Here is a 57671-nt window from a genome sequence, read left to right on the forward strand (position 1 = left end):
GCCGCCGAACCACTCACCACCACACCAGCAACAACCAAGGCCGAGACGGTTATCGGAGCAGAAATACGCATTCGGCCACACCATCCTCGACGTCGCGGGGAGCGGTTGTCCGGGACATCCCGGCCCGGGCCGCTCAGGACAACGCTGTCCAGGTTACCCACCGGTCAGATGATTGTTCGGTATTTTCGGTCAATCATCGGCGTCGGGCGGTGAAACCGGAACCGCGGACTGCTTTCGGCCGGAGGATTTCTTGCGAGCGGACTTTTCCGCGTGCGTCTCCTGGTCCCGAGATTCGGCGGCGTCGATCCGGTCCAAAATCTCCTTCATCTCTTCCAATTCACGGCGCAAGTAGTCACGCGTGGCCACTTCGCCGACCGCGAGGCGTAATGCCGCGAGTTCGCGGGCGAGAAACTCGGTGTCCGCCTTGGTCTGTGCGGCCCGCATCCGGTCCTCCTCCAGCGCGACCCGGTCGCGGTTGTCCTGCCGGTTCTGCGCGAGCAGGATCAGCGGCGCGGCGTAGGCGGCCTGGGTGGAGAACGCCAGATTCAACAGGATGAACGGATACGGGTCCCACCGCAGCGCGACCACGAAGACGTTGAGGGCGATCCAGACGATCACGACGATCGTCTGGATCGCCAGATAGCGCCCGGTGCCGAGGAACCGCGCCACCCGCTCGCTGCTGCGGGCCACTGCCTCGGCGTCCCAGTCCCATCGGAACCGGGTTTTCATGGGCGTCTCCAAGCGCTGGCGCGCGCTGCTGTAGCCGAGCCCCCGTGCCGGGTCCTTGTCACTCATGCCCAGGCACTCCATCGTGTATCTCTTCTTCGTCGCGCCAGTTGTCGGGTAGCAGGTGGTCGAGCACGTCGTCGACGCTGACCGCCCCCAGCAGGTGGTTCTCCTCGTCCACCACCGGCCCGCAGACCAGGTTGTAGGTCGCGAAGTAGCGCGTCACGGCGGCCAGCGGGACGTCGGGGTGCAGCGGCGCGAGGTCGGCGTCGAGGATGCCGCCGATCAGATGGGCAGGCGGTTCCCGAAGTAGCTGCTGGATGTGCACCGATCCGAGGTATCGGCCGGTCGGCGTCGCGGTGGGCGGACGGACTACGAAGACCATCGAGGCCAGCGCGGGAGTCAGATCGGGATTGCGCACCCGTGCCAGTGCCTCGGCCACCGTGGTGGCCGGTGTCAGGATGACCGGCTTCGGGGTCATCAGACCGCCCGCGCTGTAGGGCGAGTGCTCTAGCAACCTGCGGACCGGCTCGGATTCCTCCGGATCCATCAGAGCGAGCAGCGATTCGGCCTCGCCCTCGGGCAGCTCGCCGAGTAGGTCGGCGGCGTCGTCGGGGTCCATCGCCTCCAGCACGTCGGCCGCCCTGCGCACCTCCAGATGGCTGAGCAGTTCGACCTGCTCGTCATCGGGCAACTCCTGCACGACATCGGCGAGGCGTTCGTCGTCGAGCGCGACGGACACCTCGACGCGCCGCTTCTCCGGCAGCTCGCGCAGCAGATGTGCGACGTCGGCCGCACGCAACCCCTCGAACTGTTCCAGCAGCTGGGTGACCTCCTGTCCCGGCCTGCCGATTTCGTACGGGGTCAGGCCGGACACCATGGTCCAGTCGACCACGTGCACGGTGCGGCGGCGCCCCAGCCTGCGGTGGCCGCGCACCGCGACCCTGGTGACCAGCCAGTCTCTGGTACGAATCTGCTCGATGCCGAGATCGACCACGTGCACGTCCACGCCGTCCAGGTCCGGCAGATCCGGGTCGTGCACCCGCACCGTGGAATCCACGATCTGCGCCAGCGCGAGCATTTCGCCGGGGCGCTGGGTGAACCGGCGCAGGCTCACCGTTCCGGTGTTCAGCGTGACAACGCCGGGCTCGATCGCGGTGACCCGCAGGATCGGCACGAAAATGCGCCGCCGGGTGGGCAATTCGACGACGAGGCCGTGCACCCGGGGTTGTTGACGGTCATACCGGATGGCCACGACGACGTCGCGGATCCGGCCGATAGACTCGCCGTCCGGTCCCAACACCACCAGGCCGGCAAGCCTGGCGACGTACACCCTGGTAGCTGCCATGCTGCCAGGCTAGAGGTTCGCGGGCGGCCGCGCGCACCGCTGCGCTCGGCTTCGACGGCAAGTGGGTGCTGCATCCCGGCCGGATCGAGGCGGCGAACGAGATCTTCAGCCCGCGCCAGGCGGACTACGATCGCGCCGAGCTGATTCTGGACGCGTACGCCTTCCACACCTCGGTGGTGGGGGGTGCGCGGGGCGCGGTGATGCTCGGCGACGAGATGATCGATGAGGCGAGCGCCAAGATGGCGCAGGCGATCGCGCAGCAGGGCCGCGCCGCCGGAATGACGCGCACCACGTGATTCACACCACCGGAGCAGCGGTCGAAATAGCAGAATAGAGAGATGACGAATCCCATGGGGAACTCCAACCGTGCTCGGCAGGGCCTGCCGACGCCGCCCACCGGCTGGCCGGTCGGCTCCTACCCGACCTACGCCGAGGCGCAGAAAGCGGTGGATTACCTGGCCGACAACCAGTTCCCGGTGCAGGACGTGACCATCGTCGGCGTCGATCTGATGCAGGTGGAGCGGGTCCTCTACCGGCTGACTTGGGGCAAGGTCATCGGCGGCGGCGTGGTGTCGGGTGCCTGGCTCGGCCTGTTCCTCGGTCTTCTGCTGAGTCTGTTCACCACGAGTGGCGCGCTGGGTCCGCTGCTCGTCGGCCTGATCGGCGGCATCATCTTCGGCGTCATCTCGACCTCGATTCCGTACGCGGCGACCAGAGGACAGCGCGATTTCGCGTCCACCATGCAGTTGGTCGCGGGCCGCTACGACGTGTTGTGCGACCCGAAGTCGGCCGAGCAGGCGCGTGACCTGCTCGCTCGGTTGGCTATCTGACATATGGAAGTGACGGAGGCGGTCCGCACCGGGGTGCTGGGCCATTTCGGGGTGGACCAGGCGAGCATCGATTCGGCGTCGGTGACGTTTCTCGGCTTGGAACCGATCGAGATCTTGCGCATCGTCGAGGGCGATGTGGTGCACTACGTCACACTGGGTGGATCCCGGCATCCGATGGGCGATCCCACGGCGCTGCATGCGGATCCGGTGCGTGGGGCGCGAGCCGAACTGGTGTTGACCCTGCGGTCCGGAGTGGGCGCGAGCTCGGGGCTGGCCAAGTCGCTGGGTGTGCTCGCCGCCGCGCCCGCGGTGGAAGGCGTTGTGCTGCAGGCGGATGCGCTGATGGACCTGGGTGAGCCGATGTGGCGGAACGCGCCGTTCACCGCGGTCCTGCTCGGCGGCAGTGACATCCCCGACGTAGTCCTGCCCGAACCGGCCGAGCCGGTGCGGTACTTCGCGGTGACGCCGGTGACCGCTACCGAGGCGGCGTGGGTGCGGGTACGCGGCGCACAGGCACTGCGGGACGCGTGGCGGGAGGCGGGCATCGACGTGCGCGATCCGGAACGGGGCGCCGCGAGCCTGTGAGCCGGCGTCGAGCTACAGCCACTTGTTGCGGCGAAAGGTGACGAGCAGGCCCGTGCATATGGTGACGATGAGCAGCCACACCGCCGGATAACCCCAGACTTGGTGCAACTCCCACATGTGATCGAAGTTCATGCCGTAGATACCCGCGATCATCGTCGGCACGGCCGCGATCGCGACCCACGCCGAGATCTTGCGCATATCGGTGTTCTGTTGCACACCGATCTTGGCCAGCGCGGCGCTGATCAGCGCACTGAGCGCCTCATCGAAGTCGTTGATGCGCTCCGCGACGGTGGTGTGGCGCTCGGCGACGTCACGCAGATAGCGCCGCACCTCCTTGGACACCGGCAGCTCCGGTTTGTGGCTGAGCAGTTGCAACGGCGCGGCGAGCGGATTCACCGCGCGCCGCAGCTCCACGACCTCGCGCTTGAGCTGGTAGATCGATTCGACGGTGACCTGGCTGTGCGGGGTGAAGACTTCCTCTTCCATCGAATCGATGTCGTTCTCCACCGATTGGGCCACCTCGATGTAGGAGTCGACCACCCGATCGGCGATCGCGTGCAATACCGCGCCGGGACCGAGCGACAACTGGGCCGGGTCCTCCTCCAACGCCCTGCGCACCTCGGCGAGCCCCGAGTGCTCCCCGTGTCGTACCGCGACAACGAAGTCGGCGCCGGTGAACACGACGATCTCGCCGGTCTCCACGATCTCGCTGACGCTGTCCATGTCATGCTCGACGTAGCTCACGGTGCGCAACACCAGCAGCAGCAGGTCGTCGTAGCGCTCCAATTTCGGCCGCTGATGGGTCTTCACCGCGTTCTCCACGGCCAGATGGTGCAGTCCGAAGGCGGTGGCGATGTCGGCCATCTGCGTCCGATCCGGATCGTGCAGACCGACCCAGACATATCCGGTTCCCTTGCCGCGGACTTCTGCCAACGCCTCTTCGTGGCTGAACCGGCCGGGCAGCCGTTTGCCTTCCACGTACACCGCGCAGTCCACGATCGCACGCGCCGTCGGTACCGGAGGCACTCCCGGCGATGTCGGCGTACGGCCGTATCCGCGAAATGACAGTGGGGAAAAGGAGGGCACGGTGACGATGCTACGTCGCCTGCGTGTGTGGGCACGGATCCGCGAACTGTAAGACTGGGAACGTGCGCATCGACCTGCATACCCATTCGACGGCGTCCGACGGTACCGACACTCCGGCCGAATTGGTACGGAAGGCGGCCGCCGCCGGCTTGGACGTCGTCGCGATTACCGACCACGACACTACGGCCGGATGGGTGGAGGCAGTCGACGCGCTACCGAAGGGGATGACGCTGGTCCGCGGCATGGAAATGTCCTGCGTCGGGCTCGGCGCGGACGGCTGGCCGGTTCCCGTGCATTTGCTCGCCTACCTGTTCGATCCGGCCGATCGTTGTTTCGCCGACGAACGTGAGCGGTTGCGCGCCGAGCGGGTGGAGCGCCTGCGTGCCATGGCGGAGCGGATGGCGGCCGACGGATTGCCGATCGACCCCGATGCCGTGCTCGCCTCGGCCGGGCCGTCGGCGGGCCGTCCGCATCTGGCGCGCGCACTGGTGGCGGCGGGCGTGGTGCCGAGCGTGGACGCCGCGTTCACCGAGCTGCTCGCCCCACACGGTCGCTATTACGCGGAGAAGGCCGACACGCCCCTGCGTCGCGCGGTCGAGATGATCGCCACCGCCGGTGGAGTGAGCGTGCTCGCGCACACCAGGGCGCGCAAGCGGGGCAGGTTGCTAGCGCTCTCGGATATCCGCGAGCTGGCCACCCTGGGGCTGGGCGGTCTGGAGATCGATCATCCCGACCACTCGGCGGCCGATCGTGCGCTGCTGACCGACTTGGCCGCCGAACTCGGTCTGCTCACCACCGGTTCGTCGGACTACCACGGCGCGAACAAGACCATCCGGCTCGGTGAATTCACCACCGACGCCGCCCAATTCGAGAAGTTGGTCGGCAAGGCGACCGGGGTGCCGGTGATCGCCTCGTGAGAGTGGTGCGTGGGCTCAGCGGAATCGTTGCCGCCGGCACCTTCGTACTCATGCTCGTCGTTGTCGGCGCCTCGGTGATCGCGGACCGGCGCGGGTTCCCAGGACCCGGCGGGGAGTCGGTCGCCTGGCATGCCGTGATCGCCGCGATAGTCGTCGCGGCGCAGATGTATTCGGATAGGCGCCGGGGTTTCGCGGCCCTTTCCGGATCCGCACTTGTTTTCGTCATGGCAGGCGTATTGCTTTGGACACAATGGTGGAGCTGAGGTCGCGGTATTGGTTGCGGCCGGGTGAATCGTGGCCGAGCATTTCTCTGTATGAGTGAACTCGAGACGGACGTACTGGTTCTCGGTGGTGGCCCCGCCGGGGCCTGGGCGGCCGTCTCGGCCGCCGCCGCTGGGGCCGGTGTCGTCCTCGCCGACAAAGCGCGATGCGGCTCGAGTGGGCCGACGGCGTTCGGCACCACTTCGCTGTGGAACTGGATTGGAATTCGATCTCGGCGGTAGTGGTGTGGACCGGCTGCACGTCAGACAGGCCGCCGCACTGCTCGCGGTGGCGCGGTACACCGAATACAGCGCGCTGATGCGGACCGAGAGCCGCGGCGTGCACCGCTGCACCGACCATCCCGGTGCGGCCGAGAACTGGCGGGTGCGCCTGACGTGCGGTGGGATTCGCAGTGTGTGGGTGCGTCCGGATATCGCGGGAAGAGCGTCGGGAGCAGCGCGGGACATCGTCGCGTAAGCCGCCCAGATCTCACACCGGCTCGGCGCCGCATGGTGTGACAGCTCACTGGGCAAGTGGCCGTGCGGTGCGAGTTTCCGCGGACCCAGGGCAATTTTGAGGCCTTTACCGTGGGGTGATGGCGCGCGACACGGCCCAGGGCATACCAGGTTTGGCAACTTCCCTGTCAGGCTGGCAGAATGTGCGGATTCCTTACTTATGCCACCGCCGGGTAGGGGAGCTACGGAGATCTCCGCCTCGCGAGGCACCGTCGCGACTCGAGGATCACGCCGCATGTTCTGTCCGGACCACCCGTCCTTCTTGCTCCGCGCATCAGTGCCGTGACACGTCATCGAGATATCGGCGAGCCGTGTTCGTTTTGCTCGCAGCCGCCTCGAAACGTCCCGGTCAGCGCATTCGATGAGCGCAGTGAATCCACTTATACCTATTACCCGGTGGTAACCGTCCCCCGGTTTAGCCCGACCCGAGCAGGAGTGAAATCGTGTCACCTGTGACTGACGCACCGAATGCCACCGCAAACCTTTCCGAAATCACACACGACGAAATTTTCGCGGGTCATCTCGGCGGCAAACTTTCGGTCGAACTCAGCGCGCCCTTGGAGACCCAGCGCGACCTCTCGATCGCCTACACGCCGGGTGTCGCCCAGGTCAGCCGCGCGATCGCGCAGGAGGAGGCGCTGGCCAAGCGCTACACCTGGACGGATCGACTGGTGGTCGTGGTCAGCGACGGAACCGCCGTGCTCGGCCTCGGGGACATCGGCCCGCGCGCCTCGCTGCCGGTGATGGAGGGCAAGGCCGCGCTGTTCAAGAAGTTCGCCGGCCTGAACTCGATCCCGATCGTCCTGGACACCAAGGACGTCGACGAGATCGTCGAGACGCTGATCCGCCTGCGTCCGAGTTTCGGCGCAGTGAACCTGGAGGACATTTCCGCGCCGCGCTGCTTCGAGATCGAGAAGCGAGTCATCGAAGCGCTGGACTGCCCGGTCATGCACGACGACCAGCACGGCACCGCGATCGTGGTGCTCGCCGCCCTCAATGGTGCCGCCAAGGTGCAGGGCCGCGACATCCAGGGCCTGAAGGTCGTGGTGTCCGGTGCGGGCGCGGCGGGGGTCGCGTGCACGAACATCCTGCTTGCCGCAGGCGTCCTGGACGTCACCGTGCTGGACTCGAAGGGCATCGTCGGCAAGGACCGCGGTGACCTCAACGAGGTGAAGGCCGAGCTGGCCACCCGCACCAACCCGCGCGGGCTCACCGGAAGCGCCGCCGAAGCGTTGGCGGGCGCCGACGTGTTCCTCGGCCTGTCCGCCGGCCTGATCGCCGAGGAGCTCATCGCTTCGATGGCGCCGGAGTCGATCGTGTTCGCCATGTCCAACCCGGACCCGGAGATCCACCCCGAGGTGGCGCGCAAGTACGCCTCGATCGTGGCCACCGGCCGCAGCGACTTCCCGAATCAGATCAACAACGTGCTGGCGTTCCCCGGCGTTTTCAAGGGCGCGTTGGACGCGGGTGCTCGCCGGATCACCGAGGGCATGAAGATCGCCGCCGCCAACGCCATCCTCGGCGTCGTCGCCGACGAACTGGGCCCCGAGAAGATCGTCCCCAGCCCACTGGACCCCCGGGTCGCCCCGGCCGTCGCCGAGGCCGTCGCCGCAGCTGCCCATGCCGAGGGCGTCGCGGCTGCCCATGTCGAGGGCATTGCCTGACCGGCTTCTCCGCGTATCGACCGAGGCGCCCCGCTCGAATCGAGCGGGGCGCCTCGGTCGTTCGTATCGAATCCGATGTGTTGCGGCCTACGGGAGTCAGTCCGCAGCCTGCAACTCGACCGCGGGAGCGACGGCCAGACGAGGTGGCCGGCGCAAGCGGCCGGTCCCCGGTGCGCCGGCCCACACCGTGAAGGCGAGCAAGCCGTCGAGCAGCATCGCGAGCACCGCCACCAAGAGGGCGCCGACCAGAACGCGGTCGTAGCGGTAGAGACTGATGCCGTCGAAGATGTAGCGCCCGAGCCCGCCGAGGTTGACGTAGGCAGCGATGGTCGCGGTGGCGACCACCTGGAGGGTGGCGCCACGCAGACCGGTGAGCAGGATGGGCAGGGCGTTGGGCACTTCCACGCGGAACAGGATCTGGCGTTCGGTCATGCCCATGGCGCGCGAGGCGTCCACGACATCGTCCGGGACATTGGCGATCCCGGCGTAGGCGCCGGCCAGCAGCGGCGGTACGCCGACCGTGATAAGTGCCAGCAGGGGCGGGATAAGGCCGAGGCCGAGCAGCAGCACCAGGAAGGTCAGCAGACCGAGTGTCGGCAGGGCGCGCATGGCGTTGGCGAAGCCGACCAGCACCGCCGCTCCCCGCCTGGTGTGGCCGATGACCAAGCCGAGCGGGAGCGCGATCACCGCGGAGATGGCGATGGTCAGGAAGCTGTACCAGAGGTGCTGAGCGATCCTGCTGCCGATGCCCGCTGGGCCGTTCCAGTTCGCACCGTCGGTGAGGTAGTGCCAGGCGTCGAGGAAAAGATTCATGCGGCAGCGGCTTTCGCGTTCGAGGTCCTGGCATCGGCGCGCACCCACGGTGTCGACCAACGTCCGAGCGCATACACCACCCGATCGGCGATCAATGCGAGCGCCAGCGTCACGATGATGCCCGCGATGATCTCGTCCGGATAGTCGCGCTGATACCCCTGGGTGAACAGCTTGCCGAGCCCACCGACGCCGATCAGCGCGCCGACCGACACCATGGCGATGTTGGTGACCACCACCACCCGCAGGCTGGACACGAACACCGGGACGGCCAGTGGCATGTCGACGGTGAGTGTGCGCCGCAGCGAGCCGAAGCCGACCGCGTCGGCCGCGTCGAGCACGGTGGCGGGCACCGAATCCAGGGCGGCGGGGACGGCGATCACCAGCAGCGCCGTCGAGTAGATGGTGAGCGCGATGATCACGTTCAGCGGATCGATGGCCGAAATTCCCACCAGCGGGGGGATGATCACGAACAGCGCCAACGAGGGGATGGTGTAGGCCAGGCTCGCCACGGTCACCGTGACCCGCCGCAGCAACGACACGCGGCGCACCAGTGCGCCGACCGGAATCGCGATCACCAACCCCAGCAGCAGCGGCACCAGCGCGAGATACAGATGGGTTCCGGTGAAACCCATGATCTCCGAGAAGTTGTCGACGAGATACTTCATGCCGTCCTCCGGATCTCGGGCATCCGGCCGCCGCTCACCGCGCTTCCTGTTCGAAGAAGTGTCGGTTGCGTTCGGTGTCCTCGTCCGCGCGCTGGTTCGCCAACTGCCGCACCACCTCGGTGGCCAGTACGCCGCCGCGGACTGCCCCCGCATCGTCCACCGCGACCCCGATTCCGGATGGAGAGGAGATCGCGGCGTCCAGCGCTTGGCGCAGGTCGCCGGCTGGGGTGAACAGCGAGCCGCCCGCGGACATGCTGTCGGCGAGCGAACGTCCGGAGCGCAGCGCCTCGACGCCGGTCACGTCCACCCAGCCGATCGGCTTGCTGGTCGCGTCGACCACCAGCACCCAATCCCCGCGGTCCAGCCGTAGCGTACTCACCTCGTCGGCCACCGCCGTCCGGATCTCCTGCAGCGGCACGTCGTTGGCGATGCGGAAGGACAAGCCGCGATACCCGCGGTCGCGACCGACGAAATCGGCGACGAAATCGGTGGCGGGCTGGGCGAGCAGATGCCGCGGAGGGTCGTGTTGCTGTAACACTCCGCCGCGGCCGAACACCGCTACCCGGTCGCCGAGGGTGATCGCCTCGTCGATGTCGTGTGTGACGAACACGATGGTCTTGTGCAGTTCGGCTTGCAGTCTTTGCATTTCGACTTGCAATTCGGCACGCACCACCGGGTCGACCGCGCTGAACGGCTCGTCCATCAGCAGAACCGGCGGGTCGGCGGCCAGCGCGCGCGCCACGCCGACGCGTTGCTGCTGACCGCCGGACAGCTGCGCCGGATACCGCCCGGCCAGTGACCGGTCCAGACCGACCCGGTCCAGCACCTCGAGGGCCGTGGACCGGGCAGCGCGGCGCGAGTCGCCGCGCAGCACCGGAACGGTGGCCACGTTGTCGAGGACCGTGCGGTGCGGCAGCAGCCCGCCGCTTTGGATCACGTACCCGATGCCGAGGCGCAGCCGGACCGGATCGACCGTCGAAATATCTTGTCCGGCCACGGTGATCGTGCCTGAGCTGGGGGTGATCATCCGGTTGATCATCCGCATGGAGGTGGTCTTGCCGCAGCCGGACGGACCGACGAACACGGTGAACGAACCCGATTCGATGCGCAGATCGAGGTCGGTGACGGCATGCGTGCCATCCGGATAGGTCTTGCTGATACCGGAGAACTCGATATCGGACAACGCTGTTTCTCCTATCCGTTCGGCCTGTTCAGCCCCTGGGCAGCCACCCAGGCCACGGCCGCGGCCTTGGGCTCGGTCTTGCTGGGGCCCGAGACCGCGTCGTTCAGCTTGATCAGCTCGGCGGTGGTCAGCGCGGCCGACGCCGCATTCAGTGCGGCGAGCGCCTTGTCCGACTTCTTGGCCGCGTTGACCAGCGGGACGATGTTCTGCGCCGGGAAGTTGTGCTTCGGATCCGCCAAGACCACCAGGTCGTTCTGCACGATGGCGGGCGAGGTGGTGAAGATATTGGCGGCGGTCACCTGCCCGTCCACCAGTGCGCGCACCGTGGCGGGCCCGCCGCCGTCGGCGATCGGCACGAAGTTGTTCGCGGCGATGTCGAGGCCGTAGTTCTTCTTCAGGCCGGGCAGACCGACCGGGCGCTCCTGGAATTCGGCGGGCGCGCCGAACTTCACCTCGGCCGAATGCGCGGCCAGATCCGCGATAGTGCGCAGGTTCCAGCGCTGGGCGGTGGCGCGGGTGACGACGACCGCGTCGGAGTCCTCGCCAGGGGCAGGGGTGCCGATGGCCAGGTCGGAGCCGATCGCCTTGCCGAGCGCGCTGTCCACGTCGGCGGCGGTGGTCGCCGTCGCGTTCTCGTCCAGGTACTGGAGCAGGTTGCCGGTGTACTCGGGGATCACCGAGATGGCGCACTGCCGCAGCGCGGGGATATATGCCTCCCGGCTGCCGATGTTGAGCTTGGTGTCCACGGTGAATCCGTTCACCCGCAACACCTCCGCGTACACGTTGGCGATGGTCTCGGACTCCGGGAAGTTCGCTGAGCCGACGATCAGGCCTTCGCCTTCGCAGCTGCCCTTGGCCCCGAGCGGATCGGAATTGCCACAGGAGGACAGGATCATCGCGACGGCGAGGGCGGCGGCGGCAGCAAGGACGCGCGAGGCGCGCAACACGATGCGCAGCGCGGAGCGCCCGTGCCTGGCGGCATCGGTGGTGCGGGTGGATTTCACGGGAGTCCTTCCGGCATGGCGGGCGGTGCGCGGTCTGGAGGCCGTGCGTCCACCGGTACATTCAGGGTGTCCATACTGCCCGCTTCCGGGTGTTCCTGTTGGCTGAGTCGGTCCGTCGGAGAGTTGGTGTCGCCGTATGATGTTGGCCACGTCGGTACGGATGGTCGCGCAATTTCTGGTGGTCGCGGCCGTCGCGCTGGTCGTATCCTGCGGGAACGACGATTCGGGGCGGCTGATCACGGTCGGCGCAGGCGACTCGGTGGAGTCCGCCTTGCTCGCCGAAATCTATGCGGGCGCGCTGGCGCGCACAGGCGCGCGGACCGCGGTCGAATCGCGTCTGGGTGGTCGCTCGGATCACCTCGCCGCGCTCGACGCGGGGCGGGTCGATGTGGTGGGGGAGCACACCGGCGCGTTGCTCGCCCATCTCGACGAGCATGCGGCCGATCGCCTGCCCGCGAAGGTGGCGAGCGCGCTGAGTGCCGCGCTGCCCGAGGGACTACTGGTTTCCGATGTCGCAGACGGTGCCGATCTGCGGCCACGGGTGCTATTGACCGAGCAGGCCGCGGCGCGTGACAACGTGCGATCCGTCGACGATCTGGCACCGCGCTGCGGTGAGCTGACCGTCGGCGTGGCGTCCGCCCCCGGACTGCTGCCGCTGCCGGCCGGACTCGATCGGGTCACCGGATGCGACTTCGCGGCGACCGCGGCGTTTCCGGATTCGGCCGCGCTGCGAAGGGCATTGCTGGACGGGCAGATTCAAGTCGGTTTGCTGACCGGTCCACCCGAACTCGCTCCCGGCGCCACCGACGGGCTCGCCGCTCTGTCCGACGACGACTACGCACTGCGCGCCGAGAACGTGCTGCCGCTGTTCCGCAAGGGACTGCTCGACCAGCGGCAGATCAAGAAGCTGAATTATGTCGCGGGCGAGCTGCGGACGGAGGACCTGGCCGTCATGATCCGTCGGGTCCGGGACGATGGTGCCGCGCCGGGCGAGGTCGCACGCGCCTGGTTGGACGAGCACGCGTTGTAGGTCCCGGGTGTCCCCAGGCACATGATCCGCTTCTCTGGGGACCTTCGGATGGGCCGTCGAGCGGGCCGCTGGCGCACGACGGTCGCCAACCGTTGTGGCGACGAGCTCGAACTCACTACTCGGTCAATCGACCCATGGCAAACCCTGATAACAACGCGGCAACCTCCGGCAGTATTGCGTCATCGAATCGGGCCGATGGAGAATGGTTTCCCGGTGCACGATCGGGATCCGCGTCCGGCGGACAAGCGCCGAACAGTAGCATTGCACCGGGCACGGCATCCAGTACCAAGGAGAAGTCCTCCGATGCGTTGATCGGGTGCGGCGCTGTGGCATAACGCCGCTCTCCCAGTAGTTCTCGGACCACATCAGCGGTGAACTCGACCTCACCGGAGTCGTTGACTGTTGCCGAGAACTCTGGTTCGAACCGAATGTCGATATCGACATCATGCGCCATAGCCAGACCTTTGAGACAGCGGGTGAATATCTCTCGTAATCTGGGCTCTGAATCAGAGGAGAACGTGCGGACGGTCGCTTCGAATGATGCGACCTCTGGGATGATGTTGTGACGAGTACCCGCATGTAACGTGCCGACCGTAAGTATGACTGGATCGAATACGTTGAAATTCCGGGTAACCGCAGTCTGCAGCGCGCCGATCATCTCGGCAATCGCGGTGATCGGGTCCCTTGTCTTGTCCGGCATCGCACCGTGTCCACCCGGGCCGGAGACCGTAACCTCGAGCGTATAAGCAGCGGCCAGCACTACTCCGGGACGGCTGACCACCAGACCGTTGGGAGACTGGCTAGCCGAGACGTGAATAGCGTAGGCATGGTCGGCCCGTCGTCCCGCGGCATCGAGCACTCCTTCTCGGATCATTGTCTCGGCGCCGTTCCACCCTTCTTCGCCGGGTTGAAACATGAATACCACGTCGCCCGAGAGCCGGTTTCTCTGTGCGGCCAGTAGGTGCGCGGCGCCTACCAACGCGGTGGTATGCAGATCGTGGCCACAGGCGTGCATCGCGCCGTTCGTCGCAGCGAAGTCTTCACCGGACTGCTCGCGAATTGGTAGCGCATCCATGTCACCGCGCAAGAGGACTGTGCTTCGCTCACCATCAGACGGAGACTCGGCTGTTCCGCGAAGTACTGCCGTGATCGAGGTACTCTCGATCCCGGTCGATATTTCCACAGGAACGCCATCCAAAGCTTTGAGAACTTTCTCTCTGGTATTCGGTAAAGAGAGGCCGACCTCCGGGTCGCGGTGTATTTCTCGGCGTAGATGCCGAAGTTCGGGACCCATTTCACGAGCGTCGTCCAATAGGTTCACATGTATCTCCTGGTGTCCCTCTGCGCTATCTTGTGAGCGTTTCGTTACCAGGGATCTTTACACCCGAAGGTGGTCGAGTCCAGGGGCGATCCCAGGGTCGGCAGGTGAGCGGTAATTCGACGGGCCGGTCGAACTCGTGGGTGTGGTGTCGCGGCGCGGCGGTGATATCAGTGTGCCCGACCAGCCGGAGTAGGTCGATGGCGATGTCGCGGAGAGAGCCATCCCGTGCGGGAGTGGACCGGTGCGGATTCGCCAGCGGCCCTCATCGAAGGAAACCATGCGGACCCAGTGCGGCTGATCCTCGATCTTCCAATTCCCTGCAACTATTTGGCGACCTGGGCGGGGGTGTGTCGGCGACAATGCGGCTGGTGGCGGTGTAGACGGTTTCACGGATCCGTTTGCCGGGCTTGCGCCGCGGACGGGTGCGGGTCAGTCGCAGCACCTGTGCCGCACCAGGGACCCGATGCCCTCGGAGATGTCCGTCGCCGTCAGAGTGTGGGGTGTCCGCCGACCGTGACCGTGTTCGGCCGAGATCACCAGCAGCGAAATGCCCTTCCAGGACGAAGCTTTGACGCGCTGATGGACGTTGTGTCGATCAGACTTGATGCTGCGATGTAGTGGTCACCGCCGTCGGTGATCATCCGAGTGGTGTCGCGCTGGTAGTGCACGGAATCGGGGTGATCACCGCGCCGGTGATGTACAAACATGTCAAAAGCACCTTCAAACGACCTATTTCGCTGGTTTGCGCCGACGGAAATCTGTAGGAACGCGACCGGCATGCTGGCACAGCTCGGCTGTCGGATGCATCAGGTTCCGTGGTGTCACGTGTGCCGAGCATGGTCTTGCCGTCGAACCCGATCGTCCCTCTGTCGCCGGATAATGCTGGTGCGCAGCCACATCCACACATCACCCACCTTGTCGAGGGGGTCGCGGAACCTGGTGTAGCAGCCTGCGGATCGTCGCATCCGACGGCGTTCGGCCAGTCGGACGCAGCTGCACCATGACGCTCACAGGCGCGTCAGGAGCCCACTGGGTGATCGCGGCGAACGACCGCGCGCCGGTCGCGTCGCCGAGCACCAGGGCCGGCGCGGTGCCCGGCCCGATTGCGGATTCCACGCTGCTCGGGCGGATCGCCGAGCGTCTTCAATACTTCCAGCAACCACGCAGGAATCAGCGGTTCAGTGCGGGATCGTTGTCCGCCTCTCCTCGGGCATGGCCCGGCTCGGTATCGGCGAGGAGGTCGGGAGACGATGACAACGCAGGCACCGCAAGGACTTTCGGAACGGACCGGCACGGTAACCAAGATCGCTACCGCACGCGGCCGGCCCGGCCCGATAGGGTAGACCGAAATCGCAGGTAAAGCCCTTATTTCGCCACTCTGCCGCCATCCGGGCGCCTCCCAGGCCCGGGGCTGATCAAGTGCAGTCGAGCGACTGCTGGGTGTTCTCGTGGACGGCCGAAGCCGAGTCCCAGGTCCTGGCAAGTGGTTCAAAAAAGTAAAAGTTGTAGGGGGGCGACAGTCGCGATACCCTGTAGGCCCCCATCACGATAACGTGTGATATGTGAACGAAGCTGCCACGTAGCAACATTCACCTGGGGTGGTTTGCTAGGACGGAGGACAAGATCATGGATGCTGTGTCGGCTGAGGCTGTTGAGCGCACGGAGCTTCCCACGTGGGAGTACGGGTGGGGAGTGACCGACGGCCCCGGGGTACCGGAAGGATTGTTCGTCGAGGACTCGGTCAGCCACGACTGATCGGTCAGATCATAGCTACTTTGTCGAATAGGTGTTGCTAGTGGACACCTCGAGCGCGGAGGCGGGTCGTCGGGAGCGCGGGTGGATTTCTCTGCTGCGCGCTCCGGAGACCCGCCCGTTGCCACGCTGTTGGTGGTACGACGCCTCCACGTTGGTGATCGTCGATGCCGCCCTCGCCGAGGAGGTACTGCGCGCTCCTCGGGGCACCTACATTCTTCCGAGCAGGTTTTACGTCGACACGGCTGATGGCTCCGGCGGCGCGCGGACATCGACCGAGCTGCCGCCAGGCCGAGCGACCGTGCAATCGTGGATGACGCCGGCGTGGACGGGTGCCTCTGTGCGCAAGCTCGCCCCGGCGATGCTGGCCGCGGCCGATGAGGCCCTCGACGCTCATCCACCGGCGGCAACTGGTTGGCCTGCCCTGGAGGGCGCGCTGGAACTCAGCTCCCGGCTGGCAGCATTGCTCTGCCTGGGACCTGACGCCGATCTGGTGACTGGTCTGCACACCACCATGCGCGCGGCCGCTCCCGGTGTCGTGCGTGGCGTCGGCCAACCCGGTGACTCCGATGCGAAGGCCCGTTTTGCACAGGCCGCGGCCGAAATCGGGTCCCGCGTTCAGCGGGCCGTCGACCGGCGACGCGGCGGTGTCGACGTCGACAGTCCCGATCTGTTGTCGACTCTGCTGGCCGCCGCCCACAAACGTGGCCAAACCGATCTGCGCAGCGTGGTCTTCGCGGTGGCACATGCCCTGTGGCGAGTGGAGACCGGGCCCGGCCTCGTCACCGCGTGGATGCTGCACGAACTAGCAAAGCACCCTGACCATCAGAGTCGGCTCCGCCAGGAAGCCTTCGCTGTTCTCGGTAGGACCGGGACGCCCGAAGTGCTCAACCCGGCCGAGCTGATTTCCACCGGCCACGCCATGGACGAGACTCTGCGTCTCTACCCGACCGCATGGATCCAAGGGTGGGTCGCGTGCCAGGCGGTCGACATCGGCGACCAACACCTGGAGCCGGGGATGCAGGTTCGCATCGCCGTGTACCCCATCCAACGGGATCCTGCCAACTACCTCGACCCCGATGCTTTCCGGCCGGAGCGCTGGGCCGACCCGGACCTGGCTGGACCCGCTAATGCATTCCTGCCGTTCTCATTGGGCACCAGTTACTGCAAGGGAACTCATTGGGTACACGCGGTCGCCACCTTGTCCACCGCGGCTATCCTGCGCCGCTACCAACTGGCTCCCACTCCAGGCGCTGAGGTCATCGAGCAGTTCACCTCTCATCTGCAACCCGTCGGGCTGTTCCTGGATACCAACCAGTTACCGACCAACAATTAAGGGCTGCCATCCACATGCCCGTTACCGGCGGGCGTTGATTCCTCCGCTCGCTCTTCGTCGCCATCGCGGCATCATCATCGGTCCGCCTCGGACGGAAGGACGACATGGAAGATCTACGGGACTACATCGAGCAGCTCGAACGGCGACAGCAGCTGCTCCGGATCACCGCTGAGGTCGACTGGAACCAAGAGCTCGGTGCCATCACGCGGCTGGCTTGTGAACGACGGGCGCCTGCACCGCTTTTCGAGAATATCAAGGGATATCCGGGGCACCGCGTCCTCGGGGTGGCAATGGGGCCGGACTCGTCTTCATTGTTCGGTCGGGTGGCGACTGCACTCGAACATCCCATAGATACTCACCCGCTGGAGCTGATCGAGTCGATTCGGACGAAGCTGAGCAGGCCAGTCGAGCCGGTGGTCGTCGACCGCGGTTCCGCCCCCTGCAAGGAGACAATCCACCTGGGGGATGACGCCAACCTACTGAATCTGCCAGTGCCGTGGATCAAGTCGATCGACGGCGGACGCTATCTTGGGACGTCTTGCATCGTTGTGACCAAGGATCCGGACACCGGTTGGACGAACTGGGGCACATATCGGTGCATGCTGCACGACGAGCGCAGCTTCGGCATCCTGCTGCTGCCGAGCGAGCAACACGGCGGCGGGATTCTGGAAAGGTACAAGTCTGCCGGCAAGCCCATGCCCATCGCCGTTGTGATCGGCGCCGATCCGCACTCCAGCCTGGCAGCGATGACGCCATTCGAGAAAGGGGTGAGTGAGTCCGCTATGGCGGGCGCGCTGAAAGGATCCCCGGTTTCCCTCGTCGAGTGTGAAACAAGTGATCTTCTGGTCCCGGCGACCGCGGAGTTCGTCATCGAGGCGGAAGTGCATCCCGGCGATCTCGCCATGGAAGGACCGTTCGGCGAGTACACCGGTCACGCCGCGCACAGCGGTCTGAGTCCGGTCGCCAGAGTCTCGTGCATCACCCACCGAGCAAATCCGATCTTCACGATGGCTAATCCGAGCAAGCCGTACGACGACAACGGAACGCCGATGTCACTGATGGTCAGCGCCTTGATCAAGAGCCGGCTGGAAGCCGCCGGTGTGCCGGGTGCCTCCGTCTTCCTGCCGTCTCCACCGATTGTCACCGTAGTTTCAGCCAAGGCACGTCCTGGTCTCGCAAAGCGTGTCTTCGCCTCGGTGTTCTCGGGTTACCGGATGTTCTCCTCGGGTTTGGTCCTGGTGGACGAGGACGTCGACATCACTGACATGGACCAAGTTTGGTGGGCGATCGCGACCCGGTTGCACCCGGACCGTTTCGAAGTGGTCCGGAGGCTTCCCGTGACGAACCCGCTCTTGCCACACCTGACGCCAGAAGAGCGAAGCATGTGGGAGAACAGTGCGTGGATCATGGATGCCACCTTCCCCACCAACTGGACTTCGGAGTACCGGCACAAACACACCCGGGTAGTCGACTTCGCGGACGGCTGGACCGAAGACATTCAGCGACTCGTTCTCGATCGCTGGGCTGAATACGGTTACGGACAGCGGTGATGCGCGAGCAGCGACTGATCGTCGCGATGACCGGGGCAACGGGAGCCATCATCGGGATCCGCCTGCTCGAGGCGCTGCGGGCCCTCGAGGTCGAGGTGCATCTGGTACTCAGCGAGTGGGCGAAGCGCACGATCCGGATCGAGACCGACTACTCCGTACCAGATGTGTTGGCTCTCGCCCACCGGCACTACCAGCATTCGAACCAAGCAGCACCGATATCGAGCGGTTCGTTCCGAACCGACGGGATGATCATCGCTCCCTGCAGTATGAATACCCTGGCCGCGATCGCTCATGGTCTGTCGGAGAACTTGATCGCGCGGGCAGCCGACGTGACGATCAAGGAACGGCGGAGGCTCGTGATCGTGCCCCGGGAAACACCGCTCAGCTCCATCCATCTGCGAAACATGCTTTCCCTCAGTGATGCGGGAGCGTCGGTGGTGCCACCCGTTCCGGCCTTCTACAACCTCCCACAGTCGGTAGATGACCTTGTCATGCACATCGTCGCGCGGGTTCTCGACCAGTTCGGCATCGACAACGAGCTCACTTCTCGCTGGGGCGCACCGAACGGGGTGGCCAATGGGGGCCCTCGCCCCGTGGTGTCCGGGGTTGAGGAACCGGCGGACACCGGCCGATGATCAGCTCAGCCGACCTGGATCGTGACCGCGGGATAGCCGGTGGCGCCGTCGGGGACCACGTCGCGGCGCTCGGCGGTCTGGATTTCGCCGGTGCCGTCGGTGGCGCGGGCGCGGATGGTGTGCGGGCCCGCGGTGGCATCCCAGTCGAAGACCCACTGTCGCCAGGTGTCGACGGATTGTTCGCCGGCTAGGCGGGCCTGCTGCCACGCGCCGTTGTCGATCTGCACCTCCACGCCGCGGATGCCGCGATGCTGTGCCCAAGCGACACCGGCGATGGGGCTGCGGCCCGGCTCGATGCGACCGCGGACGCGCGGGGTGTCGATGCGGGTGCCGGTCTTGATCGGGCCGAGGGCCGACCAGCCGCGGCGGGTCCAGTAGGCGGTGGCGCGGTCGAAGCGGGTGACTTCCAGTTCGGTCACCCATTTGGTGGCCGAGACGTAGCCGTAGAGACCCGGGACGACCAGGCGGGCGGGGTAGCCGTGTCGCACCGGAAGTGGTTCTCCGTTCATGCCGACGGCAAGCAGAGCGTCGCGTCCGTCGGTGAGCACCGACAACGGAGTACCCGCAGTCCAGCCGTCGGTGCTGTGCGAGAGCACCATATCGGCGTCTGCGTGCGGTCCCGCCTCGGCGAGCAACCGGTCCAGACGGTAGCCGAGCCAGCGGGCGTTGCCGATCAGGTCGCCGCCGACCGGGTTCGACACACAGGCCAGGGTGACCAGACGTTCCTCCACCGGCCGATTGGCCAGATCCGCCCAGGTGAGCTCGAGTTCGCGGTCCACCATGCCGTGGATGCGCAGTGACCAGGAATCCTTGGACACCTGGGGCACGATCAGCGCGGTGTCGATCCGGTAGAAGTCATCGTTCGCGGTCAGGTATGGCGTCAGCCCGGGAACACGCAGATCCACGCCAGGCGCTAGAGGCTGCGCGGGAGCGCTCGGCTCCGGCAGCCGCACCGCGGCCCGTTCACCGGACACATCTCGCCGCCGGGCACCTAGGAGCCGCCCGCCGAACCCGGTCACCACGGCCGAACCGCCCGCCACCAGCAGACCCTGCAAAACCTGCCGACGCTCCGGGGCGGCGCCCCGGAGCGTCGGGCCGACCGCCGTCGCGGATGACGCGGACGGGACCGGCGCAGCGCCGACGGGCGTGGCTTCGTCGTTCAGCTTGCCGGATTCGCTTTCCCCGTCCTGTATTCCGCGTTCTCGCCGCTCGAACGTAGAAGACCTTTCGGCCTCGGACATCCTCTCGATCCGATGAGTCAGCACCCGCAGGGTATAGATACCGACGGCGACACCGACGACCGTCGGTAGCGCACCGGCGATGCTGGTGCGGGCCACCGCCGCGCTGGCGGCGATTACTCCGACGGCGGTGAGCAACAAAGAGCCCACGGCACGGGTCGGGCGTTCGACCGCTCCCGCCAGCCCGGCGACGACCAGGGCAACAACGCCCATGATCAGGTACAGCACTGACTTGTCGTTGGTCCCGAAGGTATCGATAGCCCACTCGCGTAGGCCGTCGGGCGAGTGATCGATCACGACGGAGCCGAGGGCGTCGAGCGGGGCGCTCCCGGCCCCCGAAAACGCCGCGAGCAGTTCGGCAACGCCGAGCGTCAGCCCCGCCGAGACGGTTCCGGCCACCACCCGCAGTCGCAGATCGGCCATGAGCTCGAGCCTACTGCCGGGCCTCGGCGATGTGTCCGGCTCCACCCAGCGCGGTCCCGAGGTCCGGAAAGGAGGAAGGCGCTGCCCGCGCAACATGCGGACAGCGCCTTGCTGGGTCAGCCGTAGAGGTTCGCCACGTCCTCAGCGTGTTGCTTCATGACGATCGCACGCTTGAGCGACATCTTCGGGGTGAGCTCGCCGGTCTCCTGGGTCCAGTCGATCGGCAGGATGCGGATCTTCTTGATCTGCTCGGCGTGCGAGACTTTCTTGTTCGTCTCGGCCACCGCGGCGTTGATCTCGGCGACCAAGTCTTGGTTCTCGATGAGTTTCTCGATGGGGGTGTCGGCGGGCAGGTTGTTGCGCTCCTTCCAGCCGGACAGCGACTCCGGGTCGAGGGTGATCAGCGCACCGATGAACGGCTGGCCGTCCCCGACCACCATCACCTGGCTGATCAGCGGGTGAGACCGCAGCGAGTCCTCGAGCAGTGCCGGGGAGACATTCTTGCCACCGGCGGTGACGATGATCTCCTTTTTGCGGCCGGTGATCGTAATGAAGCCGTCCGCATCGATCGCACCCAGGTCACCGGTCTTGAACCAGCCGTCCTCGAACGCTTCCTCGGTTGCCCCGGCATTGCCCCAGTAGCCATTGAACACCACCGGGCCGCGAAGCAGCAGCTCGCCGTCTTCGGCGATCTTGGCGGCGTGGCCCTCCAACGGGCGTCCGACCGTGCCGATCCGGTTGTAATCCGGAGTGTTCGCGGCGACGGCCGCGGTGGTCTCGGTGAGGCCGTAGCCCTCGAAGATGTTCAAGCCGGCGCCGCGGAAGAAATGGCCGAGGCGCGCGCCGAGCGGGCCCCCGCCGGACATAGTCGCCTCGCACTGGCCGCCGAGCACGGCCCGCAGCTTGCTGTAGACCAGCTTGTCGAACAGCGCGTGCTTCAGCCTGAGCACGAGACCGGGGCCGCCGTTGTCGATCGACTCGCTCCACGCGATGGCGGTGTCCGCGGCGGCGTCGAAGATCTTGCCCTTGCCGCCGTCGTGCGCCTTCTGCCTGGCGCTGTTGAACACCTTCTCGAAGACGCGCGGCACCGAGACGATGAAGTGCGGCCGGTAACTGCCGAACTGCTCGACCAGTGTGGACCAGTCGGCGGTGTGCGCGACGATCACCTTGGCGTCGAACGCGGCCAACGCCAGGCCGCGCGCGAAGACGTGCGCCAGCGGGAGGAACGCGAGGGTCTTCTTACCCTCGGCGATGTACTTGCCCAGCGCGATCCGGCCGGCTACGGACTCGGCGTAGAGGTTGGCGTGCGAGAGCATGACGCCCTTGGGCCTGCCGGTGGTGCCGGAGGTATAGATCAGGGTGGCCGGCGACGCGGCGTTGACCTGAGCGCGGCGATCGTGCACCGCTTGGTCGTCCAGCTCGGCGCCTCGCTTGGTCAGGTCGTCGAGCGCGCCCTTGTCGATCTGCATGATCTCCTGCAGGTCGGGAAGCGACCCGGGTTCGATCTCGTCGATGACCTTGCGGTGCTTGTCGTTGTCCAGGACGAGCAACTTGGTCGCGGAGTCCTGCAGGATCCACTTGGCCTGCTCGGCAGCGGAGCTGTCGTAGATAGCGACAGTGCATCCGCCCGCGGCCCAGATGGCGAAGTCGAGCACGGCCCACTCGTACCGGGTCGGGGCCATGATGGCGACGCGCTCGCCGAGTTCGACGCCGGAGGCGATCAGGCCCTTCGCCACGCCGGTAACGGTTTTCGCGAATTCCGCGGCCGTCACGTCCCGCCAGCCGCCACTGCCGTTCGGTACGTTGAACAGCACCGCGTTCGGTGTCTGTTCGCCGAAGCGGAAGACATTATCGGAATTGTTCGCGTCGTCCGGAATGGTGAATGAAGCCGGGACTTCGAACTCTCGCATCAGTGCCCTTCCACGTGTGTTTACTCGTCAGTAATCTACGACACCCGTGCCGGGGCCGTGGTGACAACCACCGAAAATGGATCCGTACCCGATAGTGGAGAATGGATACGCTCCATATTCATCCTAGGTCGCGCAGGTCCGCTGGCTGGATCGCTTCGCGAAGGAACTCGGCGAGTTCGCGCAACGCGGCGGCAGCGGGCGCCACCAGCGCTGCCTGTAACTGCGCGACGTGCCAGAGGCCCGCGCTCTCGGTGAAGCGGACCTGTACGCCCGCGGCCCGCAGTGCGGCGACCAGGTCGACGCACTGCCCGTGCAGCAGCTCGCTGACGTCGACCTGCACATAGGTCGGCGGCAGGCCGCGCAGCTCACCGGTCAGCGGGGCGTAGCCGGGATCGGTCGCGTCCCCGGCACCCAGATACGCGGCCGCGCACGCGCGCGACCACGGTTTGTTGATCACCAGATCACGCTCGCGGTCGGGGATCAGGTTGGGGTCTCCCCACGGCGCGATCAGGCCGAGCGCGGCGGGAGTGTGCCCGTGCCGCGCGATCAGACGCTGCGCCAACGCCAGCGAGAGTCCGCCGCCCGCGGAGTCACCGGAAACGGTGATCTGATCTGGGCGGTAGCCCGCGCTCGACACCAGCTCGAGGAATGCCGCCTCGGCGTCGTCCAGCGCGGCGGGGAACGGGTACTCCGGCGCCAGCCGGTAGTCGAGGACGTAGACCGGGCAGCCGGTGTCGCGCGCGAGCCGGGCTGCCAGCGAACGGTGCGTCGCGAGGGAACCGACCACGTACCCGCCGCCGTGCAGGTAGAGCACGGCGCCCCGCGAGGAAAAGTCTCCGCCGGTGATCCGCTCCGCCGGCCTGCCGCCGAGACGCAGCGTTCGCACGACGCTGCCCTCGGGCACCGGCTGCGCCCGCGAGCTCACGTCGAGCAGAAGGCGTTGCATCGGAAACGACAACCCCTTGTTGAGCGTGACCCGAAAGATCGGATTCAGCACTGCCCGCGCCACGGGCAGCGGAAGGTTGATGTCCCGCATTGTTGTTCCTCGAATCCGGATCAGGGCAGGAAGCGGCGCTCGACGCCGGCCGCGATGCGCTGGTAGCCCGACGCAGTGACCCGCACGAACACGTCGAGCAGCTTGGCCTCCCAGCCGATCAGCACGCGGCCCTGTCCCTTGCGCACGCCTTCGGTGATGGCCTGCGCGGCCATCTCCGCGGTGTGGATGGCCAACTTCTTGTCGAACATCGAGGCGGCCGACGTGCTGTCGATGCCTTCGGCGTAGGTGGCGTTGCGCGCCACTGCCGTCTTGATGCCGCCGGGGTGCACACAGGTCACCTTGACCGGGTGCCGGGCGACCAGCATTTCCTGGCGCAGCGACTCGGTGAAGCCGCGCACCGCGAACTTGGCCGCGTTGTATGCGCTCTGGCCGGGAACCGCGATCAGGCCGAACAGGCTGGACACGTTGACGATGTGGCCGTCGCCGGATTCGATGACCATCGGCAGGAACGCCTTGGTGCCGTTGACGACACCCCAGAAGTCGACGTCCATGACGCGCTCGAAGTCTTTGAATTTCGAACGGATCACTTCGCCGTGGTGGGCGATGCCCGCGTTGTTGTAGACCTGGTGCACCGTGCCGAAGCGCGCCTTCACCGTGTCGGCGTAGTGCAGTACCGCTTCGCGCTCGACCACGTTCAGCCGGTCGGATTCGACTTCGGCGCCGAGCTGTTCGCAACGGCGCGTTGTCTCGGCGAGGCCCTCGGTGTCGATATCGGACAGAGCCAGTTTTGCGCCGCGCGCGGCGAGATTCTCGGCCAGCGCGCGACCGATACCGGAGCCTGCTCCGGTGATCACACAGACTTTGTTTTTGAAGTAAGCGTCATTGCTCACTGTGCTACCGCTTTCAGGTCGGCTCGGGAGAGGGATACGTCGTAAGCGGCCACGTCGAATCTCTTGGTCCGCCTGCGGAATTCGAAGGTGAAGTCAGGCCACAGTGTGGTGTTGTTGCCGTGCTTGTCCAGGTACCAGCTGGAGCAGCCGCCGGTCACCCAGACGCTGCCGGACAGCTTCTGCTGCAGGTCCTTGTTGTAAGCATCCTGCATATCGCGGCGGACCTCAACGGTCCGAAGTCCCATTCGGTCGATGGTGGCCAGCGCGTCGGCGACGTAGTTGATCTGCGATTCGATCATGTACACCATCGACGTGTGCCCGAGGCCGACGTTCGGGCCGAGTAGGAAGAACATATTGGGGAAGTTGGCGATCGTGCTGCCCTTGTAGCCCTGCTGGCCGATCTCGTCGAAGACCTCCGACAGGGTGCGACCATCGCGGCCTGCGATCGTGTTGTAGGTCGGCGAGTCGGTGACGTGGAAGCCGGTCGCGACGATCAGGGCGTCGATCTCCCGCGCGGTGCCGTCCTTGGTGACGATCGAGTTCTTGCGGACCTCGGCGATGCCGTCGGTGATCACATCCACGTTGGGCCGGGCCAGCGTCGGATAGTAGTCGTTGGAAATCAGCATGCGCTTGCAGCCGATCCGGAAGTTCGGCGTGACTTTGGCGCGTAGCTCGGGATCGCGGATCTCCCGCCGCAGCTTCGCCTTCGCGAGCAGCTCGAACACCTGCATCAACGCGGGAAACTTGGCGAGGCCGACCACCTGGGTCTCGCGCGCGGCGTAGATCGCCGCACGGGATAGACGCTGTAGGCCGGGCACGTACCTGAAGGCCAGCCGCTCGGCCTTGGTGTACGGGCGGTCCAGCCGCGGCAGCAGCCAGGGCGCGGTGCGCTGGTAGACGTCCAGCCGGCCGACCTTCGGGGCGATGGCGGGCACGATCTGGATGGCCGAGGCGCCGGTGCCGATGATGGCGACCCGCTTGCCGGTGAGGTCGGCGTCGTGGTTCCACCGCGCGGAGTGGAAGATTTCGCCCTCGAACCCGTTGATGCCCTTGATGTCCGGCAGCGCGGGCTCGCACAGTGCGCCGACCGCGGACACCACGGTGTCCGCGGTGAAGCTGCCCTGGCTGGATTCGATCTCCCACACCGCGGAGTCGTTGTTCCAGCGGGCCCGGGTCACGTCGCAGTCGAAGATGTGCTTATCGCGCACGCCGTAGCGGGTGGACACGTTCTCGATGTACTGCTGGATCTCGCTTTGGCAGGAGAACGACCGCGTCCAGTCCGGGTTGAGTTCGAAGGAGTACGAATACAGGTGCGAGGGGACGTCGCACGCCGCGCCGGGGTAGGTGTTGTCGCGCCAGGTACCGCCGACATCGCTGCCGCGTTCCAGCACAAGGTAATCATTGCGACCCTGCTGGGTCAGTCGGATGGCCAGACCCAGACCCGCGAACCCACTGCCGATGATGATCGTCTTGGCGTGGCGGGTGGGCCGGTCAGCGACTACTTTGTCTGTAACCTTGCGACTCATGTATCTGAGGATACGGTTCGGCTGAGTGGCAGTCAACAGTATTGACTAGCGTTCAGTAAGCGTCGGTAGCATAGTCCGGTGAGCAGGAGGAGTTCCGGGGAAACCGCCAAACGGGTCCGTATGAGTCCAGACGAACGCCGCGAGCAGCTGATTGCCTTGGGCGCCAGGCTGCTCGGCGATCGAGCCATCGAAGACATCTCCGTCAGTGAGATCGCCGAACAGGCAGGCATCTCCCGCGGTCTGCTCTTCCACTACTTTCCGACCAAGCAGGACTTTCAGCTGGCGATCGTGCGGCATGCCAATGCCGAACTGCTCGAGCGCGTCACCCCGGACCGCAACCTGAGCGTCTTCGAGATGTTGCGCGACTCGATCGGGCGCTATGTCGAATACGTCAGTGAGAACCGCACCTCGTACCTCGCGCTGCTGCGCGGCCCCACCAGCGTCAGCCCCGACCTTGCCCCGCTGGCCGACCAGACCCGCGACGCCATCATCGGCATCATCCTTACCGAGGCTTCCATCCCCGTAGGCGACGCCGACCGCCCGCGCCTCACCCTCGCCATGCGCGGCTGGATCGCCTTCGTCGAGGAAACCTCCCTCGCCTGGCTGCGAACCGAACCCATCCCCCGCGAGCAACTCATCGACCTACTCGTCGAATCGCTGATCGCCATCGCCTTTTCCGTTGACCCGGCTTTGGCGGCCGTGCTGCGCGGCTGAGCTGCAACCCTCTGTCGGCGGCCGCCGTGCGGAGATACGTCGAAGCGCTACGGCGGCGCGCGTCCAGATCGGTGTCTATTCAGTCTGTCGGCGTGCAACACCCGTGCAGCGCAGTGGAGTGATCGACCACGTGCAGCCGAGGTCACCGCTACAGGCCGTCGTCGGTAGATCGACATCTCCAGCCGCGCAGCACATTTCTCACCATGAGCGGGATGACGTGGGCCGTAGGTTTGGCGCAGTGCGTCCGGATGGCTCGATCTCAGTAGCCCAGGACGATCCGTGCACCCAGTCCAATCGGTATGACGCCTACGATGCGCTCGATCCACGATCAGGTCCTGATATTCGACAGTATGGGCGCGATCGCTCTCAATTCGGCAGCAAACAGGGTCCACCACGCTACGGCGACAGCTGGAAATGTTGATGCCAGAATTGTCGTGGTTTGCATGTCGGGCTCAGTCTCCGTGATGAACTGAGGAATTGATCCGTCGCCAGCATTCGTCATCATCTGGACTGTAATCGATCTCAGGTATGGGATCACCGGGCCTGTAACGCTTTGCCATGATTGCTATAGCGATACGTCTGCGACGGTAGTTATCGTCGCTGTTGCCGGGGTGGTCCGGCGTCAACATTGCAGTTGCAGGGTCATTTTTGTCCGACTCGGACAACGTACCATATTCTACTGTAGGCATGGATGCCCCTTTTGCAAAACGAGCTATAACACAGTCGAATTTCTTCGATTCTCCACGAAATGAGCCACTCGCTGGTACCGAGTCGTGCGTATTCGATCGAGCGTCCAGTCGCAAGCTCTAATGAGTACTACCAGCCTTGAGGATGATGCGGACATGTCTTCGCTTACTGTCTATGCATAATCGCGGTTCCTGATTGCCTCCGCATGGCAGGAAGGATACCTGAGTAGTGCGTAAGTAATTCGCGGCATGTCGGATGAGTCCCCGAATTCTATTTCGCTCGGGCAGAATCCCCGTGTGCGTGATAACTACGGACGCAAACTGGGTAGCGAGACGCTCGAGGTGGCGCGCGGTCGAGCAGGCCATCGGCGCGAATCCCGAGAGGTGATGCGGACGTTCGTGTTTCGTCACAACGCTGTCTACGGGTGGCTGCCCGGAAAATGCGCGGCATGGGTCGCCGGATAGCCGAAGACAGCACAACATGGCCTTGCCGACGATGGATGGCTGTCTTAGGACGAGATGGGCAGCACTGAGTACGTCAGCGACGGTGGTCGGACGATGGTCCATGTGTTGGGTAGATCCGCAGACCATCACCGCCCCTCCGCCTTCTTGCCGGACGCGGCATGCCTTAGTGCTGCCAATACCATGCTCTTACAGTGCCTCTCGGGTTCTCGCCAGACTAGGCACCGAATACGGTGTAGTGGTCGATTGTGTGGAACGCGATGGAGGTGGCCGCTGATGTTGGTCATCAACGAACATACGAAGGCGCCCCGACCCGAGCAGCGTGTGCTCGACTGGATGCGGACCTGGACCGGGCAATACGTCATTGTGGGACTGGCGATCTCAGGGTGCTACCTACCAGACCGCAATGGCAAAACAGCGGCGCAGGAAACCGATCTGGTCGTGATCACGCCCAGGGCTGCGGTCGTGGTCGAGGTGAAGGGGACCGCGCCGGAAGCCATGACCGGCGTTCTTTCGGTGCAAGCCAACGGGCGCTGGCGGCTCTCCGGCTTCGAGGGTGACCCGATCCCCGTGCGCGACAACGACAGCAGCCCGTTCGACCAGGTGTCGAGCAACGTCGTCGATCTAGCGGAATTGGTGTGCAAGCACCACGTCGACGCCTTCGTCGACGGCTTGATCGTCGTGGTGCCGCCCAGAGATTCGAACATCACGCTGAACATCGAAACACGCAGGCGCGGTTGCGGGGTGGTGCTCGGTGCCAGCCCTCGCGAGCTGCGGGCGTGGTTCCACCGCACCGCGAGCCGAAAGCTCATCTGGACCGCCGAGCGTGTGTACGCCCTGCTCGGCGACTTGAACCTAGCCGATCAGGTGACCCTCGAAGAGCTGGTAGCGGATGGCTTTCCGCTGGAGCGGAAGCTGCGTGCCGGGACAGCGTTGCCGACGTTCGAAAGCGCAACGCGCGAGCCTCGTCCGGTCGATGACACGCCTTCATCCGAAATCTCGAACGCCTCCGGTGTGCCTGCGAATGGGGACGTCCCGCCAGCCCATTCCACAGTCGAGCAGTCGGACACGGCGCCGATTGCGCCGCAGCTCCACGAATCCAGCGGGATACTGCTGGCCGAGATCGATGATATGCCAGACGAAGACGAGCAGGCGGCATCAGTGTGGCCGAGTCCGCCGCTCGCCGCGGCACACTCGCGGGCGCGATCCGACGCCTCGGAACCGGGCACCTCGGATTCGGACGCCTCGGATTCGGACACCTCCGAATCGGACGCCTCGGGACCGGACACCTCGGAGCATGTGGTGTCGGAGCCCGTGGTGTCGGGCGCGATAGTCCAATCCGGTCTGGAAAGCCGAGAGTGGGAGGCCCGCCCACCGTCGGCTCTCACGGATCAGCAGCCGCTCGGTACCGCGGACGTGCCAGAAGACGGTCCGGCGGCGTCGGCGCCCGAGTCGCATTACTCGGAGGGCCTATCCACGGTAGGGCCCGCGCGGACGCAACCCACAGAGCCGCAACCTTGTGCGCCCGAATCCTATGCGCCGAAATCCTTCGTAACTGGATCAGCAGCGCCGAAATCTCTCGCGCCGAAGCCCGCCGCACCAGAACACTCGGTATCGAATCCCCTTTCGTCGGACCCGGCACTCGATCCCGCTGCACAGTCGGCGCCTCCGTTGTCGTCGCCCTTCACAGACCGGTGGTCGTCCTGGATCGAATCCGACGCCGACCGGCCACTACACCCTCACCCGGCATCATTGCGCTCGCGCCCCACACCGCCACCAGAGCCACATCGACTGCCGCCGCGATCCACGTCGAATACCGAAGCGCGGCCACTGCGGCGGCCGACCACCCCGCCCATCGTCGAGCGTCGACCACGTATCGCGGATCGCCGGCGAATCGCCCCACTTCTCCTGAGTATTACCGGCCGCGCAAGCGGACAACCACGGCCGGTCCGCCATCGCCCGCAGCAGATCGCGGCCGCGGTGTTGATCGCGGTCATTATCGGCGCCATCTGGCTGTTGGCCGCCGCCTGCTCGACCCCACACGATGACGCCGTAGAGCAGAGACCATCGCCCGTGTCGACCACCGAGGTCGTCGGACCACCTCCGACTGTCGCGGAAACACCGGCTCCACTGAATTTGCTGCCGCTGTGCCTCCCGTTCCGATCCGATTGCTGACGTAGCTGCCGATTCGTTGCGCTGGACCTCATTCACCAGCACGTGGAGAAATGGACGAACGCCGGGTCGAATCGCTCTGGGAAGAGAGCGATTCGACCCGGCGTCAGGTCTGGAAACTACGCGGTCGGTTCGAACGCTTCCGCGACGATCTCGGCCTGCTCCACCGCATGTACCTTGCTCGAACCCGATGACGGGGCCGACATGGCGCGGCGGGAGATGCGGCGCAGTTTGCCGAGGCGGTCGGGGAGGACCTCCGGGAGATTGAGGCCGAAGAAGGGCCAAGCACCCTGGTTGGCCGGTTCCTCCTGCACCCAGGCGATGTCGGTGGCGTTGGGGTAGCGGTCGAGCGACTCGTTCAGGCGGAAGGTGGGCAGCGGGTAGAGCTGCTCGATCCGCACGATCGCGACGTCCTCGCGCTTCTGCTTCGTCTTCTCCGCGGCCAGCTCGTAGTAGAGCTTGCCGCTGGTCAGCAGGACCCGCTTCACCTTGCCGCGGTCGCCGATGCCCTGCTCGTAGGCAGGTTCATCGAACACCGAGCGGAACTTGCTCTCGGTGAAGTCTTTCAGATCCGACACCACGGCCTTGTTGCGCAGCATCGACTTCGGGGTGAAGACGATCAGCGGACGGCGGATGCCATCCAGCGCGTGGCGGCGCAGCAAGTGGAAGTAGTTCGCCGGGGTGGACGGCACCGCGACGGTCATCGAACCCTCCGCGCACAGCTGCAGGAAGCGCTCGATGCGGCCGGAGGTGTGGTCCGGACCTTGGCCCTCGTGACCGTGCGGCAGCAGCAGCACGACATCCGACAGCTGGCCCCATTTGGCTTCACCGGAGGAGATGAACTCGTCGATGATCGACTGGGCTCCGTTGACGAAGTCACCGAACTGCGCTTCCCACAACACGAGCGCGTTGGGGTTGCCCAGCGAGTAGCCGTATTCGAAACCGACGGCGGCGTATTCGCTCAGCGCCGAGTCGTGCACCGCGAACCAGCCCGGGTTCTCGCTGCCGATGTTGTGCAGCGGGGTGTACTCCTCGGCCGTCTTGCGGTCGATGATCACCGAGTGCCGCTGGGTGAACGTGCCACGCCGGGAGTCCTGGCCGGTCAAACGGACCGCATGACCCTCATCGATCAATGTGCCGAAGGCGAGCAGCTCGGCGAAGGCCCAGTCGACCTTGCCCTCGTAGGCCATCTCGCGGCGCTTCTCCAACACCGGCTTGACGCGTGGGTGCACGTTGAAGCCCTCGGGCACATGGAGGAACGCGTCACCGATGCGCTGCAGGATCGTCTTGTCCACGGCCGTCACGACGGTCGCGGGCACCGGCTGGTCGTCTTCGACCGATTCGCTCGGCTCCGGTGTGTACTTCTCCAGCTCGCGGACCTCGTTGAACACCCGCTCCAGCTGGCCCTGGTAGTCGCGCAGGGCGTCCTCGGCCTCTTTGAGCGAGATGTCACCACGGCCGATCAGGCTCTCGGTGTACGCCTTGCGGACGCTGCGCTTGGTGTCGATGACGTCGTACATGTACGGCTGCGTCATCGACGGGTCGTCACCCTCGTTGTGTCCGCGGCGCCGGTAGCAGATCATGTCGATCACGACGTCCTTGCGGAACTTCTGCTTGAAGTCCACCGCCAAGCGGGCCACCCAGTCACAGGCTTCCGGGTCGTCACCGTTCACGTGGAAGATCGGCGCACCGATGAACTTCGCGATGTCCGTGGAATATTCGGTGGAGCGGCTGTTCTCCGGCGCCGTGGTGAAGCCGATCTGGTTGTTGACCACGATGTGGATGGTGCCGCCGACCCGGTAGCCACGCAGACCCGACAGGTTCAGCGTCTCGGCGACCACGCCCTGACCCGCGAACGCGGCGTCACCGTGCAGCATCAGCGGTACGACCGAGTAGCCCTCCGGCCCGTCGCCCTTGTCCAACAAGTCCTGCTTGGCCCGGACCAGGCCCTCCAGGACCGGGTCGACCGCCTCCAGGTGCGAGGGGTTGGCGGTCAGCGAGACCGCGATCTCGTTGTCGCCGAACATCTGCAGGTAGGTGCCGTGCGCACCGAGGTGGTACTTCACGTCGCCCGAGCCGTGCGCACCGGCCGGGTTCATGTTGCCTTCGAACTCGGTGAAAATCTTCGAGTACGGCTTGCCGACGATGTTGGCGAGCACGTTCAGCCTGCCACGGTGCGGCATGCCGATGACGACCTCGTCGAGCGAATGCTCGGCGCACTGGTCGATCACCGCGTCCATCATCGGGATGACCGTCTCGGCGCCCTCCAGCGAAAAGCGCTTCTGCCCGACGTACTTGGTCTGCAGAAAGGTTTCGAAGGCTTCCGCCGCGTTCAGCCGGTTCAGGATGTACTTCTGTTGCGCGACAGTCGGCTTGACGTGCTTCTGCTCGACCCGTTCCTGGATCCACTGCAGCTGCTCGGAATCGAGAATGTGGGTGTACTCCACACCGATGTGGCGACAGTATGCGTCACGCAGGATGGAGAGCACCTCGCGCAGCTTCATCTGCTCTTGACCGTGGAAGCCGGCGACGTTGAACGTGCGGTCCAAGTCCCACAGGGTCAAGCCGTGCTGGGTGACATCGAGATCCGGGTGGCTGCGGAACTTGTCCTTGACCAGACGCAGTGGATCGGTGTCGGCCATCAGGTGGCCGCGGTTGCGGTATGCCGCGATCATCTCCAGCACGCGCGAGCTCTTGTCGACGCCACGCTCGCGGATGTCCTTGCGCCAGCGGACCGGCTCATAGGGCACACCGAGGCCGTGGAAGATCTCGTCGTAGAACTCGTCGGAAATCAGCAGCTGGTGGATGGTGCGCAGGAAGTCACCTGACTCCGCACCCTGGATGATGCGGTGGTCGTAGGTGGAGGTGAGCGTCATCAGCTTGCCGACGCCGAATTCCGCGATTCGCTCGTCGCTCATGCCCTGGAACTCGGCCGGGTACTCCATGGCGCCCGCGCCGATGATCGCACCCTGGCCGTTCATCAGGCGGGGCACCGAGTGGACGGTGCCGATGGTGCCCGGGTTGGTCAGCGAGATGGTGACGCCGGAGAAGTCCTCGGCGGTCAGCTTGCCGTCGCGGGCACGACGCACGATGTCTTCGTAGGCGGTGTGGAACTGCCCGAAGGTCATCGTCTCGCAGCCCTTGATGGCGGCGACGACGAGCGAGCGGCTGCCGTCCTTGCCGGGCAGGTCGATGGCGAGACCGAGGTTGGTGTGGGCAGGGGTGACCGAGTTCGGCTTGCCGTCGATCTCGGCGTAGTGCCGGTTCATGTTCGGGAAGGCCCTGACGGCCTGGACGATGGCGTAACCCAGCAGATGGGTGAAGGAGATCTTGCCGCCCCGGGTGCGGGCGAGGTGGTTGTTGATGACCAGACGGTTGTCGATCATCAGCTTGGCGGGGATGGCGCGCACGCTGGTCGCGGTGGGGATGGCCAGCGAGGCTGCCATGTTCTTCGCCACGGCCGCGGCGGCGCCACGCAACACCTTGGCCTCGTCGGTGGCGGTGTCGGCCTGCTTCGGGCCGGAGGTCGGCGTCGCGTTCGAGGTGGGCGCCGGGGTGGTTTGCGGGGTGCGCGCGGTGACCTTGGCGGGCGCGGCGGACTTCGCGGGCGCGGCAGGCTTCGGGGCCGCGGGCGCGGGCGTCTTCGGGGCCGCGGGGGCAGCGGCAGCCGGAGCTGCTGAAGGCGCGGCCGCCGGAGCCGGGGCGGCAGCCTGCGCGGGTGCGGGGGCGGTCTGGCTGTTACCAGAATCACCACTCACCTCAGGCGTGTAGTCGGCCAGGAACTCGTGCCAGCTCTCGTCGACCGAGGATGGATCCTGTTTGAACTTCTGATACATCTCGTCGACTAGCCACTGGTTCTGTCCGAACTGGGAAGTTGAGCTGCTCACAGCAGGTGTTCGCCTCATTTCGTTCTTCGCGCTGCGACGTTTGTGACGTGCCCGGCACAGGGATCAGCGGATACGCGCCGATGCGCCTGTCTGAGGATAGGCCCAGCAGCAAATCGGCGGATCTACTGACCACCACCCGACACCCCCGACCTCATAGGTGACGACTCGTCGATACCCGAGAATATTCCCCCGGTCTCGCGGGCCGCTGCCCAGAGCCGGGCATAGGGTCCCGCGGCGGCGAGCAGTGCGGCGTGCGGACCGAATTCTACGATTCGGCCGTGGTCGACGACAGCGATCCGGTCAGCGCGTGCGGCCGTCCCGAGCCGGTGCGCGACGATTACCGTAGTGCGGTCCCGGCTCACCGATCGGCTCGCTGCCAGCACCGATGCTTCGGCGTCCGGATCGAGCGTCGCGGTGGCCTCGTCGAGCAGCAGCAAGTCCGGGGCGACCAGTTCGGCCCGGGCGAGCGCGATCAGCTGGCGTTGGCCCGCCGACAGGCCGCGGCCCCGCTCTCCGACCGGCTGACCCATACCGAGCGGGAGAGCGGCGATCATGGCGGTCGCCCCCACCGCGGCGGCGGCCGCGGCGACCTCCTCGGCGGTGGCGGACGGTTTTCCGAATGCGATGTTGCTCGCCACATCGCCGGTGAACAGGTGAGCTTCCTGCGGGACGATGCCGAGGCGGGAGCGGTATTCGGCGAGGCGGTAGTCGCGGATGTCGACGCCGTCGACCCGGATAGCCCCTGACCTGCTCGAACCACTGTTCTGCTCGGTCGTGCCGGGAATGTTCCGCTCGGCCGCATCGGCACCGCTGCGCGCATCGGCACCATCGCCGTTCTGCTCGGCCTTGCTCAGCGCACCAGACTTCGGACGACCGCCCGTGCCGTTCGTCACATCCGCGGGCAGGTCGTACAGACGCGCCAGCAACTTGACGACGGTCGACTTGCCCGCGCCGGTCGGTCCGACCAGCGCCAGTGCGGAACCCGCCGGGATCCGCAGCGAGACGCCGTCCAGAGCCGGAACCAGACTGCCCGCGTACCGGAATCGGACATCGTCGAAGGCGACATCACCGCGCAGCCCCCGGTCGATCGGCACCGGCTCTGCTCGGTCGGCGGCGATCGAAGAGGGCGTGCGCAGCAGATCCCCTATGCGGCGCAGGCCCACCTTGGCCTGCTGATACCCGTCGAACACCTGTGACAGCTGCAGGATCGGCACGAACAGCAGCTGTAGGTACAGCACGAACGCGACCAGCGTTCCCGCGCTGGTCGTACCGTGGGCGACCTCGCGCGCACCGACGAACACCACCGCGGCCAACGCCAGATCCGCCCAACCCACCACAAACGCGAAATACAGCGCGATCGCCCGCTGCGCCCGCAACCGGCTGTCGCGGTAGCGCTGGGAGTACTCGGCGAAGCGGCGGGCGGCACGTGGCTCATGCCGGTTTGCCTGCACCGCGCGCAATCCGGTGACGTTCTCTTGGAAGTCGGCGTTGACCGCCGACACGTGCTCCCGCGACACCATGTATGCGGTGGACGACACTCGCCGGAACAGCGCCGTCGCGATCACCAGGGCAGGCAGCATCACCAGTACAACGAGGGCCAGCGAGACATCGATGGCGAGCAGCGCGACCGCGATGCCGGCCAGCGTCAGCACGCCGACCAGGGCGGTGGCCACCCCGGTCTGCAGAAACGTCGACAATGCGTCGACGTCGGTGGTCATCCTTGTCATGATCCGGCCGGAGAGTTCGCGTTCGTAGTAGTCCAGGCCGAGTCGTTGCAAATGCGCGAAACTGCGCACTCGCAGCGCGAAGAGCACCCGCTCCCCGGTGCGCGCGGTCAGCACCGTGGTCGCCGCGCCGACCGCCCAGCCCACGGCGGCGAGCACCGCGCCGAGCAGGGCGACGCGGACCAGCACCTCGGCGTGGTCGCCGACCACGCCGTTGTCGATCGCGTAGCGCACCAGCGGCGGGAAAGTGATGCCGATCACCGCGTCCGCCGTGAGCAGTGCCATCACCAGCAGCACCAGCCAGCGGACCGGGCGCAGCATGCGGGGCAACCGGAACCCTGGATCCGGCTCGCGCAACCGTTGTGCGTCCAGGCCCGGCTGCTCGGTGGCGGGTGGCAGGTGCTCGATCGTGCGGCGCAGCTCGGGCGTCTCACTGAGATCCGCCGTCGCGCCCGCGAAGCGGCCGCCGCCCGAATGCGGGGGCGGTGTCTGCCCGGCCCGCACCGTGGTCGCGGCGGCGTCCGGCGCGGAGGCGATGTGCCCTGCGGGCGCGGGTAGCCGAATGATGCGATCGGCGTGGGCGAGGGTCGATTCCCGGTGCGCCAGGATCAGCGTGGTCCGTCCGCCGCGGTCGGACAGCGCGTCGAAGATCGCGGCCTCGGTGACCGCGTCCACCGCCGAGGTGGCGTCGTCGAGCACGAGGATGCGCGGGCGCGCCAGCAGCGCCCTGGCCACCGCGATCCGCTGTCGCTGTCCGCCGGAGAGGGTGAGCCCGCGCTCGCCGACTACGGTGTCGTATCCGTCGGGCAACTCGGCGATGAAGTCGTCGGCGGCGGCCTGGATCGCCGCCTGCCGGATCTCCTCGTCGGTCGCCTCCGGTCGCCCGAGCGCGATGTTGGCGGCGATGGTGTCGGAGAACAGGAACGGATCGTCGAAGACGACGCCGATCGCCGCGCGCAGGTCGGCGGCGCGAACGTCGGCGATGTCGACCCCGACGACGTCGGCTGCGCGGGTCGCGTCGGCGTGCGGATCGGTGTGCGCAGCGGCGGAGGCGCCTGCTCCGCTGGTCCGACGTGCGTCGGGGCGCTCGGAGAACAGCTGGATGCTGCCGGAATCCGGCGCGTAGAACCTGGGGAGGAGCAGGGCTAGCGTGGACTTGCCCGAACCCGCCGGGCCGATGATCGCCACGGTTTCGCCGGGCCGCACGCGCAGATCCATCTCACGAAGCACAGGCTGCTGGGGGTCGAAACCGAAAGTGAGCGTCTCGATGTCGATGCCGAGCGGCCCGTCCGGCAGCGCGGCCGGACGTTCGGGGTCCGCGATGACGGGCGCGGTATCGATCACCTGGAAAACCCGCTCGGCTGCGGCCCTGGTCAGCTGGGCCATGACGATCACCGACGAGAGGATGCGCGCGGTACCGGTCATGGTGGCGACGTAGGCGGCGAACGCGACGAAGGTGCCGATGCCGATCAGGCCGTGCAGCGCGAGCAGGCCGCCGAGCACGATCACCGCGACCATGCCGACCTGCGGAATCGCCGCGACACTCGGCGCGAACCGTGCATCGATCCGCGCGGCGCGCATGCGCTCCGCGAACAGCGTGCGGCCCAGCCGCTCCAGCAGACCGACCATCCGCGCTTCCTGCCCGAAGCCCTTGACCACACGCACGCCGGTGACCGTCTCCTCGACGTGCTGGGCCAGATCGGCGGCGCGCTGCTGCGCCGACCAAGTCGCCGCGTGCAGCCGTGGTCGCACCCGGTAGACCACCAGACCGATCGCGGGGACCACCAGCAGCGCGACGGCCGCCAGCGGCGGGGAGAGCCAGAGCATGACCGCGGCGGCGAGCACGAACTCCAGCAAAGCCATGCCCGACAGCGGCGCCATCGCCATTAGTCCCTGCACGAGCTGGAGATCCGTGATCGAGCGCGATACCACCTGCCCGGTGCGGATCGTGTCCTGCCCGATCCCGTCCAGTCGCTGTAACGACCCGAGGATGTCCAGCCGCAGCGTGTGCTGCACGTCCAGCGCCATCCGCCCGGCCAGCAGCCGCCGACCGAACCCCGCCGTGGACCGGCCGATCCCCAGCAGCACGATCAGTCCCGCGACCGCGCCGATCGCCGCCGTGTCACCGATGCCTGCCGCGTCGACCGCCCGTTTGATCAGCAGCGGGCCCGCGGTCTCGGTCACCGCGCCGACGAGCAACGCCGCCGCGAGCCCGACGAGCACCGTGCCGTGCGGCCTGCACTCAGCCCACAGCCTGCGTATCCATCCCGGTCTGTCGCCCCCGTCCACGTCGCCTACTCGCCCCTTTGGTTGTACCGCGCTACATAGCGACGGTACCGCCACCCGCCGACACGTCGTTGCTCCCGAAGACCCTTCAGACCCTTCAGACCTTCGAGTCAGAGATCGCGAGTGCGCAAGCTCCACCAGGTCGCGGCGCCGAAGCTGAGGGTCCACAGCAGCAGGACCACGACGGCGGCCGGGGCGGGGGCGAGGAAATCACTGTCGGGGTAGGAGCCGACGGCCACGGTGCTGACGGTGGCGGAAAGCGGCAGCAGGGTCACGCCGCCGGCCATACCGATGCCGCGCGCGATCAGCCACAACAGTGGTTCCGCGACGGCGATCCAGCCCAGCAGCAGCCCGACCGCGGCGGCCGACGACCGCAGCAAGAGGCCGACACTCGCCCCGATCAGCGACCAGCAGACCGCGGCAAGCAGCCCGCCGCCGAGCGCGGCGAACAACTCGGCGGTGAAACCGAACTTGCCCCGGCCGAAGACGAGCAGACCGGCGAGGGCGACCAGCTCGACCGCGAACGCGGTCGCCAGCGCGACGCATCCGGTGACCAGGAACTTGGCGGCGGCGAGCCGGTCGCGGTCGGCGGCGAACAGCGTGGTCACCGCCATGGTGTGGTGCCGGTACTCCGTGCCGCTGCTCACCGCGCCGAAGATCGCGCCCGCCAGCACGACCACCGCGAGACCCACGTAGAGCCCGATCGTCGCGGCCCCGGTGGCGGGCTCGCCCTTCGGGGCCGCAGGTCCGGCAAGGCTCGCGGACACGATGCCCGCGATCAGCGCAATCGCGAGGATCACGCCGACGACCACCCGGCCCGGCGGCAGTGTGAGGACCTTGCGGACCTCGGAGTTGACGGTCGGCACCAGGTCCGCAGGGAGGAGGGGGATCATCGTGGGATTCCGTAAGGCATCGGCGACGGTTGCTGAGTGCCGATACCGGCGGGCCCGGCGAGGCCCGGGTACTGCGGCGCGGGTGCGGCGGTGGATTTGGTCAGCGACGCCAGAACCCGGTCGGGGTGGATCGAGTCGGGGACGATGCTGTCCAACCGCACCTGCGCCGCCGCGGCCGCCGCCCTGATCTGTGCTTCCGTCGCCTCGGCCACGGCGAGTCGCCCGTCCGTCCGGATCACCGCGTCGGTAAAGCCTTGTGCGGCAAGCATGGTCGCCAGCGCGATCGGTGTGGACGCCGCGACGACCAGCCGGTCCGGATGTCCGCGCCGCAGCCGTGCGGGGCTGCCCTGGTACACCACCGTGCCCTCCTTCAGGACGATCACGGTGTCGGCGCTGGGCAGCACCGCTGCGAGACTTTCGCTGGACAGCAGCGCGCTGCCGCCTTGCCGAGCGTGCCCGCGCAGAAAGTCCTGCAGCCAACCGCGTTCCGCGGCGTCGAGTCCGTCCATCGGGTCGTCGAGCACCAGCAGCGGGGGATCGGGGAGCAACGCGGTCGCCAGCGCGAGTCTGGTCTGCTGCCCGGCCGACAGGCCGCTGATCTTGGTGTTTGCTTCCTCGTCCAGCCCGACGATCTCCAGCACCTCGGGGACCCGTGCGTCCGCGACATCGGCCGCGGCGGCGTAGCTCCACAGATGGTCCCGCGCCGTCCTTGCCGGATGCAGACCGCGTGGCGTGAGCACGCCGCCGACCATGCGGGAGGATCCGGCCGCGTCCTGCCGGGCCGACCAGGGGCCACCGACGAAGGCGGTCCCGGAGGTGGGGGCGAGCAGGCCGAGCAGCAGCCGCAGGACAGTGGTCTTGCCCGCGCCTAGAGGACCGACCAGCGCCGCTATGGTGCCGGATGACACGGTGAAGCTCACGTTCTCCACGGCGGGTGTCAGGTCGTACCACTTCGTCAACGCCTGGACCGAGAACGCGAGCGGACGCGCCCCGCTCATTTCGGCGTCTTCGGGGGTTTCGGCTGCCCCGGGTCGATCGCGGTGAGTGGATCGGCGTCGACGACGAGATGCCGGTCGGCGGGCCACACTACGGGCGGGGGACCGAATGCCTTGCGCGCGTTGGTGATCGTGGACTTGCCCAGCGCGCGGTTACCCGCGCCGCCGATCAGCGCACCGATACCCGCGGGCAGTACCTTGCCCGCCATGAGCGCCGCACGTTTGGTGATGAACCGGACGATGAACCGCTTCACCAGCGAATCGTTCATGCTCGACAGGCCGGGAATCCGGTTGGCGAACACCGTGCCCCAGTTCTTCGCCGAGGTGCCGACGCTCTTCTGCACGATCTCCATGCCGCTCTCGCCGAGCACGACGGCGAGCACCAGCGCCCTGCGCTGTTCCCGGTCCTCCGGTGAGATGCCGTGCACCGCCGCCACCGCGAGGGTGAACACCGCCGACGCCTCCATGAAGAACGTGGTCTCGGCGCTGACCGCCGCGATCGCGGCGACGGTGCCGACACCGGGCACCGCGGCTGTCGCACCGACCGCGCTACCGCTGCCGGTGACCGCGAGCAGGTACTGCTTCTCCAACCGCTCGATGATTCGCGCGGGGGTTTCGTCGGGATGGGAGCGCCGGATTCGGTCGACGTACTTGGCGACCGCGGGTGCCTGCAGGCGGGACCCGGTATCGAGCAGCTGAACCACCGTCTTCTCGAACGCGCCTTTGACCATCGGCGGCATCCTCCTCTTCCCGTCTGCTTGGTGAACTGTAGGGCACCCGCGGCCGTCAGCTCGTCATGACAACGAACTACCCAGCCGGATCGGTTCCACTACATCGGACGGTGCAGCGCGGGCACGCGGTCGGCCAACGGAGGAGGAGGCGGCGGGGTCCCCTCTCCGAACGGCCTGCCGCCGAGGGCTTCCCTGCCGTGCGGGGTCAGCCAGTTCGCCGGCTCGGGCCCCTTCGGGACGATCCCGGTCGGGTTGATGTCCCGGTGCACCACGTAGTAGTGCGTCTTGATCTGCCCGAAATCGATGGTGTCGCCGAAACCGGGGGTCTGGTAGAGGTCACGCGCGTACGCCCACAGCACCGGCATTTCGGCGAGCTTCGACCGGTTGCACTTGAAGTGCCCGTGGTACACCGGGTCGAACCGCACCAGCGTGGTGAACAGCCGAACATCAGCCTCGGTGATCGTGTCGCCGACCAGATATCGTTGCGCCGCAAGGCGTTCCGAGAGCTGGTCCAGCCGATCGAAGAGTCGGTCGTATGCGTCGTCGTAGGCGTCCTGCGACCCGGCGAAACCGCAGCGGTAGACGCCGTTGTTGACATCGCGGAACACTGCGCGATTCACCTCATCGATCTCGGTGCGCAACGCCTCGGGGTACAACTGCGGCGCACCGGGCCGGTGGTAGGCGGTCCACTCGGTGGAGAAGTCGAGGGTGATCCGCGCGTAGTCGTTGGTGACGACTCGGCCGGTCGGCACGTCCACGATCGCAGGCACTGTGATGCCGCGCGGATAGTCAGGGAACCGCGCCAGGTACGCGTCACGCAGCCGGGGGATGCCGAGCACCGGGTCGACACCGCCGGGATCCAGATCGAAGGTCCAGCTGAGCTTGTCGTGGGTAGGCCCACACAAGCCGAGCGAGAGTACGTCCTCCAGTCCGAGCAGCCGGCGCACGATCAGCGTGCGATTGGCCCACGGGCACGCCCGGGCGGCGACCAGGCGGTAGCGGCCCGGCTCCACCGGGTAGCCGTCTCGGCCGTCGGCCGTGATCCTGGTGGTGATGTAGTTGGTGTCCCGCTTGAACTCGCCCGGCTCGACGTAGGAACCGTTTTCACTGGCCGACTTGGTCACCTGGACAGTCTCGCAGATCGACGTCCTGGTGGGCGCTGTCGGACGTAGTCCGTCCCCCGCCGCGCATGGCCGGAGCGAAGGCGGAGGTACGCCCTAGTGGGCGCTGCCGGACGTAGTCCGTCCTCAGCCTGCGCATGGCCGGAGCGAAGGCGGAGGTACGCCTAGGCTGACCGGATGAGTGAAACGAAGGCCACTCGGCTGGAGCGCGAGATCACTGACGGCGGGGCGGAGGTGGCGATCCTCACCCTCGCCCATCCGCCGCTCAACCTGTTCGATCGATCCATGCTGGACGCGCTGATCGCCGATATCGGCGAGCTGTCGGTCCGCCCGCCGCGCGCGGTGCTGCTGCGCGCCGAAGGCAAGGTGGTGTCCGGCGGCGTCGACGTGCACGTGTTCGAGGGGCTGACCATCGAGCAGAGCGCCGAGCTGTGGCGCACGTTGTTCGCGCAGATCATCCACCCGTTGGAGGCGCTGCCGTGTCCCGTGGTGTTCGCCGCGCACGGCTTGACCCTGACCGCAGCCTTCGAGATCGCGCTCGCCTGCGACATCCTGCTCGCCGCGCCGAAGGCAAAGTTCGGGCTGGTGGAGACCGTGGTCGGGCTGACGCCGTCGATGGGCGGCCCGCAGCGCCTCGCCGAGCGCGCGGGTTCGGGCCGGGCCCGCGAGTTCGTGATGACCGGCGATCTCTACGACGCTGCCACCATGGCGGACTGGGGCGTGGTGAATGCCGTGCACGACGACGTCGATGCGGCGGCGAAGGAATTGACCCACCGTCTGGCCCATGGCCCGACAAAGGCGCACGCCGCGACCAAGAAGATCATCGAGGCGTGGCGTTCCGGTGGTGTGGCGCATGCGGATTCGGTGACACCGGAGGCGTCCGGCGCGCTGTTCGCCACCGACGACCTGAAGGGTGCGGTGCGCAGCTTCCTCGAGGTGGGTCCAGGGAAGGCCGGCTACTCCGGCCGGTGACAGGTCGGACACGTTCGTCCGCTATCCCAGCGAGATTGTGACATGCATCATATAGTCGCAGTGCCTGCTGACTCGAGGCACGCGGAGGACGAATGTCGCAGTTGCTCATCGAATACCCCCTGACCCGCCCGCATGTCTGGGACAACCCACTGGCCCGGGGCGCGGACGGGGTGCTGCGCTACGGAAACCTCACGCCCGCGCTGACCGAACTGCTGGATCTTCAGGTCCACGCGTTCTCGACCCGCGAGGCGGTTGTCGAGGTCGGCGGGCCACGCCTGACCTACCGGGAACTGTGGCACTCTGCCTCGCGGATCGCCGGTGGGTTGCAAGAGCATGGCATCGGCTACGGCGACCGCGTCGCCATCCACATGCCCTCCGGTGCGCGCTGGGTGCAGGCCTTTCTCGGCGCATTGCTCAGCGGCGCGGTGCCGGTGCTGGTGCACGACGGTCTGCCTGAGGCAGTTGCCGAGCGCGTGATCGCCGACAGTCGCGCCGATTTCGTGCTCGGGCGGGCGCGCGCGGGGGCCGAACTGCCCGACGGGGCGGCGTACATCGATGACGGTGCCGCACTGGGGGATTTGGCGCTGCTGTGCTACACCAGCGGAACCACCACCCCCAAGGGCGTGGAACTGACCAACGAAAACCTGCTTTCGGCCGTACGGTCGATGGTCGCCGCACTGGATTTGCCGACCGACGGCCTGCGCAACCTGGTGCTGCTTCCGTTGGCGCACGCCAGCGGCTGTGTCGATCAACTCCTGCCGACCTTCGCGGTCGGCGGCACCGTCGTGCTTGCCCGGGACACCCGCGCGCTCGCGGAAGCCATCGCGGTCGAAAGGATCGACATGGTCTCGGCGACGCCGCGGATTTTCGCGGGCCTACTACCGGAACTGGCCGAGTTGCGCGCCGAGGGGTTGTGTACCGAGGGCATCGCCCGGATCAGCAAAGCCGGTCATCGCGGCGAGCGCGCCGCCGCAGCCGCTACGCCCGCCGATCTGACCGCCGAACTGCGTGGCATGTTCCCCACCGCCCGACAATGGTCGGTCTGGGGCGCGACCGAGACCAGCGGCATCGGGCTCGCCGTGGACGACGCCGAACAGGCGGAGGAACCCTCCGGCGCCGACGCGGTGCTCGGATTCCCGTTCGGTGGTACGGAATTGGCGCTGTGGGGGCCGCGCGCGACGGCAGGCCGCGGTGAGCTGCTGTGCCGTGGACCGAATGTCACGCCGCGTTACTGGAACGATCCGACCACCACTGCGGCGCGGTTCACCGGGACCTGGTTCCACACCGGCGACCAGGTGACCATCGACGCAGACGGCTTGGTCCGAAGGGGAGCGGCGCTCGCCGAATGATTCGGTCTTACTCGAGCATTCGCGCGCGTAGCCGGGCGCGCAGGTCGGGCGTCAGTCCGACGGCGGCGAGGTAACCGTCGGGATTGCCGTGCAGGTCGCGCATCGCGGCGCTTGCGGTGTCGAGGTACTCCGCACGCACGCCCAGCAGATCCACCGACACCTCTTCACCGCCGAGCAGTTTCGTCGTCATCAGGGAGCGCAGCGCCGGGATGGCTCCGTTGCTGAGGAGGAAGTCGGCGAGCACGTCGGCCTCGGTGACGCCGACCGCGCGCAGAAGTGTGGCGATCGCCCAGCCGGTGCGGTCCTTGCCCGCCGCGCAGTGTACGAGCACGGCGCCGTCGCCGCGCACGATGGATTCGGCGATGGCGAGGATCGCGGCGTTCGCCTCGGGCAGCGCGGGGAACATCCGGTAGACCTCGAGCATGTACGTGAACGCGGTCTGCGCGGTGGCCTCGTGTGGGGGCGCCTCGGCCATTCTGGAGTCGAACGGTGTGACGGTCAGCCGGACGTCCTCTGGTAGCCGATCCGCGCCGATATGCTCGATCTCACGCTGTCCGCGCAGGTCGTGCACGTCGCTGACGCGCAGGTCGTGTAGCGCCGCGTGGCCCGCGGCGTCGAGGCCGCTCAGCTGAGCCGAACGCAGCAGCACGCCGGGGCGGACCTTCGCGCCGTCGACGGTGCGCAGTCCGCCGGTGTCTCGGAAGTTGAACGTGCCGGAGAGAAAGTACTGGTCGGCGGGCGGCGAGAGAGTCACCGGTCCAGGCTATCGGCCTTCCGGTACGAAAAGGCGTCGTACCGGATCGAGCGCCTGACGACGGGTGCCCGATTTGAGTGGTTCGGGTGTGGGATCGATCACAGGATTCGGGTGCACGGAGGCCGGTACCGTAGAGTGCGATACGGTCTGTCGTGCGGCAGATGGGGCCGAGATCGACCGCCATGGCGCGATTTTCGGAGCGCCTTATCGGGTCCCGGCGGTATCGCGTTTGGGTAACAAAACATTCTTTCAGTCTGAAATACCCATTGAAGCCGTTCTCAAAACCCGAAAAACCACTACCATTGACGAACGTTGGACCGGGCAGCCTGGGGGTTCCCGAGATGGCCCGCCCGTTCAGCGAGTCGCGCCGACGAAGGTGCGCGAAATTTTTTCGCCGAGGGAGTCGTCGTTGAGCACACGTGGAGAAGTAGTGGCAGAGGCGGGGTTGCGGCCGACCATCTGCGCGGCGGTCGACGAGGCCGCGGCCACGCTGGATCACACCGGGGTCCGCGCACTGCGGGTGCTGCTGCACTCCGGGATCAGCGCGTACTGGCCGTTGATCACGGCCGCTCCGACCAAGCACCTCCGGGCATATGAGGCGACAGTGCAGACGTTGTGCACTCGCTGGGGGGTGCGGACAAGCTGCGCCGCGGACCCGGTGGCGTCGGCGGCCTATCAGGAGATGGACACCGAGGTCGCGGCATTCCTCGAGCTGTGCGCGGAGCGATCGGGAACGCAGTGGCTCGAACCGGTCGGCGCGATCGCCGCATACGTCGTATCGCTGGTCCGGGGTGCCGTTTTGCGCTGGCTGGCCGATGGCAACGACGAAACCATACTGGTGGTGCTGGATGATCTGGTCAGCGTGTTGACTACAAAGGCCATCGAGATCTAGCAAATGCTGGACGTTTGACCAGTTTGGTGGTTGAGTATTTCTGGTGACCGAAACGTCGCCGATCGTGGCCCTGCACGCGGCCACCGTCGAGCTGGATCCGCCGCTGGCCGTCCTGGACCTGGTTGCCCTGCGCGCGAATGCCGCCGATCTGGTGCGCCGCGCCGCAGGCATACCGGTGCGTGTGGCCAGCAAATCCGTGCGCTGCCGCACCGTGCTCGAAGAAGTGCTCGGCGCAGATCTCACCGCCGCGGGCGGCTTCGCGGGCATCATGTCCTACTCCCTACGCGAAGCGATCTGGCTGGTACATCGCGGAGCCCGCGACATCCTGCTCGGCTACCCGAGTGTGGACCGCGCGGCGCTGGCCGAACTGGCCGCCGACGACACACTGCTGCGTTCCATCACGCTGATGATCGACGACGTCGCCCAACTCGACCTGATCCGCGGCGCCGTCGGCACCGACCGGGTGCGCCCACGGGTCTGCCTGGACGTCGATGCCTCGTTGCGGATCGGCCCGATCCATCTCGGTGTGCGCCGCTCCCCGGTGCGGACACCCGAACAGGCCGTGGCATTGGCGAGCGAGGCGCTGCGCCGCGGGTTCGACGTAGTCGGCGTGATGACCTATGAGGCGCAGATCGCCGGGCTGCCCGACACCACTGTCGCGGTGCGCCTGGTGAAGCGGGCGTCCGCGGCGGAGATCGCCAAGCGCCGCGCGAAGGTACTCGACGCGGTCCGCTCGGTGACCGGCAAGCTGGAGATCGTGAACAGCGGCGGCACCGGGTCGATCGAGGTCAGCGTCGCCGACCCGGACGTCACCGAGGTGACCGCGGGTTCCGGCTTGTACGTGCCGACACTCTTCGACCACTACCGATCGTTCACCCCGAGGCCCGCACTGTATTTCGCCACCTCTGTGTTACGGCGACCGACGCCGACCATAGCCACCGTCTTCGCGGGCGGCTACCCAGCCTCCGGCCCGACCGGACCGTCGCGGGTGCCGAAACCGGTGTGGCCCAGCAGAGTGAAGCTGCTCGGCACCGAGGGCGCGGGCGAGGTGCAGACCCCGCTGTCGGGGGCCGCGGAGCTGCGCATCGGCGATCGGGTGTGGTTTCGGCACGCCAAGGCCGGTGAACTCTGCGAACGGTTCGACACCGTGCACCTGGTGGAGGCCGACGGCTCCCGCAGCTCCGTGCCGACCTACCGCGGCGAGGGCGCCTGCTTCGGCTGACCCAGCTCAGCCCAGCCGCAAGAACCCGGCCAGGTCGGCCAGGTCGTCGGGTGCGGCGGGCAGGTATTCGGTGAGCAATGGCGAGCGAATGATGATCGCCTTCCACATCGCGCGGCACAGCGCGGCGTGGAGCAGATTGCGTGCCAACAGGAACGGCATGCCGTAAGGGGCGTCGGCAGGGCTGGACGTGGTCATCGAGAGCAGCACCACGGCCGCTTCCCTGCCTCGGAACCGGTCCGGCGTCCCCACCAGCACGTCCTCGATCTTCGCGCGGGCCAGCATGGTCTTTATCCGCCCGACCTGCGCGGCGTACGGAGCCACCACGAAGATGTCGTGCGGGTGCAATCGTCGGGTCGTCGCACCGATCGTCCACGACATGCCCAGCAGCGTGCGGACCCGGCGCACCACCTCGCGGGCCTCGGCCACCGATTCGGTGGAGTTGCCGTGATGGTCCACCAGGACGGTGCACACGCCGGGTTCCTCGCCGTCGAGCTGCCGCGCGAGCGTGACGGTTTCGTTGGCCCGCAGGCGGCCGTCGTAGTACAGCCGGGAGAGCGGCTCGCACAGCGCAGGATGCATCCGCCAGGTCCGGTCCAGAAAGTAGCCGCGCTGTGCGGGCAAGGTCTGGCGGCCCTCGGCCAACCAGCCCAGCACCGATTCGCCGACCGGGGCCGGATGGGCGCTGCGGGCTGCCGATGGCATGGGATCGCCGAGCAGCAGCAGATTTCGCGCGCTTACCGCGACGGCCACGGTGTCGGCCAACGACAGGCGGCCCGCGTCGGCGACCACGAGCAGGTCGAGGCTCGCGCGCGGCACCACGTCCGCGTTCGCGAAATCGGCCGGGATGCCGCCGAGAACACAGCCGCTGATCGCGTTGTCCAGGAAGCGCGGATAGCGATCGGCGTCGATCACGGCCCACTCCGGGGCGACCGTCGCGACATCCTTCTTGGCGACCAGCTCCGGGAGTACGCCGATCCGCACGATCGCGTCGAGCAGATTCTCCACAGTCGAATGTGCCTGCGCGACAATGCCGATCCGCCATTTGTGGCGGGTGACCAGGTGCTCCAGCACCCGGGCAGCGGTCGAAGTCTTGCCGGTGCCGGACGGTCCCTGTACCGCGAGATAGGAACGGTCGAGCTCGCGTACGGCGGCGGTGATAGCCGCGGCGTAGTCGCCGTGCACCGCGGGCAGCCCGGTGTCCCCGCGCAGCCGGGGCGGGCGACGTACGAGAATGTCGAAGATCGCCTCTCGCGGCGCGTCCGGCAACGTCATGAGCAACTGCTGAGCAGCGAATTCGACCGCCATCTCGGCGTTCTCATCCCAAGCCGGCAGGCCGGGCGCGATCGCGGTCGGCAGCTCGTCGTAAGGTTCGCAGCCGTCGGGCAGCAGTTCCTCCAATCGGACGGTGTCGTCGAACTCGGCGTCCACCGAGCAGCCGAGCACCGTCGCGGTCGCGGTGGCGCGCCGACCGACGGCAGTGACCATGCCCGCGGCGACCGGCCGATCGTAGAAGGTGTAGACGGCGGTGCCGGGAGTCAGCGCGCTCGGCCCTGCCGCGCCGCTCCAGCTCCTTGCGATCCGGCCGGTCAGCGTCAGATACCGCCGCATTGTCGGCCGGTCCGGGCGGCGATGCCACTTGGTGTCGACCGTGCCCCAGTCGGCGACCAGAACGCCAGGCGCGTCGGCCCATTCGTCCACGGGATGGCTGAGCCGGTCGGCGTGCGCCCACCACAGCGGCTGCCGTTCGCGCCGGTGGTAGCCGAGCGCCGCGGCCATCATGGTGGAGGTGTGCAGCGGATCGCCGAAGCCTGCGGCATACTCCGCGAGCGCGGCCTCCAGAGACGACGGACGGGACGGGGGCACGGACTCCGACTCGCCGGGGCCTGCGACCGTGCACCACGAGCTGGCCTGCTCCAGCGTCACCGCCTGCGGGTCGATGCGCTGCTCGGCGGCGCGGTCCAGTAACCAGTCCCGCAGCCGAAGTACGGTCAGGCAATCACGTTCGGCGGCGGGCGAATGCGCCACACCGGCGAGTAGCCGCCGCAGTCTGCTCAGCCGGTAGGACCGCTCGCCGATGATCATGGCGTTGCGGACGATCGGGTACAGGTCGACGAAGACGCCGTCGCACAGCAGCTCATCCACGATCTCCTCACCGACGCCGTGCCGCCCGGTGCAGCGCAGCAGTGCTGTACGCACCGCCGAGGTGTAGTGGTACACGTGCAGGTCCGGATACATCCGCCGCCGCCGCACGAGATAGTCGAGCACCTGCTCGATCGCGCCGCGCTGTCCGGCTGTCTCGCTGTCCGGCCCGCCCGCCGCACCGAACGGGCCGCGGAACGACAGGTGCACGGTGCCCGGCCCGCCCACCTCCACGGTGAGCGGAAGTCGCCCGCCGCCCTCGATGGTGAGCGAGAGATCGCCGGGGGACGGCGGCGGCAGCGCGCCGAGCGCGATCGGGTCCACCAGGCTGTGCGTCGGCCGGCCCGAGAACTCATGCCGCAGTTGGATTTCCGCCTGGCGGCGCAGGGCGGACAAAGTGCGCGGCGGCACGCCTGGCACCGAGAGATCGCCGGCGACCAGCCGATCGATGGTGCTCACGCCTGCTTCGCGCAGACGGGTGCGCGTCGCCGACGGCATGCCCGCCACGAGCAGCAGGTCGCGCGCGGCGGAGAGGGCGGCGGTGCAGGTCCGGCAGCGGCCACAGGCGAGATAGCGAGGGTCGCCCCACTGCACCGGTAGTAGCTCACTGAGCTTCTCGCCCAGAATGCGTTCTACCCGGCGCCTGCGCGCGCGATATACGGGAAGCAGCTCGCTCAACGTGTGGGCGCTGCTCCCCTCGGCAAGGTGCAGCCGGATCAGCGGCGCGCCCAGCGCGCCGGAGCGGTCGAGGGCGTCGGCGCACGCGGCGAGTTCCACCGCGGCGCCGACCCGGTCCGTCCCGGTGGGCGCGGTGCCGTGCACGGTGTAGCGGACCCGATGGTCCGCGCGGACGAGGAAGTCGCAGGAGTAGTCGAATCGGCCGTCGAAGAAGGTCGCGCCGTGGATCACGGGCACGCCCGCGCGCAGCGCCCCGAGGGTCTGAGCGTGCGCGGCCGTCAGCGCATCGATCCGCTCGGCGGGTTCGCCGGGGTGGTCGGGTGGACGGTCGATCTCCACCATCGTGCCGGCGAACCGCGCGCGGTAGTCGGCGAGGCGGCGTTCCAGGGGATCGTCGAATATGTTCGGCGGCTCGGGCGCCCGTTCGGCGCCCTCGGATTCGGCCTGGATGGTGCCCAGTTCGGTGTCGAGGGCGCGTAGCAGTGCGAATTCGCAACGCGCCGCGCGCACGAGATCGACGGCGGTGCAGACGACACGATCACCGAACAGGAACAACCGCGGCCCTCCTGTGTCTTCGCGGGACACCCGCTGCCGGTGTGCGCCTCATTGCGCACCGACGGCAACACTGTAGCTAGCGCGTCTGACCTCGGCGTACCCTCCCCGGTTCAGGAGCGTGGCTTACGCCGCTCCGTTCGCTTTGCGCCGTCGCGCTCCCGGCGCGGACCGCGGGTGAACGAGCGTTGCTGCGGCGGACCCTGGTCGAGCTGCAGCTGGATCAACACGCCACCGATCCTGGTGCGCCGCAATGCTTCCAGCGTTTCGGCCGGCAACTGCGCGGGCAGCTCTACCAGGCTGTGGTCGGGGCGGATGCTGATATGCCCGAAGTCGCTGCGGCGCAGGCCGCCCTCGTTGGCGATGGCGCCGACGATCGCGCCGGGCACGACGCGATGCCGCTTGCCGACGCTGATCCGGTAGGTCGCCAGCTCTGTTCCGCTGGCGCTGTGTACACCGCCGCCCGGTCGGTCGTCCTCGAAATGCCGTGCGGGCCGCTCGCGCGGAGCCCGGTCGCGCTGCGGACGCTCTACCGGCTCGGGCTCGGGTTCCATGAAGAAGTTGTCACCGTCGTAGGAGCCGATGGCCAGCGCCGCCGCGATGTCGGCCAGCGGGATGTTGTGCTCGCGCTCGTAGTCCTCGATGAGCTTGCGGAACAGCGGCAGATTCGCCGAGGCGAGATTCTCGGTGATGGTGTCACCGAACTTGGTGACGCGCTGTGCGTTGACGTCTTCCACACTGGGCAGCTGCATTTCGGTCAGCGGGTGCCTGGTGGCCCGCTCGATCGACTTGAGTAGGTGCCGCTCGCGCGGTGCGACGAACAGCAATGCCTCGCCGCTGCGCCCGGCCCGCCCGGTGCGGCCGATGCGGTGCACGTAGGACTCGGTGTCGTGCGGGATGTCGTAGTTGACCACGTGTGAGATGCGGTCCACGTCCAGCCCGCGTGCGGCGACGTCGGTAGCGACGAGGATATCCAGCGCACCGGACTTGAGCTGGCCGATGGTGCGCTCGCGCTGGTTCTGCGCGATGTCTCCGTTGATCGCGGCGGCGGAAAAGCCCCTGGCGCGCAGTTTTTCGGCCAGCTCCTCGGTGGCCTGCTTGGTTCGAACGAAGATGATCATCGCCTCGAACGATTCGACCTCGAGGATCCGGGTGAGCGCGTCCAGCTTGCGCTGATGCGAGACCTGCACCCAGCGCTGCGTGATATTGGTCGCCGTCGAGGTCTTCGACTTGACCGTGATCTCGACCGGGTCGTGCAGATACTGCTTGGAGATCTTGCGGATCGCGGCGGGCATGGTCGCGGAGAACAGTGCCACCTGCTTGTCCGACGGCGTGTCCGCGAGGATGCGCTCGACATCCTCCTGGAAGCCCATCTTCAGCATCTCGTCGGCCTCGTCGAGCACCAGGTACTGCAGCTGCGACAGGTCGAGCGTGCCCTTCTCCAGATGATCGATCACGCGGCCTGGCGTGCCGACCACGACGTGCGCGCCGCGGCGCAGGCCGGACAGCTGGACGCCGTAGCTCTGGCCGCCGTAGATCGGCAGTACGTGCAGGCCTGGAATGTGCGCGGCGTAGCGGCCGAATGCCTCGGCGACCTGGATCGCGAGCTCGCGGGTCGGGGCCAGCACGAGGGCGCGAGGATGCCTGCCGACGACTTCCAGGCCCATCAGGATCGGAATGGCGAAGGCGGCGGTCTTACCGGTACCGGTCTGCGCGAGACCGACGACGTCCGCGCCGGAGAGCAATGGGGGAATCGTCGCGGCCTGGATCGGCGAGGGCGACTCGTAACCGACATCGGCGATGGCCGCGAGGATGCGGTCATCGATACCGAGATCGGCGAAAGACGGGCCGTCGGTGTCCCTGTCGTTGTCGCCAGGAACGCTGTCGACCTGATTGGTACTCATTGACCAGGAGTTTACTGCCTCGTGCTGGTCGCCAAGGCCAGGGCCCCAATACGGTGAGACCTATGCGACTGGACAACTCGCGCGGACATCGGGACCCGACGCCGAATCAGCTGGACGTGGCGGTCGTCCAGTTCGCCCCGTCGACCGATCCATCAGCCAACCTCGCCGCACTGCGCGAGCACGTGCGAACGGCCCGCGACCGCGGCGCGCGGGTGGTCGTCGCGCCGGAGTACTCGATGTATGCCGTCACCCGGCTGGACGAGCGCGTCGTTGCCATCGCCGAACCGCTGACCGGGCCGTTCGTCACCGGCCTCGGCGGCATCGCGCGCGATTCCGGGGTGTTCCTGGTCGCCGGAATGGTGGAGGAGGTCGCTCCCGGCGGCGATCGGATCCGCAACACACTCGTGGTGCTCGGACCCGACGGAACCCTCGTCGCGCGCTATCGAAAAGTGCACCTCTATGACGCCTTCGGACACCTCGAATCCGACGTGGTCGAGCCCGGCGCGATCGAGACGCCGGTCACCTTCACCGTCGCAGATGTGACATTCGGCATGCAGACATGCTTCGATCTGCGCTTCCCCGAAGGCGTTCGGCGGATCGCGGCGGCGGGTGCGCACGTGCTGCTGCTGCCGGCGCAGTGGATTCCCGGCCCGGCCAAGATCGACCAATGGACCACGCTGGTGCGGGCGCGCGCCATCGAGAACACCGTGTATGTGGCCGCCGCCGATCAGGCCGTGCCGCGCGGCGCGGGTGCCTCGATGATCGTCGACCCGACCGGCGTGGTGCTCACCGAACTCGGCGATGAGCCGGGCGTCCTTACCGCCGGAATCGACCTCGCGTATCTGGGCAAGGTCCGCACCGTCAACCCCAGCCTCGCCTTGCGCCGATTCGCGATCAACGAGCGCGGACCGGAGTAGCGTCCGGGTGGATGGTCTACTCCGATCGGGCATCGGCCGGTCGCACGCTCGGTGCGCTTCTGGAACACCTGCGGACGTCGAACCCGCTGGTGCTCGGTCTGCCGCGCGGCGGCGTCCCGGTGGCCGCCGCGGTGCGTGAGGTGATCGGCGGTGATCTCGACATCCTCTTGGTCCGCAAGCTCGGAGTGCCCTGGCAGCCGGAGCTGGCGATGGGCGCCGTCGGCGAGGACGGCGTGCGGGTGCTGAATCCGGATGTGCTGTCGCACACCGCGGTCTCGCCCCGGCGACTGGCCTCGATCGAGAACGCGGAGCGCGCCGAACTGGAGCGGCGCAGGCTGGTGCTGCGTGGCGGCGCGCCACCGGTTCCGCTGGACGGGCGCACGGTGGTGATCGTGGATGACGGGATGGCGACCGGGGCCACCGTCGTGGCCGCCTGCCGTGTGGCGCGTCTGCACCAGCCCGCGCGGATCGTGGCCGCGATCCCGGTCTCCTCCGAGGAGGCGTTACAGCGCGTCACCGCCGAGGCCGACGAGGTGGTCTGCCCGTGGGTGCCGCGCTCGCTCGGCGGTGTCGGCGCCGCCTACCGTGACTTCCATCAGCTCGCGGACGACGAGGTCACCGCGCTGCTGTGCTGAGCGGGGCTCAGCTCTCGGCGATGCGTTCGCGGTTGCGCCGGCCTCACGTAGCGTCAGCGTTTGCCGCGCGTCGTGGTATTTCCCGGACAGCACACCGCGGTGGATCAGCGCTCTGCGTACGACGTGATGGTGTGCGTGGCCGCGGTGACCATGGGGCGCAGGTGGGCGGCGAACCCTTCCGCCGTCACGGCGACGATGTCGACGTCGGCGCCGGTGCGGACCGCGTATCGCCCGTCTCCGACCACGTCGATCCAGCACAGTACGCCGAACGGGCGGGGCTCGCCCGCACCGCTGCGGGCGGAGACGACGATCTGGCCGATGCCCTCGCGCGGCTGCTTCAGCAGCTTGCGGATTCTGGCCGATGGCGACGGTCCGGCGACGGGGACGGTGACCAGGCCGCGGCTGTCCTCTTCGACCTGGGCACGGGGGGCGGTCAGGCGTGGGAGAGTGCCGGGGGTGTTCTCCGGCAGCGTCGAAACTACGCGCGCGGCAAGGTTTTTCGGGCTGCCGACGAACAACCGCACCGCATCGCCGCGGTCCGGGGTCGGGCCTGGACGCTGCGCCGCGACCACCGCGATGTTCCCGCATGCGGCGCCGAGAATCCGGACCGGCCGCGCCGGCGGGCTGGGTGCCTGCCCGCATTCCGCCTCCGGTGTGGGAGGTGGCGCGAGTGGACCACTATCCCAGTGCGGACCCGGTTCGTGCGGGATCGGCACCGGATCTCGCTGCTGACCGAACACCTCGACGCGCAGGTCCGGCTGAGCGAGGATGCGCAGCGCCGCTTCCAGATCCGCGTCCAGCACGCGATCGCACCAGCCGCTGAGCGCGGGTAGTTGCGCGGCGCGCTCGCCGGTGTCCCGCGCGGACAGGCGGATGGCCAGCGGGTAGGGGATCCGATCGCCGTCGGTGCGCGACCAGGCCAGCGCGAACTGGTCCGGGGTCAGCGTCCAGTTCACTCGTACTCGGTCCATTCACCGAGCACGGGCGGTGTTGTCGGATCGAGCGACCCGATCAGTTCGCCGCCGTCGTCGGAGGGCTCGAGGTAAGTCGGGAGGTCGTCGAGGTCGAACTCGTCGTCCTCGTCGTCGACGTGCACGGTTCGTGCGCCCACCGCGTTGGCGGCGACGCTCGAGCCTGGTCTTGGGGTGTCGGTGGTGGCCAGCGCACCGCCCATCAGACCGCCGACAGCGCCCGCGCCGAGACCGGTGACCGTGTCGTTGCCCGCGTTGTCCGTGCGTCGCTCATCGCGTTTGCGCTCCTCCGCCGGAACCAGGTTGCTCGTGCCCGGGGTGGTCGATACGACGATCGGCGCTGGAGTCGCGGCCGCCGTCGTCGTCGGCGCGGGTGTGCTCGTGGCGGGAGCGGCCCGGAGCCGGGTCCCTGCCGGGATCACCGACTGTGGCGCCTCGGCGGCGACAGACGCGACGCGGGGTGCGTTCGTCGGCGTGTCGGCCCGGACGACGGTGTCGGTGGGAGTGGCTCCGGCCGTCGTTGTCGCGGGTGCGGCGGCGGGCGTCTGGTCGGTGGGCGCCCCGTCCGCGCTCGAGCCCGCCGATTTGGTCCCCTGTGCGGGCATGTGGAGCGATGAAAACCGTCCGTCGAGTGCTTTCGGGCTGGTGCCGGTCACCTCGGCCGCCGGCGCGCCGGGCGCCACGTCGTCCGCCTCGTCGGGGAACGCGGGGACATCGGTGCCCGTCCGGATGAACACTCCCGCATAGATGTCGTTCATCGCACGCACGACGTCCTGGCGTGCGTGCTCGCCCTCCTTCTGTCCGTCGATGTTGCTGGTCGCCTGGGTCGGATCCAGGAGGGCCGCGGCAAGATCCGGCGTGACTCCGGACGGCTCCGACACCGCGGCACGCAGCGCCTCCGCCGCGTCGCTCGCCTGACCAAGGCGCTGCGAGACCACCGCGAGCACATCGGCGAGGTCCTGGCCGCTCTGCTCGAACACACGCACGACGGCGACCGCGCTCTCGGCCGCGCCGCCGCGCCAGCCGTCGGCGATGGCGGCGCGAATCTCGGTGTGCGCCTGGAAGATCGCATCCGCCAGGCCGGCGGCGGAATCGGCCCACGCCTGCTCGCCGCCGGCGAGCACTGCGGGATTCAGCAGCTGGACTTCGGCGTGGATCTCGGCGTGGGTGAGGTTGTCGAAGATTTCGACGTTCGGCGCGTAGGCGGGGTCGGTGCGCCGGTGCGTGGCCCGCTCGGCGGCGCGCGGCATCTTACGCATGTGTGTCTCCCGTCACGTCGATCCGATCGACCGCCGCGGCGAGGGCGTGGTCGGCACCCTGGTAGGCGGCCGCCGCCGCACGGAAGGTCTGTGCGAGTTCCCTGGCCCCCGTGGCGTATTCCCGCAGCCGGGCGATCGCGCCGTCGGCTTTGCGCTCGAAACCGGCGCGCAGGGCGTCACCGGAGGCGAACCCGCCGAAGCCGGGCAGCGAGGTCGCCGCGTTCAGCACTCGGATCTGCGCTTCGACCTGGTCGGCGAGCTGCTCGTACCGGCGCGCGCACCGTTCGTGTGCGCCGTCCGCCACGAGGAGGCCGTCGATCCACAATGTCCCCTCGTCGACCGCCCGATTCAGCGCGGCGACGTCGACACCGGGCGCCGTGATCTCGGCGGGTGGCACTCCGCCGAACCCGTTCTCGTTCGATGGCATGTGCGCCCTCCCCCTTCCTCACCCGAAGCGTGTTCGGTTCACGGATGTCGCGCCGACCCCACGACGACACCCTGCATCCAGTCCGCGATATCAGCAGCCACCCGCGCGTGCACCGGCTCGTGCAGCAGGTCGTGCCCGGCGTCGGTGTACTCCCGCAAATGTACCGATTCGTGGCGGCTAGTCCAGACCCTGATCGCATCGATCGGCGCGCGCCGATCTTCGACACCGTGCACCGCCAACACCGGAAGCCGGCGTGGCAGCGGCGTTCCCGGCGCGCCGGGCGTACCGCCGCCGAGTGCGCGCTTCGGCACGCCGGACAGCACCAGCCCCGCTAGCGTGTTCGTGGGCAGGGCAGGCCGCAGCGGGTAGGCCCGCTCGAGGACGGCCGAATCCGGTGTCGCCTCCGTCGAATCCGGCACCGCGGCGCCGAGCATGCCCAGTGCGGTGACCGCGCCGAGTGAGTGGCCCATCAGGATCAGCGGCGTGTGCGGCTGTGCGGCGCGGGCCAGCTCGACCAGGTGCAGCGCGTCGGCTACCAGCTCGACGAGGGTGCCCGGCCGGTCTGCGTCGCCCTCGCTCAGCCCGTGTCCTGAGGTGTCCAACGCCCACATCTGGATGTTGGCAGGTTGCAGGGTGCGGGCGAGACGGTGATAGTGGCCGCTGTGCTGGCCCATTCCAGGCAGCAGAACGACGGTGAGCACCGGGCTTTCGGTCGGCCACCACCGATAGTGCATCCGGCCGCGGGCGCCGTCGAAGAATGGCATTCGTCGATCTTGCCAAAGATCCCGCTGGTCATGGGACGCCACATGTACTCGGAGAAGATCGCTACACTGCGCGGCGACCTTCCCTACCGCCGAGCTGAGGTGCCCGTTGAGAACCTCCCGCCGTCCAGGCGCCTTGCTCCTACCCGCCGCCGTGCTCGCGCTGACCTTCACGTCATCGCCGAGCGCCACCGCCGACCCAGCCGCCTCGATGATCGCCTCCTGCGCGCCCGCCGCGTCCGCGACCGCGGTGCCCGCCGGGCTGCCGTTGCTCGACTGGTCGGAGAACGTGGGGTACGACGCGCAGGGCAACTTGTGGGTTTCTCGCCTTTTCCGCAATGAGGTTCAACGCTACGACTCGGC

General features: G+C 67.4%; 47 protein-coding genes and 2 pseudogenes (1 of these 49 running past the window's edge). 22 read left to right on the plus strand and 27 right to left on the minus strand.

Annotated elements, in window-relative coordinates; translation table 11 throughout:
• Nucleotides 1-189 precede the first annotated feature (189 nt).
• Together AB0H00_RS28050 and AB0H00_RS28055 are read right to left on the minus strand one after the other, a co-directional pair.
• On the minus strand, nucleotides 190-795 hold the full coding sequence (locus tag AB0H00_RS28050; RefSeq protein ID WP_357272121.1) for a DUF1003 domain-containing protein: 606 nt from the start codon (nucleotides 793-795) through the stop codon (nucleotides 190-192).
• Nucleotides 788-2074: a CBS domain-containing protein gene (locus AB0H00_RS28055; RefSeq protein ID WP_357272123.1), complete on the minus strand. Its 1287-nt coding sequence runs from the start codon at nucleotides 2072-2074 to the stop codon at nucleotides 788-790. Before AB0H00_RS28055 ends, AB0H00_RS28050 begins: the two co-directional genes overlap by 8 nt.
• Nucleotides 2075-2094: 20 nt before the next feature.
• On the opposite strand from AB0H00_RS28055, the pseudogene AB0H00_RS28060 reads away from it, so the two are divergent.
• From AB0H00_RS28060 to AB0H00_RS28070, 3 genes and pseudogenes are all read left to right on the plus strand, one after another.
• A pseudogene (locus AB0H00_RS28060) lies at nucleotides 2095-2370 on the plus strand (CoA ester lyase); the annotation flags it as partial.
• A gap of 42 nt (nucleotides 2371-2412) precedes the next feature.
• Nucleotides 2413-2904, plus strand: coding sequence for a general stress protein (locus tag AB0H00_RS28065; RefSeq protein WP_357272125.1), 492 nt, complete (start codon nucleotides 2413-2415; stop codon nucleotides 2902-2904).
• A gap of 3 nt (nucleotides 2905-2907) precedes the next feature.
• Nucleotides 2908-3489, plus strand: a complete 582-nt coding sequence (locus tag AB0H00_RS28070; protein ID WP_357272126.1) for a suppressor of fused domain protein — start codon at nucleotides 2908-2910, stop codon at nucleotides 3487-3489.
• A 12-nt stretch (nucleotides 3490-3501) separates the two neighbouring features.
• Here AB0H00_RS28070 and AB0H00_RS28075 read toward each other — a convergent pair whose 3' ends face one another.
• On the minus strand, nucleotides 3502-4557 hold the full coding sequence (locus AB0H00_RS28075) for a magnesium and cobalt transport protein CorA (protein ID WP_357272207.1): 1056 nt from the start codon (nucleotides 4555-4557) through the stop codon (nucleotides 3502-3504).
• Between the two features lie 80 nt (nucleotides 4558-4637).
• Between AB0H00_RS28075 and AB0H00_RS28080 the strand changes: the two genes are divergently transcribed.
• The 5 genes and pseudogenes from AB0H00_RS28080 (at nucleotide 4638) to AB0H00_RS28100 (ending at nucleotide 7932) form a co-directional block, all read left to right on the plus strand.
• Complete coding sequence (locus AB0H00_RS28080; RefSeq protein ID WP_357272128.1) at nucleotides 4638-5492, plus strand: PHP domain-containing protein; 855 nt, start codon at nucleotides 4638-4640, stop codon at nucleotides 5490-5492.
• On the plus strand, nucleotides 5489-5755 hold the full coding sequence (locus tag AB0H00_RS28085) for a hypothetical protein (RefSeq protein ID WP_357272130.1): 267 nt from the start codon (nucleotides 5489-5491) through the stop codon (nucleotides 5753-5755). Before AB0H00_RS28080 ends, AB0H00_RS28085 begins: the two co-directional genes overlap by 4 nt.
• Before the next feature lie 51 nt (nucleotides 5756-5806).
• Nucleotides 5807-5944: pseudogene (locus AB0H00_RS28090) on the plus strand (NAD(P)/FAD-dependent oxidoreductase); the annotation flags it as partial.
• Between the two features lie 28 nt (nucleotides 5945-5972).
• Nucleotides 5973-6230, plus strand: coding sequence for a hypothetical protein (locus AB0H00_RS28095; RefSeq protein WP_357272133.1), 258 nt, complete (start codon nucleotides 5973-5975; stop codon nucleotides 6228-6230).
• A gap of 490 nt (nucleotides 6231-6720) precedes the next feature.
• Nucleotides 6721-7932, plus strand: a complete 1212-nt coding sequence (locus tag AB0H00_RS28100) for an NADP-dependent malic enzyme (RefSeq protein WP_357272209.1) — start codon at nucleotides 6721-6723, stop codon at nucleotides 7930-7932.
• Between the two features lie 96 nt (nucleotides 7933-8028).
• Here AB0H00_RS28100 and AB0H00_RS28105 read toward each other — a convergent pair whose 3' ends face one another.
• From AB0H00_RS28105 to AB0H00_RS28120, 4 genes are read right to left on the minus strand one after another with little or no spacing between them, the layout of a single operon-like run.
• Nucleotides 8029-8745, minus strand: a complete 717-nt coding sequence (locus AB0H00_RS28105; protein WP_357272135.1) for an ABC transporter permease — start codon at nucleotides 8743-8745, stop codon at nucleotides 8029-8031.
• The gene (locus tag AB0H00_RS28110; RefSeq protein WP_357272136.1) at nucleotides 8742-9410 is read right to left on the minus strand and encodes an ABC transporter permease; all 669 of its coding nucleotides are present in this window, start codon (nucleotides 9408-9410) and stop codon (nucleotides 8742-8744) included. The genes AB0H00_RS28105 and AB0H00_RS28110 overlap by 4 nt, the downstream gene beginning before the upstream one ends.
• Before the next feature lie 34 nt (nucleotides 9411-9444).
• Nucleotides 9445-10593 carry an ATP-binding cassette domain-containing protein gene (locus tag AB0H00_RS28115; protein WP_357272138.1) on the minus strand — a complete coding sequence of 383 codons (1149 nt, stop codon included), beginning with the start codon at nucleotides 10591-10593 and terminating at the stop codon, nucleotides 9445-9447.
• Nucleotides 10594-10604: 11 nt separating this feature from the next.
• Nucleotides 10605-11489 (minus strand): ABC transporter substrate-binding protein, encoded by an 885-nt coding sequence (locus AB0H00_RS28120; protein ID WP_357272211.1) that lies wholly within the window; start codon nucleotides 11487-11489, stop codon nucleotides 10605-10607.
• 244 nt (nucleotides 11490-11733) lie between these two features.
• Here AB0H00_RS28120 and AB0H00_RS28125 point away from each other — a divergent pair, with 244 nt between their 5' ends.
• Nucleotides 11734-12627, plus strand: a complete 894-nt coding sequence (locus AB0H00_RS28125; RefSeq protein ID WP_357272140.1) for a glycine betaine ABC transporter substrate-binding protein — start codon at nucleotides 11734-11736, stop codon at nucleotides 12625-12627.
• Nucleotides 12628-12742: 115 nt separating this feature from the next.
• Here the strand turns inward: AB0H00_RS28125 and AB0H00_RS28130 are convergent, their stop codons facing one another.
• The gene (locus AB0H00_RS28130) at nucleotides 12743-13948 is read right to left on the minus strand and encodes a M20 family metallopeptidase (protein WP_357272142.1); all 1206 of its coding nucleotides are present in this window, start codon (nucleotides 13946-13948) and stop codon (nucleotides 12743-12745) included.
• 1626 nt (nucleotides 13949-15574) lie between these two features.
• Here AB0H00_RS28130 and AB0H00_RS28135 point away from each other — a divergent pair.
• From AB0H00_RS28135 to AB0H00_RS28150, 4 genes are all read left to right on the plus strand, one after another.
• A complete protein-coding gene (locus AB0H00_RS28135) occupies nucleotides 15575-15703 on the plus strand; it encodes a hypothetical protein (RefSeq protein WP_357272144.1) in 129 nt (42 codons plus the stop codon).
• Nucleotides 15704-15743: 40 nt separating this feature from the next.
• On the plus strand, nucleotides 15744-17036 hold the full coding sequence (locus AB0H00_RS28140) for a cytochrome P450 (RefSeq protein ID WP_357272146.1): 1293 nt from the start codon (nucleotides 15744-15746) through the stop codon (nucleotides 17034-17036).
• Nucleotides 17037-17140: 104 nt separating this feature from the next.
• On the plus strand, nucleotides 17141-18586 hold the full coding sequence (locus tag AB0H00_RS28145; RefSeq protein WP_357272148.1) for a UbiD family decarboxylase: 1446 nt from the start codon (nucleotides 17141-17143) through the stop codon (nucleotides 18584-18586).
• On the plus strand, nucleotides 18586-19221 hold the full coding sequence (locus AB0H00_RS28150) for a UbiX family flavin prenyltransferase (RefSeq protein ID WP_357272150.1): 636 nt from the start codon (nucleotides 18586-18588) through the stop codon (nucleotides 19219-19221). Before AB0H00_RS28145 ends, AB0H00_RS28150 begins: the two co-directional genes overlap by 1 nt.
• Before the next feature lie 5 nt (nucleotides 19222-19226).
• Here AB0H00_RS28150 and AB0H00_RS28155 read toward each other — a convergent pair whose 3' ends face one another.
• From AB0H00_RS28155 to AB0H00_RS28175, 5 genes are all read right to left on the minus strand, one after another.
• Nucleotides 19227-20882 carry a molybdopterin-dependent oxidoreductase gene (locus tag AB0H00_RS28155; RefSeq protein ID WP_357272153.1) on the minus strand — a complete coding sequence of 552 codons (1656 nt, stop codon included), beginning with the start codon at nucleotides 20880-20882 and terminating at the stop codon, nucleotides 19227-19229.
• 116 nt (nucleotides 20883-20998) lie between these two features.
• Complete coding sequence (locus AB0H00_RS28160) at nucleotides 20999-22792, minus strand: long-chain fatty acid--CoA ligase (RefSeq protein WP_357272154.1); 1794 nt, start codon at nucleotides 22790-22792, stop codon at nucleotides 20999-21001.
• Nucleotides 22793-22910: 118 nt separating this feature from the next.
• Nucleotides 22911-23828, minus strand: coding sequence for an alpha/beta hydrolase (locus tag AB0H00_RS28165; protein WP_357272156.1), 918 nt, complete (start codon nucleotides 23826-23828; stop codon nucleotides 22911-22913).
• Between the two features lie 20 nt (nucleotides 23829-23848).
• The gene (locus AB0H00_RS28170) at nucleotides 23849-24679 is read right to left on the minus strand and encodes an SDR family NAD(P)-dependent oxidoreductase (protein WP_357272158.1); all 831 of its coding nucleotides are present in this window, start codon (nucleotides 24677-24679) and stop codon (nucleotides 23849-23851) included.
• The gene (locus tag AB0H00_RS28175) at nucleotides 24676-26205 is read right to left on the minus strand and encodes an NAD(P)/FAD-dependent oxidoreductase (RefSeq protein WP_357272160.1); all 1530 of its coding nucleotides are present in this window, start codon (nucleotides 26203-26205) and stop codon (nucleotides 24676-24678) included. Before AB0H00_RS28175 ends, AB0H00_RS28170 begins: the two co-directional genes overlap by 4 nt.
• Nucleotides 26206-26325: 120 nt before the next feature.
• Between AB0H00_RS28175 and AB0H00_RS28180 the strand changes: the two genes are divergently transcribed.
• Complete coding sequence (locus AB0H00_RS28180; protein WP_357272213.1) at nucleotides 26326-26919, plus strand: TetR/AcrR family transcriptional regulator; 594 nt, start codon at nucleotides 26326-26328, stop codon at nucleotides 26917-26919.
• 452 nt (nucleotides 26920-27371) lie between these two features.
• Here AB0H00_RS28180 and AB0H00_RS28185 read toward each other — a convergent pair whose 3' ends face one another.
• Complete coding sequence (locus AB0H00_RS28185; protein WP_357272162.1) at nucleotides 27372-27608, minus strand: hypothetical protein; 237 nt, start codon at nucleotides 27606-27608, stop codon at nucleotides 27372-27374.
• Nucleotides 27609-28343: 735 nt separating this feature from the next.
• On the opposite strand from AB0H00_RS28185, the gene AB0H00_RS28190 reads away from it, so the two are divergent.
• On the plus strand, nucleotides 28344-30242 hold the full coding sequence (locus tag AB0H00_RS28190; RefSeq protein WP_357272164.1) for an NERD domain-containing protein: 1899 nt from the start codon (nucleotides 28344-28346) through the stop codon (nucleotides 30240-30242).
• Nucleotides 30243-30358: 116 nt separating this feature from the next.
• Here the strand turns inward: AB0H00_RS28190 and AB0H00_RS28195 are convergent, their stop codons facing one another.
• The 6 genes from AB0H00_RS28195 to AB0H00_RS28220 form a co-directional block, all read right to left on the minus strand.
• The gene (locus AB0H00_RS28195) at nucleotides 30359-34144 is read right to left on the minus strand and encodes a multifunctional oxoglutarate decarboxylase/oxoglutarate dehydrogenase thiamine pyrophosphate-binding subunit/dihydrolipoyllysine-residue succinyltransferase subunit (RefSeq protein WP_357272166.1); all 3786 of its coding nucleotides are present in this window, start codon (nucleotides 34142-34144) and stop codon (nucleotides 30359-30361) included.
• A 104-nt stretch (nucleotides 34145-34248) separates the two neighbouring features.
• The gene (locus AB0H00_RS28200; protein ID WP_357272168.1) at nucleotides 34249-38139 is read right to left on the minus strand and encodes an ABC transporter ATP-binding protein; all 3891 of its coding nucleotides are present in this window, start codon (nucleotides 38137-38139) and stop codon (nucleotides 34249-34251) included.
• Nucleotides 38140-38246: 107 nt separating this feature from the next.
• Entirely contained in the window at nucleotides 38247-39029 is a 783-nt protein-coding gene (locus AB0H00_RS28205) for an ABC transporter permease (RefSeq protein WP_357272169.1), read from the minus strand.
• Nucleotides 39026-40027: an ATP-binding cassette domain-containing protein gene (locus AB0H00_RS28210; RefSeq protein ID WP_357272172.1), complete on the minus strand. Its 1002-nt coding sequence runs from the start codon at nucleotides 40025-40027 to the stop codon at nucleotides 39026-39028. The genes AB0H00_RS28205 and AB0H00_RS28210 overlap by 4 nt, the downstream gene beginning before the upstream one ends.
• Complete coding sequence (locus AB0H00_RS28215) at nucleotides 40024-40755, minus strand: hypothetical protein (protein WP_357272174.1); 732 nt, start codon at nucleotides 40753-40755, stop codon at nucleotides 40024-40026. The genes AB0H00_RS28210 and AB0H00_RS28215 overlap by 4 nt, the downstream gene beginning before the upstream one ends.
• Nucleotides 40756-40853: 98 nt before the next feature.
• A complete protein-coding gene (locus tag AB0H00_RS28220) occupies nucleotides 40854-41879 on the minus strand; it encodes a glutathione S-transferase C-terminal domain-containing protein (protein ID WP_357272176.1) in 1026 nt (341 codons plus the stop codon).
• 174 nt (nucleotides 41880-42053) lie between these two features.
• Here AB0H00_RS28220 and AB0H00_RS28225 point away from each other — a divergent pair, with 174 nt between their 5' ends.
• Together AB0H00_RS28225 and AB0H00_RS28230 are read left to right on the plus strand one after the other, a co-directional pair.
• On the plus strand, nucleotides 42054-42848 hold the full coding sequence (locus tag AB0H00_RS28225; RefSeq protein ID WP_357272178.1) for an enoyl-CoA hydratase/isomerase family protein: 795 nt from the start codon (nucleotides 42054-42056) through the stop codon (nucleotides 42846-42848).
• Nucleotides 42849-42940: 92 nt separating this feature from the next.
• Nucleotides 42941-44197: a long-chain fatty acid--CoA ligase gene (locus AB0H00_RS28230; protein WP_357272180.1), complete on the plus strand. Its 1257-nt coding sequence runs from the start codon at nucleotides 42941-42943 to the stop codon at nucleotides 44195-44197.
• Between the two features lie 7 nt (nucleotides 44198-44204).
• On the opposite strand, the gene AB0H00_RS28235 is transcribed toward AB0H00_RS28230, so the two are convergent.
• Nucleotides 44205-44951, minus strand: a complete 747-nt coding sequence (locus AB0H00_RS28235) for a tyrosine-protein phosphatase (protein WP_357272182.1) — start codon at nucleotides 44949-44951, stop codon at nucleotides 44205-44207.
• Between the two features lie 409 nt (nucleotides 44952-45360).
• Here AB0H00_RS28235 and AB0H00_RS28240 point away from each other — a divergent pair, with 409 nt between their 5' ends.
• The gene (locus tag AB0H00_RS28240) at nucleotides 45361-45843 is read left to right on the plus strand and encodes a TetR family transcriptional regulator (protein ID WP_357272184.1); all 483 of its coding nucleotides are present in this window, start codon (nucleotides 45361-45363) and stop codon (nucleotides 45841-45843) included.
• A 43-nt stretch (nucleotides 45844-45886) separates the two neighbouring features.
• Nucleotides 45887-47065 (plus strand): amino acid deaminase/aldolase, encoded by a 1179-nt coding sequence (locus AB0H00_RS28245; RefSeq protein ID WP_357272187.1) that lies wholly within the window; start codon nucleotides 45887-45889, stop codon nucleotides 47063-47065.
• A 6-nt stretch (nucleotides 47066-47071) separates the two neighbouring features.
• Here the strand turns inward: AB0H00_RS28245 and AB0H00_RS28250 are convergent, their stop codons facing one another.
• Both AB0H00_RS28250 and AB0H00_RS28255 read right to left on the minus strand, forming a co-directional pair.
• Nucleotides 47072-50437 carry an AAA domain-containing protein gene (locus AB0H00_RS28250; RefSeq protein WP_357272189.1) on the minus strand — a complete coding sequence of 1122 codons (3366 nt, stop codon included), beginning with the start codon at nucleotides 50435-50437 and terminating at the stop codon, nucleotides 47072-47074.
• Between the two features lie 110 nt (nucleotides 50438-50547).
• Nucleotides 50548-52338 (minus strand): DEAD/DEAH box helicase, encoded by a 1791-nt coding sequence (locus tag AB0H00_RS28255; RefSeq protein WP_357272191.1) that lies wholly within the window; start codon nucleotides 52336-52338, stop codon nucleotides 50548-50550.
• 62 nt (nucleotides 52339-52400) lie between these two features.
• Here AB0H00_RS28255 and AB0H00_RS28260 point away from each other — a divergent pair, with 62 nt between their 5' ends.
• Together AB0H00_RS28260 and AB0H00_RS28265 are read left to right on the plus strand one after the other, a co-directional pair.
• Complete coding sequence (locus AB0H00_RS28260) at nucleotides 52401-53255, plus strand: carbon-nitrogen hydrolase family protein (RefSeq protein WP_357272193.1); 855 nt, start codon at nucleotides 52401-52403, stop codon at nucleotides 53253-53255.
• Nucleotides 53256-53266: 11 nt separating this feature from the next.
• Complete coding sequence (locus tag AB0H00_RS28265) at nucleotides 53267-53890, plus strand: phosphoribosyltransferase family protein (protein ID WP_357272195.1); 624 nt, start codon at nucleotides 53267-53269, stop codon at nucleotides 53888-53890.
• A gap of 104 nt (nucleotides 53891-53994) precedes the next feature.
• Here the strand turns inward: AB0H00_RS28265 and AB0H00_RS28270 are convergent, their stop codons facing one another.
• The 4 genes from AB0H00_RS28270 to AB0H00_RS28285 are packed head-to-tail and all read right to left on the minus strand — an operon-like array spanning nucleotide 53995 to nucleotide 57311.
• The gene (locus AB0H00_RS28270; protein ID WP_357272197.1) at nucleotides 53995-54861 is read right to left on the minus strand and encodes an ESX secretion-associated protein EspG; all 867 of its coding nucleotides are present in this window, start codon (nucleotides 54859-54861) and stop codon (nucleotides 53995-53997) included.
• A complete protein-coding gene (locus tag AB0H00_RS28275) occupies nucleotides 54843-56120 on the minus strand; it encodes a hypothetical protein (protein ID WP_357272199.1) in 1278 nt (425 codons plus the stop codon). Before AB0H00_RS28275 ends, AB0H00_RS28270 begins: the two co-directional genes overlap by 19 nt.
• Nucleotides 56113-56547: a hypothetical protein gene (locus AB0H00_RS28280; RefSeq protein ID WP_357272200.1), complete on the minus strand. Its 435-nt coding sequence runs from the start codon at nucleotides 56545-56547 to the stop codon at nucleotides 56113-56115. The genes AB0H00_RS28275 and AB0H00_RS28280 overlap by 8 nt, the downstream gene beginning before the upstream one ends.
• 38 nt (nucleotides 56548-56585) lie before the next feature.
• A complete protein-coding gene (locus tag AB0H00_RS28285) occupies nucleotides 56586-57311 on the minus strand; it encodes an alpha/beta hydrolase (RefSeq protein ID WP_357272203.1) in 726 nt (241 codons plus the stop codon).
• A 106-nt stretch (nucleotides 57312-57417) separates the two neighbouring features.
• On the opposite strand from AB0H00_RS28285, the gene AB0H00_RS28290 reads away from it, so the two are divergent.
• Nucleotides 57418-57671 carry the 5' portion of a hypothetical protein gene (locus AB0H00_RS28290; protein ID WP_357272205.1) on the plus strand. The gene runs 667 nt beyond the window's last position, so the window shows 254 of its 921 coding nt (coding positions 1-254); it begins with the start codon at nucleotides 57418-57420; its stop codon lies off the right edge, out of view.

The organism is Nocardia sp. NPDC023852 (assembly GCF_040639505.1).
In the GTDB taxonomy this organism is placed as follows: domain Bacteria; phylum Actinomycetota; class Actinomycetes; order Mycobacteriales; family Mycobacteriaceae; genus Nocardia.

Excerpts from the sequence above, each read along its gene's own strand:
- AB0H00_RS28070 (WP_357272126.1), top strand. The coding sequence starts at position 2,908 with ATGGAAGTGACGGAGGCGGTCCGCACCGGGGTGCTGGGCCATTTCGGG.
- AB0H00_RS28180 (WP_357272213.1), top strand. The coding sequence starts at position 26,326 with ATGAGTCCAGACGAACGCCGCGAGCAGCTGATTGCCTTGGGCGCCAGG.
- AB0H00_RS28155 (WP_357272153.1), bottom strand. The coding sequence starts at position 20,882 with ATGGCCGATCTGCGACTGCGGGTGGTGGCCGGAACCGTCTCGGCGGGG.
- AB0H00_RS28110 (WP_357272136.1), bottom strand. The coding sequence starts at position 9,410 with ATGAAGTATCTCGTCGACAACTTCTCGGAGATCATGGGTTTCACCGGA.
- AB0H00_RS28120 (WP_357272211.1), bottom strand. The coding sequence starts at position 11,489 with ATGATCCTGTCCTCCTGTGGCAATTCCGATCCGCTCGGGGCCAAGGGC.
- AB0H00_RS28055 (WP_357272123.1), bottom strand. The coding sequence starts at position 2,074 with ATGGCAGCTACCAGGGTGTACGTCGCCAGGCTTGCCGGCCTGGTGGTG.
- AB0H00_RS28265 (WP_357272195.1), top strand. The coding sequence starts at position 53,267 with ATGGTCTACTCCGATCGGGCATCGGCCGGTCGCACGCTCGGTGCGCTT.
- AB0H00_RS28065 (WP_357272125.1), top strand. The coding sequence starts at position 2,413 with ATGACGAATCCCATGGGGAACTCCAACCGTGCTCGGCAGGGCCTGCCG.
- AB0H00_RS28190 (WP_357272164.1), top strand. The coding sequence starts at position 28,344 with ATGTTGGTCATCAACGAACATACGAAGGCGCCCCGACCCGAGCAGCGT.
- AB0H00_RS28175 (WP_357272160.1), bottom strand. The coding sequence starts at position 26,205 with ATGAGTCGCAAGGTTACAGACAAAGTAGTCGCTGACCGGCCCACCCGC.
- AB0H00_RS28195 (WP_357272166.1), bottom strand. The coding sequence starts at position 34,144 with ATGAGGCGAACACCTGCTGTGAGCAGCTCAACTTCCCAGTTCGGACAG.
- AB0H00_RS28165 (WP_357272156.1), bottom strand. The coding sequence starts at position 23,828 with ATGCGGGACATCAACCTTCCGCTGCCCGTGGCGCGGGCAGTGCTGAAT.
- AB0H00_RS28215 (WP_357272174.1), bottom strand. The coding sequence starts at position 40,755 with ATGGTCAAAGGCGCGTTCGAGAAGACGGTGGTTCAGCTGCTCGATACC.
- AB0H00_RS28260 (WP_357272193.1), top strand. The coding sequence starts at position 52,401 with ATGCGACTGGACAACTCGCGCGGACATCGGGACCCGACGCCGAATCAG.
- AB0H00_RS28185 (WP_357272162.1), bottom strand. The coding sequence starts at position 27,608 with ATGCCTACAGTAGAATATGGTACGTTGTCCGAGTCGGACAAAAATGAC.
- AB0H00_RS28210 (WP_357272172.1), bottom strand. The coding sequence starts at position 40,027 with ATGAGCGGGGCGCGTCCGCTCGCGTTCTCGGTCCAGGCGTTGACGAAG.
- AB0H00_RS28280 (WP_357272200.1), bottom strand. The coding sequence starts at position 56,547 with ATGCCATCGAACGAGAACGGGTTCGGCGGAGTGCCACCCGCCGAGATC.
- AB0H00_RS28225 (WP_357272178.1), top strand. The coding sequence starts at position 42,054 with ATGAGTGAAACGAAGGCCACTCGGCTGGAGCGCGAGATCACTGACGGC.
- AB0H00_RS28285 (WP_357272203.1), bottom strand. The coding sequence starts at position 57,311 with ATGCCATTCTTCGACGGCGCCCGCGGCCGGATGCACTATCGGTGGTGG.
- AB0H00_RS28105 (WP_357272135.1), bottom strand. The coding sequence starts at position 8,745 with ATGAATCTTTTCCTCGACGCCTGGCACTACCTCACCGACGGTGCGAAC.
- AB0H00_RS28230 (WP_357272180.1), top strand. The coding sequence starts at position 42,941 with ATGTCGCAGTTGCTCATCGAATACCCCCTGACCCGCCCGCATGTCTGG.
- AB0H00_RS28160 (WP_357272154.1), bottom strand. The coding sequence starts at position 22,792 with ATGCGAGAGTTCGAAGTCCCGGCTTCATTCACCATTCCGGACGACGCG.
- AB0H00_RS28145 (WP_357272148.1), top strand. The coding sequence starts at position 17,141 with ATGGAAGATCTACGGGACTACATCGAGCAGCTCGAACGGCGACAGCAG.
- AB0H00_RS28255 (WP_357272191.1), bottom strand. The coding sequence starts at position 52,338 with ATGAGTACCAATCAGGTCGACAGCGTTCCTGGCGACAACGACAGGGAC.
- AB0H00_RS28050 (WP_357272121.1), bottom strand. The coding sequence starts at position 795 with ATGAGTGACAAGGACCCGGCACGGGGGCTCGGCTACAGCAGCGCGCGC.
- AB0H00_RS28125 (WP_357272140.1), top strand. The coding sequence starts at position 11,734 with ATGATGTTGGCCACGTCGGTACGGATGGTCGCGCAATTTCTGGTGGTC.
- AB0H00_RS28270 (WP_357272197.1), bottom strand. The coding sequence starts at position 54,861 with ATGGACCGAGTACGAGTGAACTGGACGCTGACCCCGGACCAGTTCGCG.
- AB0H00_RS28205 (WP_357272169.1), bottom strand. The coding sequence starts at position 39,029 with ATGATCCCCCTCCTCCCTGCGGACCTGGTGCCGACCGTCAACTCCGAG.
- AB0H00_RS28150 (WP_357272150.1), top strand. The coding sequence starts at position 18,586 with ATGCGCGAGCAGCGACTGATCGTCGCGATGACCGGGGCAACGGGAGCC.
- AB0H00_RS28275 (WP_357272199.1), bottom strand. The coding sequence starts at position 56,120 with ATGCGTAAGATGCCGCGCGCCGCCGAGCGGGCCACGCACCGGCGCACC.
- AB0H00_RS28135 (WP_357272144.1), top strand. The coding sequence starts at position 15,575 with ATGGATGCTGTGTCGGCTGAGGCTGTTGAGCGCACGGAGCTTCCCACG.